General features: G+C 53.4%; 43 protein-coding genes (2 of these 43 running past the window's edge). 23 read left to right on the forward strand and 20 right to left on the reverse strand.

From position 1 onward, the window contains the following. The 4 genes from recB to L1D43_RS08380 all read left to right on the forward strand — a co-directional run. A protein-coding gene (gene recB / locus L1D43_RS08365; protein ID WP_239850695.1) for an exodeoxyribonuclease V subunit beta crosses the window boundary here: on the forward strand, nt 1-287 show its end. The gene continues 3370 nt to the left of window position 1, outside the view; the window shows 287 of its 3657 coding nt (coding positions 3371-3657); its start codon lies off the left edge, out of view; its stop codon occupies nt 285-287. Then, nucleotides 284-2248 (forward strand): exodeoxyribonuclease V subunit alpha, encoded by a 1965-nt coding sequence (gene recD, locus L1D43_RS08370; protein WP_239850697.1) that lies wholly within the window; start codon nt 284-286, stop codon nt 2246-2248. The genes recB and recD overlap by 4 nt, the downstream gene beginning before the upstream one ends. Next, nucleotides 2245-3168, forward strand: coding sequence for a hypothetical protein (locus tag L1D43_RS08375; protein ID WP_239850699.1), 924 nt, complete (start codon nt 2245-2247; stop codon nt 3166-3168). The genes recD and L1D43_RS08375 overlap by 4 nt, the downstream gene beginning before the upstream one ends. 142 nt (nt 3169-3310) lie before the next feature. Further along, the gene (locus L1D43_RS08380) at nt 3311-4315 is read left to right on the forward strand and encodes a D-alanine--D-alanine ligase (RefSeq protein ID WP_239850701.1); all 1005 of its coding nucleotides are present in this window, start codon (nt 3311-3313) and stop codon (nt 4313-4315) included. A gap of 84 nt (nt 4316-4399) precedes the next feature. Here L1D43_RS08380 and L1D43_RS08385 read toward each other — a convergent pair whose 3' ends face one another. The 3 genes from L1D43_RS08385 to L1D43_RS08395 all read right to left on the reverse strand — a co-directional run bounded on the left by L1D43_RS08385 (nt 4400) and on the right by L1D43_RS08395 (nt 8163). Continuing rightward, entirely contained in the window at nt 4400-4837 is a 438-nt protein-coding gene (locus L1D43_RS08385; protein WP_041511094.1) for an Hsp20 family protein, read from the reverse strand. 349 nt (nt 4838-5186) lie between these two features. Beyond that, entirely contained in the window at nt 5187-6893 is a 1707-nt protein-coding gene (gene ushA / locus L1D43_RS08390) for a bifunctional UDP-sugar hydrolase/5'-nucleotidase UshA (RefSeq protein WP_041511093.1), read from the reverse strand. Between the two features lie 595 nt (nt 6894-7488). Further along, the gene (locus L1D43_RS08395) at nt 7489-8163 is read right to left on the reverse strand and encodes an alpha/beta hydrolase (RefSeq protein WP_239850703.1); all 675 of its coding nucleotides are present in this window, start codon (nt 8161-8163) and stop codon (nt 7489-7491) included. Between the two features lie 249 nt (nt 8164-8412). Here L1D43_RS08395 and L1D43_RS08400 point away from each other — a divergent pair, with 249 nt between their 5' ends. Next, complete coding sequence (locus L1D43_RS08400; protein WP_239850705.1) at nt 8413-9417, forward strand: glutathione S-transferase family protein; 1005 nt, start codon at nt 8413-8415, stop codon at nt 9415-9417. 45 nt (nt 9418-9462) lie between these two features. Here L1D43_RS08400 and L1D43_RS08405 read toward each other — a convergent pair whose 3' ends face one another. The 4 genes from L1D43_RS08405 to L1D43_RS08420 all read right to left on the reverse strand — a co-directional run bounded on the left by L1D43_RS08405 (nt 9463) and on the right by L1D43_RS08420 (nt 12675). Further along, nucleotides 9463-9687, reverse strand: coding sequence for a DUF3389 family protein (locus tag L1D43_RS08405; RefSeq protein ID WP_239850707.1), 225 nt, complete (start codon nt 9685-9687; stop codon nt 9463-9465). Between the two features lie 97 nt (nt 9688-9784). After that, complete coding sequence (locus L1D43_RS08410) at nt 9785-10267, reverse strand: peptidylprolyl isomerase (protein WP_041511089.1); 483 nt, start codon at nt 10265-10267, stop codon at nt 9785-9787. A 74-nt stretch (nt 10268-10341) separates the two neighbouring features. Then, nucleotides 10342-11214 (reverse strand): WYL domain-containing protein, encoded by an 873-nt coding sequence (locus tag L1D43_RS08415; RefSeq protein WP_239850709.1) that lies wholly within the window; start codon nt 11212-11214, stop codon nt 10342-10344. A gap of 282 nt (nt 11215-11496) precedes the next feature. Further along, nucleotides 11497-12675: a lytic murein transglycosylase gene (locus L1D43_RS08420; protein ID WP_239851104.1), complete on the reverse strand. Its 1179-nt coding sequence runs from the start codon at nt 12673-12675 to the stop codon at nt 11497-11499. 278 nt (nt 12676-12953) lie between these two features. On the opposite strand from L1D43_RS08420, the gene L1D43_RS08425 reads away from it, so the two are divergent. Further along, nucleotides 12954-13313: a DUF2750 domain-containing protein gene (locus L1D43_RS08425; RefSeq protein ID WP_041511125.1), complete on the forward strand. Its 360-nt coding sequence runs from the start codon at nt 12954-12956 to the stop codon at nt 13311-13313. Nucleotides 13314-13370: 57 nt separating this feature from the next. Next, the gene (locus L1D43_RS08430; protein WP_239850711.1) at nt 13371-14024 is read left to right on the forward strand and encodes a hypothetical protein; all 654 of its coding nucleotides are present in this window, start codon (nt 13371-13373) and stop codon (nt 14022-14024) included. A 130-nt stretch (nt 14025-14154) separates the two neighbouring features. Here L1D43_RS08430 and L1D43_RS08435 read toward each other — a convergent pair whose 3' ends face one another. The 3 genes from L1D43_RS08435 to L1D43_RS08445 all read right to left on the reverse strand — a co-directional run bounded on the left by L1D43_RS08435 (nt 14155) and on the right by L1D43_RS08445 (nt 19037). Continuing rightward, complete coding sequence (locus L1D43_RS08435) at nt 14155-15108, reverse strand: chemotaxis protein CheV (protein WP_239850713.1); 954 nt, start codon at nt 15106-15108, stop codon at nt 14155-14157. Nucleotides 15109-15218: 110 nt separating this feature from the next. Then, nucleotides 15219-16832, reverse strand: a complete 1614-nt coding sequence (locus L1D43_RS08440) for a mechanosensitive ion channel domain-containing protein (RefSeq protein WP_239850715.1) — start codon at nt 16830-16832, stop codon at nt 15219-15221. A 1266-nt stretch (nt 16833-18098) separates the two neighbouring features. After that, entirely contained in the window at nt 18099-19037 is a 939-nt protein-coding gene (locus L1D43_RS08445; protein ID WP_239850717.1) for a 1-aminocyclopropane-1-carboxylate deaminase/D-cysteine desulfhydrase, read from the reverse strand. A 229-nt stretch (nt 19038-19266) separates the two neighbouring features. Between L1D43_RS08445 and L1D43_RS08450 the strand changes: the two genes are divergently transcribed. Next, nucleotides 19267-19674 (forward strand): YccF domain-containing protein, encoded by a 408-nt coding sequence (locus tag L1D43_RS08450; protein ID WP_239850719.1) that lies wholly within the window; start codon nt 19267-19269, stop codon nt 19672-19674. 91 nt (nt 19675-19765) lie between these two features. On the opposite strand, the gene L1D43_RS08455 is transcribed toward L1D43_RS08450, so the two are convergent. Then, nucleotides 19766-20539 (reverse strand): transporter substrate-binding domain-containing protein, encoded by a 774-nt coding sequence (locus L1D43_RS08455; RefSeq protein WP_239850721.1) that lies wholly within the window; start codon nt 20537-20539, stop codon nt 19766-19768. Between the two features lie 140 nt (nt 20540-20679). Between L1D43_RS08455 and L1D43_RS08460 the strand changes: the two genes are divergently transcribed. Next, nucleotides 20680-20907, forward strand: coding sequence for a PGPGW domain-containing protein (locus tag L1D43_RS08460; protein ID WP_239850731.1), 228 nt, complete (start codon nt 20680-20682; stop codon nt 20905-20907). 21 nt (nt 20908-20928) lie between these two features. Here the strand turns inward: L1D43_RS08460 and L1D43_RS08465 are convergent, their stop codons facing one another. Then, complete coding sequence (locus L1D43_RS08465) at nt 20929-21309, reverse strand: DUF6508 domain-containing protein (RefSeq protein ID WP_239850733.1); 381 nt, start codon at nt 21307-21309, stop codon at nt 20929-20931. Nucleotides 21310-21562: 253 nt separating this feature from the next. On the opposite strand from L1D43_RS08465, the gene L1D43_RS08470 reads away from it, so the two are divergent. Next, complete coding sequence (locus L1D43_RS08470) at nt 21563-21922, forward strand: hypothetical protein (RefSeq protein ID WP_239850735.1); 360 nt, start codon at nt 21563-21565, stop codon at nt 21920-21922. A 36-nt stretch (nt 21923-21958) separates the two neighbouring features. Here L1D43_RS08470 and L1D43_RS08475 read toward each other — a convergent pair whose 3' ends face one another. Next, nucleotides 21959-22864, reverse strand: a complete 906-nt coding sequence (locus L1D43_RS08475; RefSeq protein ID WP_239850736.1) for a LysR family transcriptional regulator — start codon at nt 22862-22864, stop codon at nt 21959-21961. Nucleotides 22865-23018: 154 nt separating this feature from the next. Between L1D43_RS08475 and L1D43_RS08480 the strand changes: the two genes are divergently transcribed. The 3 genes from L1D43_RS08480 (at nt 23019) to L1D43_RS08490 (ending at nt 26061) form a co-directional block, all read left to right on the forward strand. Beyond that, the gene (locus L1D43_RS08480; protein ID WP_239850738.1) at nt 23019-24179 is read left to right on the forward strand and encodes a homogentisate 1,2-dioxygenase; all 1161 of its coding nucleotides are present in this window, start codon (nt 23019-23021) and stop codon (nt 24177-24179) included. A gap of 91 nt (nt 24180-24270) precedes the next feature. Continuing rightward, nucleotides 24271-25311, forward strand: a complete 1041-nt coding sequence (gene hppD, locus L1D43_RS08485; RefSeq protein WP_239850740.1) for a 4-hydroxyphenylpyruvate dioxygenase — start codon at nt 24271-24273, stop codon at nt 25309-25311. 132 nt (nt 25312-25443) lie between these two features. After that, on the forward strand, nt 25444-26061 hold the full coding sequence (locus tag L1D43_RS08490) for a LysE family translocator (protein WP_239850744.1): 618 nt from the start codon (nt 25444-25446) through the stop codon (nt 26059-26061). A 48-nt stretch (nt 26062-26109) separates the two neighbouring features. Here the strand turns inward: L1D43_RS08490 and L1D43_RS08495 are convergent, their stop codons facing one another. Then, entirely contained in the window at nt 26110-27333 is a 1224-nt protein-coding gene (locus L1D43_RS08495) for a GNAT family N-acetyltransferase (RefSeq protein ID WP_239851105.1), read from the reverse strand. 238 nt (nt 27334-27571) lie between these two features. Here L1D43_RS08495 and ggt point away from each other — a divergent pair, with 238 nt between their 5' ends. Continuing rightward, nucleotides 27572-29302 (forward strand): gamma-glutamyltransferase, encoded by a 1731-nt coding sequence (ggt, locus tag L1D43_RS08500; RefSeq protein ID WP_239850745.1) that lies wholly within the window; start codon nt 27572-27574, stop codon nt 29300-29302. Between the two features lie 260 nt (nt 29303-29562). Here ggt and L1D43_RS08505 read toward each other — a convergent pair whose 3' ends face one another. After that, on the reverse strand, nt 29563-31134 hold the full coding sequence (locus tag L1D43_RS08505; RefSeq protein ID WP_239850747.1) for a PAS domain-containing methyl-accepting chemotaxis protein: 1572 nt from the start codon (nt 31132-31134) through the stop codon (nt 29563-29565). Nucleotides 31135-31465: 331 nt separating this feature from the next. Continuing rightward, the gene (locus tag L1D43_RS08510; RefSeq protein ID WP_239850749.1) at nt 31466-33169 is read right to left on the reverse strand and encodes a dipeptidase; all 1704 of its coding nucleotides are present in this window, start codon (nt 33167-33169) and stop codon (nt 31466-31468) included. Nucleotides 33170-33431: 262 nt separating this feature from the next. Here L1D43_RS08510 and L1D43_RS08515 point away from each other — a divergent pair, with 262 nt between their 5' ends. From L1D43_RS08515 to L1D43_RS08525, 3 genes are all read left to right on the forward strand, one after another. Beyond that, nucleotides 33432-35612 (forward strand): M3 family metallopeptidase, encoded by a 2181-nt coding sequence (locus L1D43_RS08515; protein WP_239850751.1) that lies wholly within the window; start codon nt 33432-33434, stop codon nt 35610-35612. 314 nt (nt 35613-35926) lie between these two features. Further along, nucleotides 35927-38005 carry a bifunctional 2',3'-cyclic-nucleotide 2'-phosphodiesterase/3'-nucleotidase gene (locus L1D43_RS08520; protein WP_239850753.1) on the forward strand — a complete coding sequence of 693 codons (2079 nt, stop codon included), beginning with the start codon at nt 35927-35929 and terminating at the stop codon, nt 38003-38005. Between the two features lie 116 nt (nt 38006-38121). After that, on the forward strand, nt 38122-38724 hold the full coding sequence (locus L1D43_RS08525) for a DUF938 domain-containing protein (RefSeq protein WP_239850755.1): 603 nt from the start codon (nt 38122-38124) through the stop codon (nt 38722-38724). Nucleotides 38725-38875: 151 nt separating this feature from the next. On the opposite strand, the gene L1D43_RS08530 is transcribed toward L1D43_RS08525, so the two are convergent. Then, nucleotides 38876-40666 (reverse strand): acyl-CoA dehydrogenase C-terminal domain-containing protein, encoded by a 1791-nt coding sequence (locus L1D43_RS08530; RefSeq protein ID WP_239850757.1) that lies wholly within the window; start codon nt 40664-40666, stop codon nt 38876-38878. A gap of 251 nt (nt 40667-40917) precedes the next feature. Between L1D43_RS08530 and L1D43_RS08535 the strand changes: the two genes are divergently transcribed. From L1D43_RS08535 to L1D43_RS08550, 4 genes are all read left to right on the forward strand, one after another. Beyond that, entirely contained in the window at nt 40918-41778 is an 861-nt protein-coding gene (locus tag L1D43_RS08535) for a D-hexose-6-phosphate mutarotase (protein ID WP_239850759.1), read from the forward strand. Nucleotides 41779-42065: 287 nt separating this feature from the next. Then, a complete protein-coding gene (locus L1D43_RS08540; RefSeq protein ID WP_239850761.1) occupies nt 42066-46061 on the forward strand; it encodes a YdbH domain-containing protein in 3996 nt (1331 codons plus the stop codon). A 147-nt stretch (nt 46062-46208) separates the two neighbouring features. Beyond that, the gene (locus L1D43_RS08545) at nt 46209-46352 is read left to right on the forward strand and encodes a YnbE family lipoprotein (RefSeq protein ID WP_160290154.1); all 144 of its coding nucleotides are present in this window, start codon (nt 46209-46211) and stop codon (nt 46350-46352) included. Between the two features lie 21 nt (nt 46353-46373). After that, nucleotides 46374-46694 (forward strand): YdbL family protein, encoded by a 321-nt coding sequence (locus tag L1D43_RS08550; RefSeq protein ID WP_041511069.1) that lies wholly within the window; start codon nt 46374-46376, stop codon nt 46692-46694. A gap of 400 nt (nt 46695-47094) precedes the next feature. Here the strand turns inward: L1D43_RS08550 and L1D43_RS08555 are convergent, their stop codons facing one another. The 3 genes from L1D43_RS08555 to L1D43_RS08565 all read right to left on the reverse strand — a co-directional run bounded on the left by L1D43_RS08555 (nt 47095) and on the right by L1D43_RS08565 (nt 52504). Then, entirely contained in the window at nt 47095-48024 is a 930-nt protein-coding gene (locus L1D43_RS08555; RefSeq protein ID WP_239850763.1) for a universal stress protein, read from the reverse strand. A gap of 289 nt (nt 48025-48313) precedes the next feature. Then, the gene (locus L1D43_RS08560) at nt 48314-51142 is read right to left on the reverse strand and encodes an ExeM/NucH family extracellular endonuclease (protein WP_239850766.1); all 2829 of its coding nucleotides are present in this window, start codon (nt 51140-51142) and stop codon (nt 48314-48316) included. 366 nt (nt 51143-51508) lie between these two features. Then, nucleotides 51509-52504: an isoaspartyl peptidase/L-asparaginase gene (locus tag L1D43_RS08565; RefSeq protein WP_239851106.1), complete on the reverse strand. Its 996-nt coding sequence runs from the start codon at nt 52502-52504 to the stop codon at nt 51509-51511. 241 nt (nt 52505-52745) lie between these two features. On the opposite strand from L1D43_RS08565, the gene L1D43_RS08570 reads away from it, so the two are divergent. Then, the gene (locus L1D43_RS08570; protein WP_239851107.1) at nt 52746-54536 is read left to right on the forward strand and encodes an autotransporter assembly complex family protein; all 1791 of its coding nucleotides are present in this window, start codon (nt 52746-52748) and stop codon (nt 54534-54536) included. Next, a protein-coding gene (locus L1D43_RS08575) for a translocation/assembly module TamB domain-containing protein (protein WP_239850768.1) crosses the window boundary here: on the forward strand, nt 54533-57671 show its 5' portion. Its footprint extends 833 nt past the window's final position; the window shows 3139 of its 3972 coding nt (coding positions 1-3139); the start codon lies at nt 54533-54535; its stop codon lies off the right edge, out of view. The genes L1D43_RS08570 and L1D43_RS08575 overlap by 4 nt, the downstream gene beginning before the upstream one ends.

The raw sequence follows: 57671 nt of genomic DNA on the forward strand, positions 1-57671 counted from the left end.
GCTATCTCAAGCTGCGCCTGCCCGGCTACCAGTATGAGCAGCATGTGGGCGGCTGTTACTACCTCTTCCTGCGGGGCATGTCGGCCCAGTCGCCACAGACCGGCGTCTATTACGACAAGCCAGCCTTTGCGCTGATTGAGGCGCTGGATATGCTGCTCAGCCAAAAGTCGCCGACTGCACCACAGACCGATTTACAGCAGGCAGATTTACAACCATCAGGGAAACCGCAAGCGAGCCGCCAGATAGACACCCCACCTAGCCCAGCACAAGGAGAGCTAGACCTATGATCCAGCTAGCACAGCCACTCAGCCAGCTCCTTAAGCTCTGGCAACAGGAGGGACTGCTTACGCCTCTGGATCGCCACTTTGCCCTGCAGATGCAGGCGCTACACGGCGATGGCGACGATCTCTTTACCCTGATCTGCGCCCTGCTCAGCCGCCAGTTGTCCCAGCAGCACACCTGTCTGCCCCTAGCTCAGATAGACAGAGATAATCCGCTGCATGAGCAGCTGTCACAATGCCGGCTTGACCTGTCGCCACAAGCGCTCGCCGAGCACCTGCTTAACTATCAGGCCATTAGCTCGGTCGATGGTGAGCTGGATACCCCGTTAATCTTAGATGGCGACAGGCTCTACCTGCAGCGTTACTACCAGTTTGAAACCCAAGTGGCCGAGCGTCTCAAACAGCTCAATCAGCCGCTCACTGTCGCGGCGCCGGACAAGGTCACGAGCATACTTAACATCCTGTTTGCCGCACAAACCGAGAAGCCCGACTGGCAGAAGATCGCCACCGCCACCGCCTTTAGCCAGAAGCTGGCGGTGATCACCGGCGGGCCAGGCACAGGCAAGACCACCACAGTGACTAAACTCTTGTTGCTGCTCTGTCTGGAGCAACAACTCACCATCAAGTTGGTGGCGCCGACGGGCAAGGCCGCCGCGCGCCTGAGCGAATCAATCAAGGCCTCCAAGGCCAGACTCGCCCAGGAGCTGGCCCAATATGACGACACCCTAGATCTTAAACAGCTAGAGCAGGTGCCCGAAGAGGCCGCCACCCTGCACCGCCTCTTGGGGGTGATCCCAGGCTCTCACAAATTCAGGCACCATAAGGACAATCCGCTTAGATTGAATCTTTTGATCCTGGATGAGGCCTCCATGGTGGATCTGCCCATGATGCACAAGCTGTTAGCAGCACTGCCCGACCATGCCAGGCTGATCCTGCTGGGTGACCAGGATCAACTCGCCTCGGTCGAGGCTGGCGCCGTGCTGGCGGATATCTGCGCCGGGCTAAAACAGACAGAATCAGTCGAAGCTGGCTGGCGCATGCGCTACTCCCAGGAGAAGGCCACACTGCTCAGTAAACTCACTTGCGAAGATCTAAGCCCTTACGTAGATGCGCATCCGTCGCTGGGCGATAGCTTGGCCATGCTGATGCACAGCCACAGGTTTAAAGGCGATGCCGGTATCGGCCAGCTGGCCAGCGCCGTAAACCGCCGTGACCTGGCAGGCATATTAAACGTCTGGCAAAGCGGGTATGCCGAGCTAGGCTGGCTTGAGCATCAGCTAACGCTTCAGGGCAACACAGGACTCACGGCGTTGATGAGCCAGAGCGTCAAGCAGTACAGTCCTTATCTTGCCATGGTGAAGCAGCTAGCTAGCGAAGATAGCGCCGATGGTAAGGAGCTTGATGAGATAGCCAACGAGATCATCGCTCGCTTCAACGATTACCGTATCCTCTGCGCCATGCGCGCCGGCGAATATGGTGTAGAGGGGATCAATGCGGCCGTCACCCTGGCACTAAAAGATGCTCGGCTCATCGAGCCCTCCAGCGAGTTTTACGCCGGGCGTCCCATCATCATCCAAAGCAACGACTATAACCTGGGGCTGTTTAACGGCGATATCGGGGTGATCCTTCCAAGTAGCGGTCCTACCCGCCGCCTGATGGCCTACTTCGTTCAGGCCGATGGCAGCCTGCTAAAGGTACTGCCCGCACGGCTTCCTAGCCATGAGACCTGTTACGCCATGACGGTACATAAGAGTCAGGGCAGCGAATTTCAGCAGGTCGCCTTCGTCTTGCCGCCAAGACCCAGTGTCGCCCAGCGCCAGCTGCTCACCAAGGAGTTGGTCTACACTGCCATCACCCGCGCCAAGGGGCACTTCACCTGTCTGGGCAGTCAGGCGGTATTCGAAGCGGCCTGTCGCCAGGCGACGCTTAGGGCCTCGGGGCTGGCTCAGAGGCTTTGGCAGGCATGACGCTCACACTCAACACCCTGCTCAACCAGACACCAAGCGAGCATCCAAGGGCCTTAGTGCTGGGCAACGGCATCAATCGTTATCGTGCCAAGGATGAGAGCCCGCGGCAAACTCAAGGCATCAACGCCTGGGATGAGATGCTGGTCAGCCTGTGGCGTGCCCATCGGGGCGATGAGGTGGCAAGCGTGCCAGCTGGCATAGCACTCACCGAGTTTTATGATGCACTGGATCTGATAAGTGAGCGCCCCAATAAACAGTTACAGAAAGAGTTTTGTGAGCTGATGTCGAGCTGGCAACCCCAGCGCCAGCACCAAGATCTGGTGGCCTGGGCGGCGGCGACCCAGACCCCGATAATGACCACCAACTTCGAACAGACACTCGCCGCGAGCCAGTCGCTAAAATTACATCACCTACAGGCGAAGCATTTTACCGACTTCTACCCCTGGTCGAGCTATTTCGCCAAGTCCCCCATCGACTCACCCACGCAGGCGTTTGCCATCTGGCATATCAACGGCATGCAAAGGTATGCCCGCAGTGTCCGGTTGGGACTGAGCCATTACATGGGCGCGGTCGACAGGGCAAGAGAGATCTTGCATCAGGGTCACCTGGGCGGCGGGTTTAAGCAGGCCCTCAAGGAAAACTGGCGCGGAAATGCCACCTGGCTCAACATCTTGCTGCATAACGAGCTGGTATTTATCGGTTTAGGACTGGAGAGCAATGAGATCTTTCTGCGCTGGTTGCTCATCGAGCGCGCCAAGCTCTACAAGGCCTTTCCCGAGCGCAGACGCAAGGCCTATTATGTCTACGCCGGTGAGCCCATCTCCCAGGGACAGACGCTGTTTCTCGAGGCGGTGGGGGTGACTGTGCTGCAGCAGGCAGATTATGAGGCGCTCTACCAGACGCCCTGGCGCCATAGGTAGAGTGTTGCCTGGCGGCTATTTCGGCCACAAAATGCCCGGTCAGACATTAAGCTTTCTTTATGGTGCATCCAAGGCTTGCATAAATAAATCATCACGTCATAGTGAGCATGGAAAACGATACTGAGTCGAACACGGAGACCCGATGAATCCGATCAATCTTTTACTTTTATGCGGTGGCGGCGGTGATGAACACGCCATTTCACTGCTGTCGGCCAACTACTTCGAGACCTCGCTGGCAAAGCTTGCTCATATTAATGTGCTGCGCGTCGAGCTAGACGCCGAGGGTCATTATCACACCAAGTCAGGTGAGCCCTGTGAACTCACCAATCGACGTGAGATCCGTTTCGAAGATGAGCGCCTCTCGCCCTGGCCGGTAGATTATGTGATCCCCTGTATTCACGGTTATCCAGGTGAGACAGGTGATATTCAATCTTATTTCGAACTCATCAATCTGCCCTATTTCGGCTGTGACGCCGAGGGGTCGCGCAACTGTTTTAACAAGATCACCGCCAAGATGTGGTTTAGCGCCTTAGGGATCCCTAACACCCCCTATCTCTTCCTGAATCAACTGGACGAGCAGGCGATCGCCCAAACCACAGACGCACTTGAAAAATGGGGCTCTGTTTTCGTTAAGGCCGCGTCACAGGGCTCCTCTGTGGGTTGTTATCGGGTCGATGACGCCGCCCAAATTCCAGCTATTCTGGAAGATGCCTTCCGTTACTCCCCCTATGTCGTGGTCGAGAAGACCATTGAGGCGCGGGAGCTGGAGGTCGCCGTCTATCAGTATCGCGGTGAGACAGTTGCCACCCTGCCTGGTGAAGTGATCTGCGCCGGCGGCACCTTTTACACCTATGACGAGAAGTATGCCGCCGACAGCAAGGCGACTACACGGGTCGTCGCCGAGGTGAGTGCTGAGATAGCCCAGCAGATCCGCGCCTACGCGGTGAAGGTTTTCGATGGCATGAAGCTCAGACACCTTTCGCGCATCGACTTCTTTCTCACGCCAGAAGGCGAGATCTTGCTCAACGAGATCAACACCTTCCCTGGCCTGACGCCAATTTCTATGTTCCCTAAGATGCTCGCCAACCACGGCGACGACTTTAGCGAATACTTAAACGAGGCAATTCTGACGGGGCTTAATCGCTAAGCCTAAATAATCCCAAAAATGATTATTTGCCACCAAAAAAGGGAGCCTAGGCTCCCTTTTTTATAACTTTGATCCCGAGGCCTATTAGGCGTCTAATAACTTTGAGCTTGAGATCTCAATCTTACGAGGCTTAAGCGCCTCGGGGATCTCGCGCTGTAGATCGATATTGAGCAGGCCATTTTCGAGATCGGCACCTATCACAGTGACATAGTCTGCCAGCTGGAAGGTACGCTCGAAACCGCGCTCGGCGATCCCCTGGTACAGGTATTTGCGCTCACTCTCTTGCTCCGCTTTAGTCCCTTTAACGACCAACTTGTCGCCTTCGCTGGTAATGTCTAATTCATTCATCGCAAAGCCGGCCACCGCCATGGTGATGCGATAGCGATTCTCGCTGAGTAGCTCGATGTTATAAGGGGGATAACCTGTATTACCCTTGTTCGATGCAGCATGCTCGGCAAGCTGGGCTAAACGATCGAATCCAATGGCACTACGGTATAGAGGGGTCAAATCATAATTACGCATAGGTATATCCTTGTATTAAGCAATATAGTGGTTAGTGGCCGACCATGAATCACGCGTTAATATCACGAGAATTGCGCCGCACCTTTTAGTGACATTACCCGGCAGCCCAAAGGCACTACCATAACAAGACTAAGGTCTTGGATAACATCAGGGGCCTCGATGAGCGCCCCATATTCACTATATGTGGATAGCCATTTATGATTTCAAGGAGCAAATTTAAAATTTTTTTGATGGCCGGGCAAAGTCTGCTGGCACGGGAATGAGAAAGGGTTTAAGCATAAAAAAAGCAGCCTGATGGCTGCTTTTTTAACTCGCTTACCTAAAGCGCTTGCTAATAAGCTAATCTAGATTAGCGTTGGCAAGCCAGTGGGCTGTTGCTGTTCAGGAACTGAATGTCACCGGCAACGGGTGCATAGTCAGCCGCCTTGATAGCGCCGATACCTTCGATGTATGTCGCTAGAACTTCTGCATCAACATAACCTGTCATAACAGGTGTCAATGCTGGGTAGCCGTCACCGCCAGCGGCGTTATAGCTAGGTACAGTAAAGGTATATGTCGCATCGGCAGAGTAGCCTTTACCATTGATGTCGCTGATAGCGACTGTCTTAGCTTCACAATCGACGTCCATCTTGATACCAGCCAGTTGAGGATAGGCACCAGAACCTTCGGCACCAATATCAACAGTCGCCACAACATTCAGGTATTCGGTGATCTCTGCACCCGTCAAAGTGCTTAGGGTGATTGAGTTACCAAATGGTTGAACGGTCAGTACGTCTTTGTAGGTGATTTCGCCCGCTTCGATAGATGCGCGCACACCACCAGAGTTCATTACCGCGAAATCGGCATTCACTTTAGTGCGCTGCGCTTCGGCGATCAAACGACCCATGTTGGTCTGCTGCTTACGAACCACACCACGGTCGCCTTCAAGCTTATCATCGGTAGAACCGATCACTTTTAGCAGCTCTTCCTGACCTTTATCTTGGTACTGTTGCAGAACTTCCAGAACCGTTGCATCAGGCTCGATAGCTTCGCCGATCAGTACGCGATCGCCTGCTTCGTTCTTTTCTTTCAAGTTAACAGGAATTAACTTGTAACCCGCTAAATGCAGTTCACCGTTGAAGTATTCGAAGTCAGCACGGCCAACATACTTACCCCACTCGTGGGCCTGCATGATGTAAGTACCATTTTGCACATCAGGCTTACACTCGGCACCAGGCTTGAAGTTTGGATCGTAGGCATTACCTTCCATACAAACTGGATTCTGAGAGTGACCACCGATAACAGCGGCCAAATCACCTTCTGTCATTGCACGTGCCAGCGCAACATCACCAGGAGCGTTGCCACCATTTGCACCATCAGCATAGTGACCCATGTGAGTCGTTGCAAAGATCAGGTCAGCTTCATTGGCCGCCTTGATATCTGCAATCACTTTCTTCAGCTCTTCTTTAGGATCGGTAAACTCAAGACCGCTAATAAACTCTGGGTTACCTATCTTAGCGGTGTCTTCAGTTGTCAGACCAACCACTGCGATACGTAGACCGTTAACGTCAAAGACTTTATAAGCATCGAAGTAACGCTTACCAGACGCCTTGTCGTAGATGTTAGCGGCTAGCATTGGGAATTCGGCTAGCTCACGCTGCATATCGACAACAGATAGTGGGTTATCAAATTCGTGGTTACCAACTGCCATCGCATCGTAACCAATCAGGTTCATACCAACGAAGTCAGGACGCGCATCTTGCAGATCTGACTCAGGTACACCTGTGTTAATGTCACCGCCAGAAAGCAGCAGCGTTTCGCCGCCGTTGGCTTCAACTTCGGCGCGGATCTGATCGATCAGCGTCTTACGAGCCGCCATGCCATACTCACCATACTTGTTTTCGAAGAAACGACCATGGTTATCGTTAGTATGAAGTACGGTAAATACAGTACATGCATCGCCAGCTTCGGCACATGTTGTTGGTACCTTAGTGGTATCGTCGTCACTGCCATTACAGCCAGCAAGTGCAGCCACAACAGCCGTAGCGACTAATCCTTTTAATAGCTTATTTGTCATTACATCAACCCCTGGATTATATTTTTTTATTAACCATCATAATTTTTGATAGCGAACGTCATAATCTCGCCGCGAAATATAATAGCAAACAATATCTAGAAAATGTGGCATTTTTATGAACAAACATAGGGCAAATGTTTATTTTAAAAGCGTTTTACGCCTTTTATTGTTCACCTTTCAGAACAAGCTAAATATAGATCGTTGAGAAATGTGATTAATTAAAACAAATACCAAAGGCCATTTTGTTTCAATTTTATTAACTTAACGAATCAATCTAAAAAATAGAGATACTCCCTTTAAACAAACAAGCCTTAGCGTACCTAGATCACAAAACCGGTAAAAATTTCACACTAGATCAACCTAAGCTAAAGCAGTAAAACTTAATACAGTCAAAATCGATGCTTTTTTAACCTCAAAGGTGGCTATTTACACCTATTTGTTAGTGACATGTTATCGAAAGACTAGCGTTAACCGCTCGCCAATTGTTTGACGTGATCTCGCCCACACTCTACAAGCCATAAAAAAAGGCGCCAACCGGCGCCCCCTCTGCTTTTATTTCTAACACTTGTTTATGTGCGTTCGAAGATAAGGCGCCCTACTCGCTCAAGCACGCCCTAAGCCATTGACCTATATGCTGAAGCTGATTTGGCAGTACGCTATGGCCCATGGGATAGGTATGCCACTCGCAGGCATAGCCCGCCGCTGAAATCAGCTCAAATGCCGCACGGCCCAACGCCAGCGGAACCACCTCATCTTGCTCACCGTGTTGTTGCAACAATGGCGTGTGGCGATTCGCCTCGCTGAGGTTATCCGGCATGGCATGACCCGTCGGCAGATAACAGGATAACGCCATGATGCCAGCCAGAGGCTTAGGGAAGCGCAAACCGGTGAACAGGCTCATCACACCACCTTGGCTAAAACCGGCCAGGACTATCTTGTCGCTCGGCACACCTGTGGCGATCTGCTCTTCAATAAGCGCTGCGATCGCCTGCTCCGAGGCCTGCACACCCGCGATGTCGGCGCGATTGTCCACATCCATCCCCTTGATGTCATACCAGGCCGGCATCACATAGCCCTGGTTGATGGTCACGGGTATGCTTGGCGCATGGGGGAAGATAAAACGTACGCCGAGCTCATCGGGCAAACCTAAAAGTGGCACCACAGGTGCAAATCCAGCACCCGAATCGCCCAGGCCATGCAGCCAGATCACACAGGCACGGCACTGGGTTTGAGGTTCTATGGTGATCCGCTCTAACGGCTGTCGAGACATAGGGTTTCCTTTATTGGTCAATTTTTTTTGCGTTCATTAGCGGGCGATCATATCAGCAAGCTTTGCCAAGCCCAAGAAACAGGCTCGATGAGAACAAAATTTATTCTCAAAAGGTCAACAGACCCTAGCCAAGAAGCCCACAAAACATTCGATAAAGTCGAATGTAAAACGCCATTTTTAGCACTTTTTCATTGGATTGTTCGACTGTTACACTGAACTCAAGCATTAAAATCAGCGAGGCAGACACAGATGGGACTACTCCAGAATGGCCAATGGGTCGACAAATGGTATGACACAGACAAGAGCAAGGGGGCGTTTGTCAGGGAAGATGCCGCCTTTCGCCACTGGATAAAGGCGCCAACGCAGCAGAAACCTGAGCCAGAATTTAAAGCGCAGTCGGGCCGTTACCATCTCTACGTATCCCTCGCCTGTCCTTGGGCTCACAGGACGCTTATCTTTCGCGAGTTAAAGTCATTACAGGCCCATATCGGCGTCACCGTGGTCGAGCCACATATGCTCAGCAACGGCTGGGAATTTAGCGGTCCCAAGCAAAGCGAGCAGGCCCTGCATATCGAGGGCAGCGAAATCGACCGGCTCAATGGCAAAGATTACCTCTATCAGATCTACCAGTTGGCCGAGCCAGACTATAGCGGCCGCGTGACTGTGCCCGTACTCTGGGACAAGCAGCGCCGCACCATAGTCAGCAACGAGTCGGCCGAAATCATCCGCATGTTCAACAGCGCCTTTAATGATCTCACCGGCAATCGGTTCGACTTTTACCCCGTCCCGCTCAGAGAGGAGATCGATGAGATCAACCACTGGGTCTATCACAAGATCAACAACGGGGTGTACAAGGCGGGTTTTGCCACCACTCAGGCAGCCTATGAACAGGCCTTCGACGAATTGTTTGACGCCTTAGATACCCTAGAGAAGCGGCTTAGCCGACAGCGCTATCTGGTGGGTGACCAAATTACCGAAGCCGACTGGCGCCTGTTTACCACGCTAGTGCGTTTCGATGCCGTCTATGTGGGACACTTCAAGACCAATCGTAATCGCATCGCTGACATGCCGGCGATTCAGGCATACCTGAAGGAGTTATACCAATATCCGGGTGTCGCCAAGACGGTCAACTTGGAGCATATCAAACAGCACTACTACTTCAGCCACGGCCAGATAAACCCAACCCGCGTGGTGCCCAAAGGGCCCGAATTAGATCTCGACTCGCCACATGGCCGGGATGAACTTAAGCGGTAATAGGCCGCATCGCCAACTTATAGGCGAGTGACAAACCAAGCCAGCTTAACCGATATCGATACCGAGACACTCGGCGATATCGGCGAGCTGGGTCTCATCGTCTAAGGTGAGATGCCAGCGCACCGCGCCCGCATCGGCCACCATGATGTTGCCGGCGCTGATTAGACGCAGATCATCGACCATGGCATAGAGGCTAACGCCAGTAGCAAGTTTTACCAATACCTCTTGAGGCGAGACGATCACCCGCCCGCCTGAAAATTCGATTACCACAGCTTACTCCCCCGTTAGATATACAAAGACCCAGGATAACCCGGGCCTCTATGGTTTTCGCCATCTATATAGCTACGCTTATTCGCGCCGGCTCACCTTAGTGGTGATGACCGCCTACCCCGTGGGCATGTCCGTGGGCGATCTCTTCGGCACTCGCTTCGCGAGCGTCGACAATCTCGAGATCGAAGGTCAGTTCGCGGCCCGCCAACGGATGGTTGATATCCACGGTCGCCATAAACTTACCCACCTTAAGCACGGTCACCTGGCGCTGACCCTGATCGGTACTGATAATGGCGCGCATACCTGGCTTCCAGACTTTCGCGCCTTGCAGATGCTTGATCGACACGCGCTGCTCGCCATTCTCGTTACGTACGCCATAGGTTTCTTCCGGTGGCAAAGTGACAGAAAACTTCTCGCCAATGGCTTTGCCTTCAATTGCCTTCTCCACGCCAGGCATCATGTTGTCATGCCCGTGTAGGTAGGCAATAGGATCTAATCCTTCGTTGGTTTCGAGCACTTCACCTGCTTCATCGCGTAAGGTGTAGTTAAACTGCACGACCATATCGTCTTTAATGCTCATCAAGCGTCCTTAGTTAGTCTCTTTTCATCAAGTGGGCGAAGCTTAGCAAAACTTCCCTTGAGGCGCTACGCCTGTTATGCCTTACCCCCCGGCACTATGGCCAGATGCTCTATCTCGCTTAAGATGGCATGGTTCTTTAGCGCCAGCTGACACACGCCGCTGCGGATCTGATGCTGCGGCGAGCAGTCCACGCTCCATTGGCGCAGCAGATAACCGGCTAAGGCGGCGCGGCAACTGAGCACCAATTCCCCCTCGCTCATCTGATAGTCCAGCGCAATCGCCTCGGGATGCTTCAGGCTGGGATGGGGGATCAACACCAGAGAGACCAACTTCTGCCAGTAGCTATCTTTGTCTTGCAGCTCATGGTCGAAAGGCTCGATGGCACTCTGGCTTACCGCCTTAAAACGGGTCACCACAAAGTCGGTAAACACCTGGTGGGTGCGATCGAAACAGCGTACATGCCAGCGCTGTCCGTTATTCACCAGGGTGTGCGGCACCAGCTCTCTTTGAGTTTCCCCCGATGACACGGACACATAGATCACGGCTATCGCCTGCTTATGGGCGATAGCCCGCATCACGGCGGCAATAATATTGGTATCGGGATGAATAAGCTGCACCGCATCCAGACAGACGCTACTTGGTGTCACCGGATGGGATAGCCCGTCGCCGAAACCATTGGCCAATCCGTGGAGGATCGCCTCGGGATCATGGTCAAACAGGGGGGTAAACTCGGCGCGTCTGTGATAGCGCTTGGTCTGATGCACAAGCTCCATGTTGTGGGGCGCCAACTCGCGGTAGCAGGAGAAATCCCGGGTCGCCGCCGCCAGGCCTGTGGCGAATTTGGCGATCAAGTCCTGGCGCGATACCTGGCCAAAATACTGCAAACTAAAGTCGATAAACGCCAGACGTTGCCGCTGGGCAAATGACAAACTCTCCATCGCATCCATATTGCTACCTTTTATTGCCACTCGTAATACCAATCACGGTAAGTAAGTGATCAGAAATAGCATAGGAAAAACAGCCGAGAACAAGGCAGAATATTTTGATAATTAGTTATTCTACAGCCAAAAATAATAACACAGTTATCGGACGTTTTAACAAGCTAGCATGATCAGCTATTTACTACGATTGGTATAAAATGCTGTCATTAACAAATGGCCGAGCAAATTGCCCGGCCAAAATCTTAAGCTAATGTAATTCTTAGCGAGATGCAATCATAATGGTTAGCACTATTTGATGCCCAGGGCGCTGAAGGTCTCATCGCTTGGAAAACCGTCGGCCACCAGGCCAACGCTGCGCTGAAAGGCCTGCAGGCCAGCGCGGGAGTTAACACCAAGCACACCATCTGGCTTACCCACTTCATAGCCCTTCTCGTTGAGTTTGGCCTGTAACTGCTTAAGCTTGGCGCGGCTGATGTTGTCATGTTTCGGCGGCGCCACATGCAGGCGCGCACCACCATTGATGCGATCGGCCAGATGCCCTACCGCGATGGCGTAAAACTCTGAGCGGTTCCAGCGCATGATCACATCGAAATTGCCATAGCCTAAGAATGCCGGGCCCGTATGCCCTGCCGGAAGATAGAGTGCAGCCCGCATGTCGGGGGTCGACAGGGCGCGGCCGTTGGCCTGAGTGATCCCTAAACCAGCCCAGGTGGTTAAACTTTGTTTATCGTTACGCCCAAGGTGACGATAATCATAATCCTTAGGCAAGCTTACCTCGCGGCCCCAGCGCTCGTTGCGCATCCAACCGAGATTATTCAAGAAGTTAGCCGCCGAGGATAAAGCGTCCTCTGTGCTGTTAAACAGATCTGCCTTGCCGTCACCATCAGCGTCCACCGCATACTTGGCATAGGCAGAAGGCATGAATTGAGTGTGGCCCATGGCACCGGCCCAAGAGCCCTGCATCTGCTTATTATCAAATTGGTAGGCCTCTTTGAGCTTCAATGCCTGAATCAATTCACCGGTGAAATAGGTGCTACGTCTGGGATCGCAAGCCAGGGTTGTCAGCGAGTCGATCACCGGCATCTTTCCCTTGTATGACCCAAAGTTAGTCTCAAGCCCCCAGAAGGCCACCAGATACTGGGGCGGAATGCCATATTCTTGCTGCAGCTTATGCAGCAACGGGCCATGCAGCTTAAGCAGACGCCTGCCCTCCTGAACCCGCCAATCGGTAACCCGCTTGGAGAAATAGTTGTCGAAGGTCTGACTAAATTCCGGCTGCTTCTTGTCGAGCTCTATCACCCTGGCCACATACTTCACCTGACCCAGACCATCTTCTACCGTCTTGCTCGACACTCCGGCGACGAGCGCTTTCTGTTTGAGAGCGCTGACACAGGTATCGAAATCTTGGGCGAGCACGCTAAGGCTTGGCAAGCCGGTTGCCAGGATCAGGGATGCAAAGGTGAGCAATTTTTTCAAAATAGAGACTCCAAGAGAAAACGGCTAAAAAATAAGAAACTTAATGATCTGCAGCCGGCAAGAAACCAGACCTTCCCCAGACATGATAACGACTCGAGGCACTTATACTAAATGATTTATGATTAATTATTCGAACTACGACCAGTTTGTCCCGTGAGCGGGTAAATAGTGGACTGTTCGGGTCACCTATCGCTTGGCTCGTTAGCCACATCGCGTATAATGGGCTCGATTTTACCCACTCTAAGAGAACTCACATGACAGACACTAAGATGACAGACAATAGTCCCGTTTTAGCAAGCTTTATCGACAACGTAAAAGAGCAGCAAGCCGTTTGGGGCCTGCAAGATGAAACTGGCGAAGGTTGGGTCGTGTGTGACTCGTCAGAATATGAAGAGACGGATGTGATGCCGCTGTGGTCTAGCGAAGCACAGGCCAAGGTACACTGCACTGAAGAATGGCAAGATTATCAGCCGGCTCCCATTCCACTGGAAGAGCTGCTCGAGTATTGGATTCAAGATCTGCACGATGACGGCGTATTAGTAGGTATCGACTGGGTCGCCGAGCAGGAATGCCTGGAGCTCGACCCTATCACTCTGGCCAAGAGCCTGGTCGACATAGAGCAAGAGTAAGCCCAAAGCTTGCACTTTAATATGCGCTTATACCAAGTAGCAGACAGGGGATAGCCCTTGTCTGCGGACCTACCCTTAGTCGACATCCCCTTCGACAGGCGTCACACCTGCTGGTTTTGCGCCGAGCCCTGTGCTCATCAGTTTGACTATCACGCCTTGGGCCATTGCCCTCACCCCTCGTTAGCGGTTCCCGCCTGCAAAGAGTGTCTGCAGATCGCCGAAAAGGCGCCGCTCAGCTCCATCTGGGACTGTCACAGCGCAGTTAAAGATGAGTTAATGCGCCGCTATGCCAAACATCTGGCCATAGGCGAAAACTGGACGCAGGAGGAGCTCGAAGAGGCGGACTTTAGCTGTAAGGTGTTCGAAGGCTTTAAGAAGAGTGCCTGGTTCATGTATCAGGTGGCAAAAGCCAGGGTAAGCGTTGCCCCCTGGCCACTTAGCCTCAAGGGGATCCCGCTTGAAACCGCAGGCTACGGCAGCGGTTTCGAGTTCGATGGAATGCAATTTTCCTCTGTGGCCAAGGCCGTCGAACATTACGCCAAGATGCTGGGGCTAGATAAGGCCTTCTTGCATCAGCTGATCGCCGCCGTCGGCCGCGACCGTTTCGGCTACGCCGTGCGTATCGCCAGGATCAATATCGTCTCTACCGCGGCGGTAAAACGCCAGGTGCTAAGGGATATCCTTGCCGAGCAGTTGCTCGATGACGCATAGCTTTTAACCTAATGCCTTTTTAAAAGTCATCGTCGATAGCGATAGCCCATCAAAACGGCAGCAAAGATAATTAAAAGCCAGGCCAAGGGCTTTAGGCTTTAGGCTTTAGGCTTATAAAGGATAATTGGGGTTAAGTTTCCCGCTCGGGTAATTGGGTGCGCAGACGCTCTTGTACCACATCTACCAGCAGATCCGGCTGAAACTTAGAGATAAACCTGTCACATCCTACCTTCTCCACCATGGCATTGTTGAAACTGCCACTCAGTGAGGTGTTGAGAGTAATGAAGAGGTTGGCCATCCGCTTGTCTTTGCGTACCTCATAGGTGAGTCGATAACCGTCCATCTCCGGCATCTCGGCGTCGGTGATCAGCATGAGTATCTCTTGATTGATATCACGTCCCTCGTCACACCAACGCTTCAATAAGTTAAGCGCCTGCAGGCCATCCGAGGTCTCTATCACCTCGATACCCAGCGGGGCGAGCGTGTCTTTCACCTGACGGCGGGCCGTGGCAGAGTCATCGGCAATCAAGATCTTGCGCCCCATCATCTTGTCAACCAGCGCATGGTCTAAGACACCCTCAGAGATAGCGATATCATAGTGGACTATCTCTGCCAGCACCTTCTCGACATCGATAATGGAGACTAAGCGAGTCGCACCATCCACCTCCACCTTAGTGATCGCGGTGAGGTAGTTATGGCTGCCGGTACTCTTGGGCGGCGGCATGATGTCGCTCCAGGTCATATTGATGATATGGTCGACCTTACCCACCATAAACCCCTGCACGCTGCGGTTATATTCGGTGATGATCAGGTTGGCTTCCTGATCCTCGCTCATGGGCTGAAAGCCGATGGCGCTGCGCAGATCGATGACGGGAATCGAGGTACCACGAATGTTGGCGACCCCCTTGATGCTGGGGTGGCTACCGGGTAAGGCGCTCAGCTTTGGCAGCTTAACCACCTCCTTGACCTTAAACACATTGATCGCAAAAAGCTGCGTCGCATTGATACGAAACAGCAGAAGCTCGAGACGGTTTTCGCCAACCAACTGAGTACGCTGATCGACACTCTCTAGCACTTTAGCCATACAATTCTCACTACGTCCTGATGTGATTGACGCGATTCGCCATTAATTATAGCCATGATCCCCGGATTTCTAGCCAACATCAAGACCCAGAGATCACAGCTTTAACAAGTTTATCCATTATTCAATGCAACCGGTGCCACCGGCACGATGCGAGAGCCATTTTTCACCACTATATCCATGATTTTTAAATGTAACTCCTCCGATGCCAACTGAAAGGTGGGAAAACTCTTGGTGCCGATATAGGCCAGCACATTGACCTGAAGACCATGGAGACCGAAGCCCTTAAAGGTGACCCTGAGGGGCTCTTTGAGCACCAGTTCATGCTCTTCGAGCATGGCTTTAATCTCGGCGACAATCGCCTTGAGCTGCTCTGAGGTAGTCACCGCATAATCGAGACGAATATCCGCCTTGAAACGGATCTTCTCACGCTGGGAGATGTTCTCGATCTCCATCTCCACCAACTTAGCGTTAGGCACATGGATAAGCGTCCTGTCCAGGGTGCGGATCTGAGTGCAGCGCAGGCCTATCTCCTCGACCGTGCCGCTGATGCTACCAAACTTACACAGGTTGCCCACCTTAATCGGCGCCGCCGAATAGAGGGTGATGGTGCCGATAAAGTTTTCTATCGATTGCTTGGAGGCGAGCGCGATGGCGATGCCCCCTATGCCCATACCGGCGATGATGGCGCTGGCGTTAAAGCCCAGGTGTTCCAGCCATAACAGCACCGCCATGATCACAAAGATCACCCGCAGGAAATTGGTCAAAGGCCTGAGCAAGGATGCCGCCTGATCTTTGCCCTGCTCTTTCCAGCGTTTCTTTAGGCCTTGATGGAAGATCCCCATGGCACTCCAGCCGAACCAGATGATAGCCGACACCAGCAAAAAACCTGTATCTATCATCTCGATAGCGGCGGGTGAGATGCTGCTATGGGACACCCAGGCTCTGACCAGTAACACGGCCGCCAAAAACCTTAGCGGCCCGGCCACTATGTAGGCCAGCTCTTCTTTAAGCTCATGCTTAGTCAGCAGGATCACCCGCTTAACTATCCAGGTCACAGGCACCATCACCATAAAGGCGGTGATAAGGTAAGCCAAAACCAGGCTCCACTCCCACAGGTTGACGTTAAACCAGCGCCCCTCGGGGACATGATTAACAAACCATTCTGCCACAGGACCATAACCCAGGTTTTCATAGAGTTTAGGCACCTTAGCCACTGTAGCGTTAGAGACCTTCCAGATGGTGCCCCCTTCACTGGGCACACGTTGCAGATAGAGGGCTATCTGATCGCTTTGCAACGCCACCCGGCCAAAGAGATCCCGGTAGGCAGGCAGCTGATCGTTATCCTGACCCAGTGGCGTATCGTTAAGCTGGCCTAAGTCGAGCCAGAGATTTCGCTCTATGATCAGCTGCAGCTGCTTGGCATATTCGGCACCACGTTTGGCCGACATCCCCTCGGGCAGGTAACGCAGATCCAGATACTCTGCCGCCTTTTCATAATCTTGCTCATAAACGGCCGCCATAAAGCCTTCGACTGTGCCCCTTGGCGTGTCACGTTGCAGGCTATCCTTATATTCATAATGTTCAACCGAGCGAACAAATTGACTCTGACCTGTGTCGGCAGCAGCATCGGTTAACGCACCCACCAGACTATTTGGCGCCGCGCACCAGGCACTACCGACAAACAAGCTCACCACCCAGATTAACGACCAAACAACAAAGCGCATCCCAGCCCCCTCAATTGTTAACAAGCGCCTAGAAATATTAGCATTATTCCTAGGGCCTGTTGATCTTTGCCGTTTGTTTTTGCAGCAGTTTGAAAGTAATTTATACAAGGTAGAGCCTGTGTCGTGTAGTATCCTACACAAACTGGTGATAACGCCGTAGAAATGGCCTACGAACACTGCCCAACGTGTTCACCTAAACGCGCGCTGCACTTTATGAAAGGCTTCCTGCCTTTCACCGTGGGCGGTCAGCGCTGCTGTTAGAAATCGTTCCAGACGATTTCTTTGTTGCTCGCCATTCACATAGAGTAACTATGCTTCATGACTCTCGCCTCGCGCAAAACGCGTTTAAATTAAACAAAAATTAAACTTGAAAGATCAACAGTCCCTAATAACCGTTTATCTTTTCTGTTTGTTTTTGAAATAGTTTACAGATGGTTTCATTTAATCCTGTATCGTCCTGCCAGACTGAGCTGACTGGCGATAACCTAGTAGAAATAAGCTAGGTAGGTTGCAAGAAACAAAAGCAGCGCAAACAAGTCTAAATGCCCAAAGGTCGGAATTGATTAAATATTGACAAGTACGCGGCCAGGATTATAATGCTCGACTTCTGCAGTACCCTGGTTTTAGTTTTCTGCTTTTAGTTTTCTGCCTTTAGTTTTGCATCGCTAGACTCTAAGTCATTGCATCGTCATCGCATCCAACAACTCGCAGCTATTTCGTCACACTATTGTCATTTATTGATGATTTACTGTGTCCAATCCGGTGATAAGCCCCCATTTCGGGCGCAAACAACGGCTTTAGCAAGGCAGATCACTTGATTATTTACATAAGGCTGGGTAGTCTCAGAAAGGTTTTAATTCATCTTTCGCAACAGCTAAGGATCTATTATTTGTAAATTTTTACTGCCAAGAGGCAGTCACAGCAATAAGGAGTATGGCCCATGTCGTACAAAATTAACGGTCATGAGATCACGGTAAATTTTCCGGTGGACTCAATTTCAGTCAACAAATCCTCTATCGCTTTCACCGATAGTCTAGGAAAAAATAAACAAACTTTTGCTAAGCGCACCGACGCCCTGCAATTTATGAAATGGTTGCTCTCAAGCAACAAGTAAACCCCACGCTATTCGATACACCTCCTCTCACACGTATCGAAGGTTGCTAAGGCAACAAGTAGGATTGACCCCATTCGTCAACGACTCAGCAGGTAACATTTGGCTCAGGTTGTACCCCTTTCACAGGTACCCACCTGGCCAAATGACATTAATCATTCCCCTAACTCACCAAATATCTCACCATATTTACGCTGGTATCTTGGCAGCATAGATTGATTACCCAACAGCCCCCCTTGGTGCAGATAGAGCACTGGCTTACTTAACCCCTGTTGCCAGCAGCTTTTCAGACACAACCAGCCCAGGGGATCATAAAGTAACTCAAACTCTATCCCCGTCGATTTGAGTTCATGCCACATCTGGTAAAACTCAGAGTACAACTTGCCAAAGTGGTAGCGCTTGGCGGCCGGAACAATCTGAGGATGCAACGCTTCATCTTGCTCAAGCTCAAAAAATTGCTTCTTAAGATACTCATCGCCCCCCACCACGGCGCAGGTCAGTACGCTGATGCTGGGGTCTTGGTTTAGAAACTGTTTCTGCAGATAGAGCGCCGTGGTGCCGGTGCCCGAAGGCAGGAACACCACTAACTCGTTAAGTGGCTGTACGTTTTTCCAGCTGGCTATCTCGCGGGCAAGCTGGGCCACGCCCGGCTCGGCAAAGGCGCAGCGCCCGCCTTCCGGCACAAACAGCTGTTCATCGCCGCCCGTCAACACCCTTTGCCTGATATAGGCTTCGCTATCCAATCCATCTCGATCCGACTTTTTTGAGAGATCTATGATGTTGGCGCCATTATTTAACGCGGCGAGGTAATTGCCGCAGGGGTGCTCTGTCAGATAATTGGGTAAATGGTCCACATAGAAATCCAGCTGCCACCCCTTTAGTTTTGCCAGCGCCGACAAGGAATAGAGCGAATTGGCCTGCGGAGAACCGTAACCAATCAGCTGCTTAACCAAGGGGAAGTCGTTATCGAGGAAGTAGGCGAACTTGCGCGCCTTGTTGCCGGAAAATTCTGGATGGAGCAGATCGTCACGCTTCACGTAGACCTTGTGCTGCCCGAGGTAAACCGTATCTACCTGAGTGTGGCTAAGCTTCATGATGAGGAGTAAGAGTTAAACTAAGGGCCAGAGTTTACACCTTTTAACGTCAAATGCGTAATTTGACCGACTTTTGGCATAATATGTCATTAACCTAAAAAACCCCACCATCAAATACATATAAAAACATACACTTAATATATGGCACGGATTTCGCTTAGGACTAGATAAATCTAAACAAAGGCGAACGCCTTTGCGGCTCTATAAGCTCAGAAACAAGGAGTATTCGATGGCACTACTGCGCTTAATCTTTAATATTGCATGGTTTATTTTAGGCGGCTTCGTAATGGGGCTGGCCTGGTGGCTGGCGGGGCTACTCTGCTTTATCAGCATCATAGGCATCCCCTTCGGCCGCGCCTGTTTCGTCATCGGTGAGATGGCCTTCTGGCCCTTCGGTCAACAAAATATCAGCCGCCGGGCGCTGCAAGGGGTAGATGACATTGGCACAGGTCCCCTGGGCATGGTCGGCAATATCGTCTGGTTCCTGCTGTTTGGGATCTGGCTGGCCATCGGCCATATCACTCACGCGCTGGCCTGTTTCGTCACCATCATAGGGATCCCATTTGGTATCCAGCACCTCAAATTGGCCCTGCTGAGTCTGACGCCAATAGGACAGACAATAACCGCTAAGGCGTAATTATCATCGTTAGCCTAAGGCGCCGAGACCTACCTGGGGTTGAGGCGCCTGCTGGGCTTTGAACCAAAGGCTGTCAACTAAAGACTTTCTTCTACAGGCTTTGCAAATAGACTTCTAAGATCTGCTCGACTTGGATTCGTGCAAGGCCGGCGTTATAGATCTCCCGCCACCGTCTCCCCTCGGGGGTATTTCTAAAGGCAATATAGAGACGTTTCGATTCCAGCAGTTGCTTGTTGAATTGCAGCCTCGTCTTAAGCTCGCTCAGATGAGGCTGCTCTACCAGGTATAGATAGACATAGAGATCCATCACCGCCCCCTGAACTCGCCCCGTAGCCACCTTTCTGATGTTGTGTTCATCCGAGCTCACCAATTCTACCGGCTGAGTCCCTAAGGCGATCATCTCATCCAGGGCCTGGGTATTTACATAGTCCCTGACCACCCCCAAGGTATAGGCATTGAGATCCTGCAGCCGCGACCAGGTAATGGGATGTCTACTCTGCTCTAAGATCCCCAGGGGGCTCTCGCCCATAGAATCGGAAAAGACAAACTTATCCGTGGGATGATGGTATTCGGGGAAATAGCCCTGATAGCCTGAGTCATCTCGGCTCACCACCCTTACGGTTCGGCTCCATGGAAAGTAATCCACCTGAAGCTCATGGCCCATGGCATTAAGCGCCGCACGAGCGACCACGACACAGGCACCACCGTCCTTAAGGGTCGGTCCCGAATAGGGTGGCCAGTTTAACGAAGAGAGCTTTAGGGTATCGGCCCGCAACGGAAAGAATACCAAGTTACAACTGATCAACAGCAGGACAAACAGCCCATTTCGTCCCCAACTTAGGTTAAGAAGTGTCTCTCTCACCATCCCTCTTCCCCCTTAAAACCGCCGCCTGATGGCATTCCTTGCCCAGTGAGAAATCCTTTTGTTACACATTTTCACTGGCATAGCTGCGCAACATCATGCAAAACAAGTATAGGAGAGAAGGTTGGATATTTGAGGTGTCTATGCTGAGAAAAACCTTGATCACCGTCATTGGCGGTACACTTTGTCTGGTTGGATTGCTGCTTTTGGTGTTACCCGGGCCGGCCTGGCTACTGCTACCAATCGGCCTGGCCGTGTTGAGCTTAGAATATCCCTGGGCGAGATCCTGGCTAAAGAAGAGCCAAAAACAGATGGGGCGCAGCGCAGCCTGGCTCGATGGCAAGGTGCGCGACTGGCGTTATAGCCGATAGACAGCTTATGACTTGTCGCCGCTAAGCGGTGGCAATGCCAAACCCCAGGTTTCCTTCAGGGTGACTGAGCACATTGAGCCGCTCAAGAATCGCGAGCAACACCCCTTGCCTGCGCATATTTTCCAGTACACCTCGACTGAAACGCTCCAGGCGGCTCATGGCGGTTAGCAGCAGACGGCACTGATAAAGGCTCGCCTCACGGATATAGTCAGGCTTATCGACCAGGTGGGCATTTTGATACCACTCCTGCCAATTGAGAGTGTCGAGTAACACACCTTGCTTGGCAAGCTGCTCGACAAAAGCTTGCATCATCATCTGATTGCTAGCGACCTCACCACATGCGAACTGCGCAGCGTACTGAGCATAGAGATTGGCTATCTGCAAAGATATTGCGCTTTTCATATCCTACTCCTTAACCCTCAGGCCAGCTTTGGCCTTATAGATCCTGTGCTCCGGCGCTTAACGAACGATTAGCATGCTCCATTGTTAAGATTTGCGAGCCGGTATAGTTAAGATTTACGAGCCGGTATAGCTTCACCCTAGCCAAGCCGTGCTGAATATAAGCTGAACACCTGGAAGGTTCTGACTGGCTAGACATTATGAGGGGGAATCCCTATGCTACGAGCAAACGCATTGATTGCGCAGGAGAGACTAGATGAAGAAATACACCACTGGCCTTGGCCTGGTTTTACTTGGCCTATCTATCGGCTTTTCGCCGCTGACCCTGGCCAAGAACGACAAGCATGATCATGGCGCTAAGGGCCATGTCAATAAGAGCCATAGCGAGAAGAGCCTGCCACCAGGACTGCAGAAGAAGGTGGCCCGCGGCGAGCCGCTACCACCGGGCTGGCAGAAGAAACTGCACAAGGGCGATTACCTGTCCGATGACTATTATGATCGCGGCAAGATCCATGTGCCTATCGACCGTGACGGCAACATCACCATAGATGTCGATGGCACCTTCATTAAGCTACACGACAAGACTCGTCGTATCCTAGATATTATTAACGACTAGACAATATCTACGACTAGACAGTATCAAGGGATAAGCTTACCCTTTAGCAGCCTCCTGGTAAAGGTTAAACTCCTCCAAGATCAGGCAGGTAAAGAGGCGACCGGCGCGCCCCAGAGGGCGCTCCATGGTCGACACCAACTGAGGCGTAAAGCTGTAACGACTGCCCCCGAGAAAATCCAGCTCCTGTAACTCACCACTGGCCAGCTCCTCTTTAATAAGAAAATCAGGCATCCAGCCGAATCCCAGCCCCATCAACAGGGCATTCTTCTTCATGATAAAGCCTGACAGGTAAAACACCTTATCACCACCAAATTGCAGCTCGTCGCTGTGGATCTTACCCGGCGATGAGTCTTCTATGGTGAGCTCCACATGTTGCAGCAACTCAAACAGGCTCAGCTCCCTGGCACTCGCCAGCGGATGCTCCCGACTCACCACTAAGATGCTGTTGATGTCCGGCAGTGGCTGCGGCCGATAGTTGGGCCCGGTACGATAGTCTTTCACCAACATGAGATCGGCATTGTCCCGCTCGAATCTGTGCTGTACCCCGCCGAGAAACTCCATGTTGAGCTGGATCTTGGTGGGGATCTTATGCTCAGAGACACGTTTAAGCGCCCGCATGATAGGCTCCATGGGTAGGGAGCCATCTACCACCAGCTCGAGCTTAGGTTCCCAGCCTTCGCTGAAACGGCTGGCCAAATGTTCAATATTGCCAAGGTATTGCAGCAATCTTTTACCCTCGGCAAGGATCACCTTGCCCTCAGGCGTTAATTCGGCGCGATACTGATCCCGACAAAAAAGCTTTACACCCAGATGTTGTTCCAGCTTCTTGACCTGGTAGCTCACCGCCGACTGGGCCTTGTGCAATCGCTCAGCCGCCTTGGAGAAACTGCCCTCTTCGACCAGAATCGACAATACCCTAAAGGCTTCCACATCGATCTTCATCTCACATCCTCGGTGTAAACAAATGACAACCATCTAAATTTTAGATTGAGTTAAGCTATTTATTATTCTTTTTTTTGCTCATGCCAGCAACTAAATTGTTACTTAGATCACATAAACATAAGTGTGCCCGCTAAAGCACCCAAGGAAAGAAGCCATGCCATTTTATGTAAGACAGGGGGAGATCCCCCATAAACGCCACATCACCTTCAAGAAAGACAATGGTGAACTCTACCGGGAAGAACTCTTCTCCACCCATGGCTTCTCCAACATCTATTCCAACAAGTATCACCACAACATGCCGACCAAGGCGTTAGAGGTGAGCCAGTTCGAGGTTGACCATGGCCACACCTGGCAGGACACCTTGATCCAGAACTATAAGCTGGACGCTAAGCTGGCCGATCGCGAGGGTAACTTCTACTCGGCGCGTAATAAGATTTTTTTCAACAATGACGTGGCCATGTACAGCGCCAAGGTCACTCAAGACACCGAAGAGTTTTACCGTAACGCCTACGCCGACGAGGTGATCTTCGTCCATGAGGGCCAGGGCAAGCTATACAGTGAATATGGCGTACTCGAGGTTAAGAAATGGGATTACCTGGTGATCCCGCGCGGAACCACCTACCAGCTTAAATTTGATGACTATGAGCAGGTTCGCCTGTTTGTGATCGAAGCCTTCTCTATGGTGGAGGTGCCTAAGCACTTCAGAAACGAGTACGGACAGCTTTTGGAATCCGCTCCCTATTGTGAGCGCGACATCCGCGTTCCTAGCCTGCAAGAAGCCGTGGTCGAGAAAGGCGCCTTCCCCTTGGTGTGTAAATTTGGTGACAAGTATCAGCTGACACAGCTTGAGTGGCATCCCTTCGATCTCGTGGGCTGGGACGGCTGTGTCTACCCTTGGGCTTTCAACATTCAGGATTACGCCCCTAAGGTAGGTCAGATCCACCTGCCGCCGTCGGATCATCTGGTGTTTACCGCCCACAACTTCGTCATCTGTAACTTTGTGCCGCGCCCGTACGACTTCCATCCCCAGTCGATCCCAGCGCCTTACTACCACAACAATATCGACAGCGACGAAGTGCTCTACTATGTCGACGGCGACTTCATGAGCCGCACTGGCATCGAGGCCGGCTACATGACGTTGCATCAGAAAGGGGTACCACACGGACCACAACCTGGCCGCACCGAGGCTTCGGTAGGCAAGAAAGAGACCTATGAATACGCAGTGATGGTCGACACCTTCGCCCCACTGCAGCTAACCCAACATGTACAAGGTTGCATGAGTAAGGACTACAACCGCTCTTGGTTAGAAGACTAATACCGTTCGGCACACACCGAATCACAATGAATAGCCAGACAAGTCACCAAAGAATGACTGTGGTTGTAACAAATTGAACGAGGATACTCACATGGCAAGCGAACAAAATCCACTGGGATTACTGGGCATCGAATTTACCGAGTTTTGCACCCCAGAGCTCGACTTTATGCACAAGGTCTTCATCGACTTTGGCTTCTCTAAACTGAAGAAGCATAAGCAAAAAGATATCGTCTACTACAAGCAAAACGATATCAACTTCCTGCTGAACAATGAAAAAAGCGGCTTCTCTGCCGAATTTGCCAAGAAGCACGGACCAGCCATCAGCTCGATGGGCTGGCGCGTAGAAGATGCCAAATTCGCCTTCGAGGGTGCGGTTGCCCGTGGCGCCAAGCCTGCAGGTGATGAGGTGAAAGACCTGCCCTATCCGGCCATCTACGGCATCGGCGATAGCCTGATCTACTTTATCGACACCTTCGGCGCGGACAACAACATCTACGCCACCGACTTTGTCGATCTTGAAAATCCTGAAATCGTACAAGAGAAAGGCTTTATCGAAGTCGACCACCTGACCAACAACGTCTACAAGGGCACCATGGAGCATTGGTCAAACTTCTACAAAGATATCTTCGGCTTTACCGAGGTGCGCTACTTCGACATCAAGGGTTCGCAGACGGCTCTGATCTCTTATGCGCTGCGCTCTCCCGATGGCAGCTTCTGCATCCCAATTAACGAAGGTAAAGGCGATGACAGAAACCAGATCGACGAGTACCTAAGAGAATACGACGGCCCAGGCGTACAGCATCTGGCGTTCCGCAGTCGCGACATCGTAGCCTCATTGGATGCGATGGAAGGCAGCTCGATTCAGACCCTGGACATCATCCCAGAATACTACGACACCATCTTCGACAAGCTGCCACAGGTGACCGAAGACAGAGAGCGTATCAAGCATCACCAGATCCTGGTCGACGGCGACGAGAATGGCTATCTGCTACAGATCTTCACCAAGAACCTGTTTGGTCCTATCTTCATCGAGATCATCCAGCGCAAGAACAACCTGGGCTTCGGCGAAGGTAACTTCAAGGCCCTGTTCGAATCGATTGAGCGCGATCAGGTGCGTCGCGGCGTACTCTAAACCCACGCCGATTAGACATAGCGCGACATAAAGAAACCAGCCATCTAGGCTGGTTTTTTCTTTGCAGCGAAGCGATAAATCACTACACTAGCCTGCCGAATCATTTACCAAAGTCGCGACTTTCACAATCAGATGTCAGAACATATTCTCATTGCCGTTTTTCTGCCAACCTTCTTCTTTGTCTCCATTACCCCAGGCATGTGCATGACCCTGGCGATGACACTAGGCATGAGCATAGGCGTGCGCCGCACCCTGTGGATGATGATAGGTGAACTGGCCGGGGTTGCCCTGGTGGCCGTTGCGGCCGTGATGGGCGTTGCCGCCATGATGCTCAACTACCCACAGATCTTCGAGGTGCTGAAGTGGGTCGGCGGCGCCTATCTTGGCTATATCGGCATTCAGATGTGGCGCGCCAAGGGCAAGATGGCAAGCCTCGATAACCAAAGCACACAGATCAGCAATCAGGCGTTGATCTCACAGGGCTTTGTTACCGCCATCGCCAATCCCAAGGGCTGGGCCTTTATGATCTCCCTGCTGCCTCCCTTTATCGATGTCGAGCGCGCCGTGGCACCGCAGCTGAGCCTGTTATTAGCGATCATCATGATGACCGAATTTGTCAGCATGCTGGCCTACGCCAGCGGCGGTAAGTCGCTCAAGCTGTTTCTCGCCAAGGGTGACAACATCAAATGGCTTAATCGCATCGCGGGCTCATTGATGATAGGGGTTGGTTTCTGGCTAGCCCTGGGCTAATCGGTAATTGCGATCACTAGCAAAGACCATCTTTTTTCCCTTTTTCCGTTAGCGGCGCCTAAAAGGCAGTATGGCCTCAAGCTCACTCATATAGATCTTCACCGCCTGCGCTTCCTGCTCGATGAAATCGGCAATAGCGCGGCGAAAATCACTGTGTAAGATCTCGTGCACCGAATAGGTGGTCACCGGCTCAAACCCTCTGAGCACCTTATGCTCGCCCTGGGCACCGGCATCAAATTTGTTAAACCCCTTGGCGATGGCATACTCTATCCCCTGATAGTAGCAGGCCTCGAAATGCAGCCCGGCTATCTCCTCCAGGGTGCCCCAGTAACGGCCATAGAGGCACTCTTGGCCGACAAGATAGAGCGCCGCCGCAACCTTGACGACTGCCCCCTCCAATTGGCTATCGGCCTGTTGGCAGTTATCCTGATGCTGTTCATCAAGAGACGTATTATGAGCCACACGCTCCACCATCAAGAGGCGTACACATCCCGGCATCTTCTCCACCAGGGCGTCGAAGAAGGCGGCATTTAGATAGCCCTGATGACCGGATCGCTTGTAATAGGTGCGCTGGTAGCAATGCACAAAATGATTAAGTTCTGCCGCTGTGATATCTGGCCCTTCGATGAAACGAAACCTAAGCCCAGCGTTTGCAAGGGTCCGGCGCTCCTTGAGGATCGACTTGCGCCTGCGACTGGTCAGCCGTGAGAGAAAATCATCGAAGCTTCGATAACCTTTATTAAACCAATGAAACTGAGTGCCGAGGCGCTCAAGATGCCCCTGCTTGGTTAAGGTAATTCGCTCGTTTTCGGCTAAAAACAGGCTGTGCCAGCTCGATGCCGAGCAGGTTTTAGCGAACTGGTCTAGATACTCACCCAGTGCGCCGATCAATCTGGCCTTTAGTGCATCGGATAGGCCTTCTCTCAGGCCGATGCGCGGCCCGGTCACTGGGGTAAAGGGGATGACGTTGACCAGCTTAGGGTAATAGTCGCATCCGTGACGCTCATAGGCCTGGGCCCAGGCCCAGTCGAACACATATTCGCCGTAGGAGTGGCTCTTGAGATAGAGGGGCATCACCGCCAGTATCTTGTTGGGAGCCAGCCGGCTGTCGCTTCTTTCATCTAAGCTATCGTTTCTTTCGTCTGAGCTTTCGAATTGAACCTCACTCACCACCAGATGCAAGGGGCGCCAACCAGTCTGCTCTCCCACGCAACCACTGAGCTCCAGCGCATGGAGAAAGCCATAACGACTGAAGGGATTGGTCTCGCCCATCAGTGCGTCCCATACCCCCTCATCAATAAGCGAAATCTGGTTTACCGCTTGAATCGAAAATGATGACGCCGTTTCGCTTCGCTCCAAATCAATCTCCTTAAAAGATGGCTTGATTTCAACTATCATAATCGGCACATTGAAAAGCTGGCTACATGACGCAGTAGCTTAACACTTTTATTATGCTCAACATTCTTATTACGCTTAAAGCGATTATTTCAATTAACACTAAGGAAGCCGTGTGCACCCAATAAAAAGCCTTCTCTTTGCCATCAGCCTCAGCCTGCCACTCGTTGCAGGCCAGTTTGCCCAGGCCACAGAAACCTCCATCTACAGCCACAGCGCCACGGTACAACCCATCTGGGCCAAGCATGGCATGGTAGCCAGCCAAGAAGCGATCGCGACACAAGTGGGCGTCGATATTCTCAAGCAAGGCGGCAATGCGGTCGATGCGGCGGTCGCCGTTGGTTTTGCCCTGGCGGTTACCCTGCCAAGGGCGGGCAACATAGGCGGTGGCGGCTTCATGCTGGTACATCTAGCCGAGGGTAACAAGACTGTTGCCATCGATTATCGTGAGGTTGCCCCTAAGCGTGCCCACAAGGATATCTTTCTCGACGAAAATGGCGATGCGGTGGCTAAGCTCAGCCGCGAACATGGCCTGGCCGTCGGCGTTCCCGGCACCGTCATGGGCATGGAACTGGCGCTTGAGAAATACGGTACCATGACCATGGCGCAGGTGATCGAGCCCGCCATTAAACTTGCCGAACAAGGCATAAGCGTCACCGCAGATTTGGCCACCTCGCTTGCCGGACTGAAACGCCGAATCTCCCAGTGGCCGAGCTCGAAGGCAATCTTCTACCGCCCCGATGGCAGCAACTTCGACATAGGCGACACCCTGACGCAGAAGGAGCTGGCCCACTCACTCAAGCTGATCAAACAACAGGGTAGCAAGGGCTTCTATGAGGGGGAAACAGCCGAGAAGATAGTTGCCAGCGTCACCCAGGCCGGCGGTATCATGACCTTAGATGATCTTAAAGGCTATCGTGTGGTCGAGCGTCAACCCGTCCAGGGCGAATACCGCGGCTACCAAGTGATCTCCATGCCGCCGCCCTCATCCGGTGGTATACACATTATCGAGATGCTCAACATGCTCGAGCCTTACCCCATCGCTAAGCTCGGCCATAACACCGCCGATACCCTGCATCTGATGGCCGAGGTGATGAAACGCGCCTACGCCGATCGCAGCGAATACTTAGGCGACCCCGACTTTGTCGAGGTACCGGTTAACACGCTGATAAGTAAAAGTTATGCCAAATCACGCGCCAAGGGGATCGCTATCAACCGCGTCACCCCAAGCAGCGAGATCGCCCCTGGCAAGCTAAGCGGCTACGAGAGCCCGCAAACCACCCACTACTCAGTGGTTGACAAGTGGGGCAACGCCGTCGCCAACACCTATACCCTGAATTTCAGCTATGGCTCCGGCTTAGTGGCACAAGGCACGGGGATTTTGCTTAACAACGAGATGGATGACTTCTCGGCCAAACCCGGCGTGCCTAACGGCTACGGCCTGATCGGCGGCGATGCCAATGCGGTAGAAGGCGGCAAACGTCCGCTCAGCTCCATGAGTCCCACCATAGTGATGAAAGATGGCAAGCCCTTTATCGTCACCGGCAGTCCGGGTGGCGCACGCATCATCAACACTACCATGCAGATCATCATGAATGTGATCGATCATGGACTCAACATCGCCGAGGCCAGCTACGCCAGCCGCGTACATCACCAATGGCTACCGGACGAACTGCGAGTGGAGAAGAGCCTCAATCGTGACACCATCTCGCTGCTAGAGGCGAGAGGCCATAAGGTGAGTGTGAAAGATGCCATGGGCTCGACCCAGTCCATCATGATCACCGACGAGGGGCTGTTTGGCGCCTCAGATCCCCGCCGCGCAGGCAGTGCTGCCGCAGGCTATTAATACCAATCGTAATAAATAATTGATCATTCTAGCTTGTTAAAACGCTCGATAACTGTATTAGTATTTTTAATTGTAGAATAACTACTTATCTAAAAATCCTGCTTTGTTCTCAAGCGTTTTTCCTGCGCTATTTCTGATCACATGTTTACTGTGATTGATATAACGCGATAAACGATTAATGCTAAACAACAAAAAAAGGGAAGCTTAGCTTCCCTTTTTCACATTCATTTCTTAACACTCATTTCTTAAAGCTCATTTTTTCATTTCATTCGCAGGCTCTGACGCCAGAACTGCTGAGACAGATGATGGGTCTTAGCCGACAGGCGCGCTATCTGCTCTCCCCGCTCCTCGGCATCCTGAGTCTGACGCAGACTGGCCAGGGCCAGCTCGTTGATCAACTGAATCGACTGGCTGATCTCGCTGGCCACCGCCGTCTGCTGGCTCATGGCCGCGGCGTTGGCATCGCTCATCTGATTGAGCCTGTCGATGGAGGCGCGCAGCTCCTCGAAGGAGGCATCGACCTGCTGAGCCAGGCCAACCGAGTGCTGCGCCTGACGCTGACCCGCCTGCATGGTCTGGCTGGCCTTGAGGGTGCTGTCTCTGAACTTACTGACAATCGCTTCGATATGGCTGGTTGATTCGCTGGTACGGCTCGACAACTGGCGCACCTCGTCGGCCACCACGGCGAAGCCTCTACCCGACTCGCCGGCGCGGGCCGCCTCGATGGCGGCGTTTAACGCCAACAGGTTAGTCTGCTCGGCAATCCCACGGATCACCTCCAGCACCTCGTTGATCTCCTGACTGTCCTGTTCGATTGAGGCCACCACGGCAGAGAAGTTACTCACCTCCTGATGCAGCCCCTTGATGGCGTTGATCACCTCGACCAGCAGCTCATGGCCCTTCTCGGCCGCCTCATGGCTCATGGACATCTCTTCGGCCGCCAGTTGAATATTCTGACTCACCTCGTTGAAACTGGCACTCATCTCCTCCACCGCCGTCGCCGCCTGGCTGGTCTGCTGACTCTGACCGTCGGCCCGCTCTCGGGTATGGCTGATGGTCTCATTCAGGCTAACGCTCAGCGACTGAATCGACTCGGCCGAGTCCGCCATGCGCCCTACGGCGCCGCCAGTTTCCGTCAGCAGGTATTGCAGGGCAAAACCGAGTTTACCCAGCTCATCCTGACGCCCACAGTAGACGGCGGTCGCCAAGGGATCGTCTATAATGTCGCTTGCCTGTTTAACCAGGGCGTTAAATGGCTTAAGCGTCAGATAGAGACCCGTCAGGCCGACCCCCGCGGCCACCAGCAGCGCCAGCAGTGGCGAGTAGCCTGTTAGGCCGACCGCCAGGCCGAGACTGAGCAGCAAGACCAGCCCCAGACGCTTGGCAAACCCGAGACGCGCCGCCTTAAGGGCACTGGGCTGTTTACCGGCATTCAATGCACCATAGATGGCCTGGGCGTTATCAATCTGCGCCTGGGTGGCCTTTCTGCGTACCGATTGATATTCGTGCACCTCACCGCCTTCCAGCACGGGCGCCACATAGGCATTGACCCAGTAGTGATCGCCTGACTTGGCGCGATTCTTCACTATGCCAATCCAGGGCTTACCCTGCTTGAGCCGCGACCACATGGACTCGAATGCCGCCGACGGCATGTCAGGGTGGCGCACGATATTATGGGGCTGACGGTAGAGTTCATCCTGGGTAAACTCGGACACCTGAGTGAAGCCAGCATTAGCGTACTTAATCTTGCCCTTAAGGTCTGTGGTCGACAATAAGATAGTGTCGTCTGCGAACACCTTCTCTTTCTGTGTGACAGGTTGGTTATTTTTCATATTATTGTTCTTCTGGGTACAAAGACATTAGGGTCTGTTTATCTTTCAGGTTTACTTTTTGTTCTATTTAAACGTGTATTGCTCAAGGCGCATTTAGATGAACCCTTCGGGCAGCTTTTGTAGGCCATTTCTACTGTGTTATCGCCCGTTTCTGTAGAATAACTACACTACACGGACTCTGCCTTGTATAAATCGCCTACAAAATGCTGCAAAAACAAACAGGAAAGGTCAACAGCCCCTAGCTAAGCTTATCTAACGCAATTAAAAAGTCATTGATAATTATCAACAAAGACTAAATTACCTTAAAAATAGTCAGGTTATTTTGCAAGCCTTAATCGCTGGTGCGCTGCGCCCCGGTCTTAGTCGCTTGCCCAGTCCCTTGCTTAGCATGCTCGGATAGCTGTTCGGTTGAGGCGGCCAGCTCGACGAAGGCGGCAGTATACATCTGCAAATTGAGCATAAACTGCGCCTCGGTGATAAATTCGTGCTCGCTATGACCTGTATATTCCACCTCTGGCATGGCCGGGCCAAAACTTAATGCATTAGGAAACAGCTTGCTGTTGGTCGACCCGCCGATGGCCACAGGTTTAGGCGATGGCGTATCGGTAAAGTGACCAAATACCGACAGCAGGGTCTGCAGATGCGGCGCCTTATCCATCAGCTTGGGCTCTCCCCAGTAGGTCTCCACACCCGTTAGCGCCACCTGGTGCTGCGCCTGCCAGCCCTCAAGCGCCTTGTGGGTCTCGAGATCCAGCTGGCTAGGCGTCTTGCCAACGGGGCGCCTTAGATTAAGCACTATCTCTGTCCCCTGCTCGTTGGGCTTAACCAGGGTGGCGGCCAGCGTCATCGGGCCCATGAAATCGTCCTGATAGGCGATATCACCAAACTGCTCGCCATAGAGTCCTAACCCCACCATCTGCTGGATAAACTCAGCCGTGAGCGACGCTTCGCTGCGCGCAAAACGAATGCCCCTTAGCAGCTCGGCCAGATGGGTCACGGCATTGACCCCAGCCTCTGGGGTCGAGGAGTGGGTCGATTTGCCAAGGGCCGTGATGGAAATAGCCTCTCCCTCCTGGGTAAATTGATACTTCATCCCCTGCTGGTTGCTGGCCTTCTCCTTCAGAGCGGCGATTGTCTTGTTATCTAGCCCAGAGATCTTGGCCACCGCCTGCTGGGGCACCTGACTGTCGAAGGCGCCGCCAGAAAACCTATCTAAGCTGGCCGACGCGCCAGAGGCTGCTTTACCATCCTTAGGCATCTTGGGCGTCTTGGGCATCTTAGGAATAGTCAGGCGAATTTCACTCCAGCCCTTCTCGGCGGTCACCACCGGGTACTCGGCGTCTATGGTGATATTGATATCGGCGGGAGTAAATTCGGTCAAAAAGGCCTTCAGCGGCGCCCAATCTGACTCTTCGGCCAGATAGACCAGGAGTTCGATACGCCGGTTAAGCGCCACTCCCTTGTCTTTAATCGCCTTCATGGCGTACATAGCCGTGACAATCGGCCCCTTGTCATCTTCGGTACCGCGGCCAATCAGGTAACCAGGCTGAGACTCACGATCCAGAATAAAGGGGTCCTGCTGCCAGAAGCTGGCGTCGGCGGGCTGCACGTCACCATGGGTGATCACCCCAAGTTTCTGCTCCCCTTCCCCCAGACCGATGAGCACCACATAGCCTTGATCGCTATAATCTAGCCCCAAACTCTGACTCAAAGACTTTAACTGCGCCTTGAAACCGATAAACTCGGGGTGGGTCAGCGGCGTCATCCCCTCTGTTTCCACCGTCTTAAAGGGGATCAGGGTCGACAGTGCCGCTATGGTCTGCTCGCCATAGGTGCTGAGGGCATAGTCGGCGATCTCCTCGGCCAGCGGCGAGACGCCGGGCGCCTGGGCAACGCTTGAGCCCACTGCAGGGGCGACTTCTGAACCCACTTTTAAGTTTGCCAGAGAAGTGACTTGGGGAGCGGCCAAAGAAAGCGTGCTGGTCAATAGCAGACACATGGCGCCGACAGGGTTTAAGGGGAATTTAAGGGTCATCTCTTATTATCATTATTAACGTCAGGTTGACGCATTTTGCCACACATGCATCCATTTAGGATGCAAAAACAGGCAATTCAAAACATTTGTTACAAACAAAACACAAAATCGATAGATTTAGCTGTCAGAACCATGATAATGAGCGTTTTAATATCCAAACTCAGGCAAGTTAAGTTCGGATATCCGCAGCCTTTTCGGCAACAAAACTCAGTTACGACACCAGATCGTAGCCTATAACAAATTAATCATCGGGGATTTGAATATGAAGGGATTGACCCTCAAGCCAATCGTATCCACCATGGCACTTGCCATCGCATTAGGCGGCTGTAGCGCCCAAAGTGGCAGCAGCCAGGAAGCGGAAGTCGCACCCAATGTGGTTGCGCAGCGCATCATAGACAACAACGCCGGCAACCCCTTCTTTAAGCCCTACGACACCTTTTTGGGCATGCCAGATTTTGACAAGATCAAGCCAGAGCACTATCTGCCAGCTTTCAAGGCGGGTATCGCTCAGCATAAGGCCGAGATCCAGGCCATAATCGACAACCCAGCCGCCCCTACCTTCGCCAACACCATCGAAGCCATGGAATTTTCTGGCGATCTCACCACTAAGGTGGCTAGCGTCTTCTACAACCTGACCAGTGCCGACACCAATGAGCAGCTACAGGCGATCTCGAAAGAGGTTTCACCTATGCTGTCTGCCGCCGGTGACGATATCCTGCTCAACGACAAGCTATTCAAGCGCGTTAAGGCCGTCTACGATCAGCGTGACAGCCTGGCGCTTAACACGGCCCAGCAGAAGTTGCTGGAAGATACCTACAAGTCTTTCACCCGTGGCGGCGCTAACCTGAGCGATGCCGACAAGGTTAAACTCAGAGCCCTGAACGAGAAGATCGGCAAGCTGAGCCTGGAATTTGGCGACAACCTACTGGCCGAAACCAACGCCTTCGAGCTGGTGATCGACAACGCCGCCGATCTCAAAGGTCTGCCCCAGGATGTGATCAACACCGCCGCGCAAACCGCTGAGAAGAAGGGACATTCTGGCAAATGGGTATTCACCACTCAGCGTCCGTCTATCACCCCTTTCCTCACCTATGCCGACAACCGCGAGCTGCGTGAGAAGATCTACAAGGGTTACATCGAGCGTGGCAACAATGACAATGCCCACGACAACAAGAAGATCCTGGCTCAGATGGCGGCCCTGCGTGCCGAGCGTGCTCAACTGATGGGTTATAAGAGCCATGCCCACTTCGTGCTGGAAGAGCGCACCGCCAAGACCCCCGAAAACGTCTACGGCCTGCTAGACAAGGTCTGGCCTGCCGCACTTGGCCAGGCCAAGGCTGAGGTTGCCGTGATGCAGAAGCTGATCGACGAAGAAGGCGGAAACTTCAAGCTAGCCGCGTGGGACTGGTGGTACTATGCCGACAAGATCCGTGTGGCCAAATACAGCTTCAACGAGCAGGAAACCCGTCCCTACTTCTCGCTGGAAAACACTTTGAAGGGTGTGTTCTACACCGCCAACCGTCTCTACGGCATCACAGTGAAAGAACGCACCGACCTGCCTAAGTACAACGACGAGGTACGTACCTGGGAAGTGTATGACAAAGACGGTTCTCTGATGGCGATCTTCCTGGGCGACTACTATGTACGCGACAGCAAGCGTGGCGGTGCCTGGGCAAACTCCTACCGCCAGCAATATAGAATGCACGGCGTCGAGTCTAAGCCGATTATCGTTAACGTACTCAACTACCCACGTCCAGTGGGCGACGAGCCGGCGCTGCTGACCTTCGATGAGGCAAGCACCCTGTTCCACGAGTTTGGTCACGCCCTGCACGCCATGCTGTCTGATGTTGAGTATCGCTCACAGGCAGGAACCTCTGTACCACGTGACTATGTAGAGTTCCCGTCACAGGTGATGGAAAACTGGATGACCCAGCCTGAAGTGCTGGCGCAATTTGCCAAGCACTACAAGACCGGCGAGGTGATCCCTCAATCTCTGGTTGAGAAGATCCAGGCAGCCAGCAAGTTCAACCAGGGCTTTGCCACGGTAGAATATATGGCGGCCACCAAGCTGGATCTCGACTGGCATACCCTGAGTGACGTCGAGCCTAAGGATGCGGCCAAGTTTGAAGCCGACTCCCTGAGCAAGATGGGCCTGATTGAGGAGATCGCACCGCGCTACCGCAGCACCTACTTCTCACACATCTTCTCTGGCGGTTACTCCGCCGGTTACTACAGCTACCTCTGGTCTGATATCCTGGGTGCAGATGCCTTCGAGGCCTTCAAAGAGAACGGTATCTTCGACAAGGCAACCGCCGACGCCTTTAGAAACAATGTGCTGTCTCAAGGCGGCAGCGAAGATCCTATGCTGCTCTACAAACAGTTCCGCGGCAAGGAAGCGGGTATCGAGCCACTGCTTCGCAGTCGTGGCCTGCTAGCCAAGTAAGCGACAAGCCCCCATCAATAGACAAAAAGCACGCTCCGGCGTGCTTTTTTATTCCATCAAACCACGAGGTTGTGCAATTTATCTTCAACCTGCTCAAGGGGTCACCAACCTATAGCAAGTCGATACAAACTGTCACATAAACAGTGGCTTACTGTCACAGTTTTTACATTTCATCTCTCTATAATTCGCCAAGTGGCACTCCTGCTTGGGCTGGCGAAAAAACCGTCTTACCAAGGTATTGCCGCACTGATGAAGCCCAACTGAAATCAACAGTGGCTTCGGGGTCAAACAATAATTAATAGAGATTGATGGATATGTTTAATAAAAAACTATTAGCCGTGGTTATCGCATCGAGTATCGGACTCACCGCCTGTAGCTGGAACGACGATGATGAAGATACGATCACCTCGGCAAACGTGGAGCTCAGGGTACTGGAAACCACAGATCTGCACACCAACATCATGGACTATGACTACTACCAGTCTAAGGTCGATCCCACCATAGGCCTGGCGCGCACCGCCAGCCTGATCCACGCCGCCCGTAAAGAGGTGAGCAACTTCGTTTTGGTCGATAACGGCGACCTGCTGCAGGGCAGCCCAATGGGCGACTACATGGCCAAGATAGGCCTCAAGGAAGGCGATGTTCATCCCGCCTACAAGGCGATGAATACCTTAGACTATGAGGTGGCCAACATAGGTAACCATGAGTTTAACTATGGCCTGGATTTTCTCGAAAAGGCCCTGAGCGGCGCCGAGTTCCCCTATATCAACGCCAACGTCTACTGCGCGGCCGATGACTGCTGGAATGACATCAAGAAAGGCGACAACCTGTTTACCCCTTACCTGATCAAGGAAAAAGTGGTCGTCGATACCCAGGGCCGTGAACACACCATCAAGATAGGCTACATAGGCTTCGTACCGCCACAGATCATGTTGTGGGACAAGCAGCATCTTACCGGCAAGGTGGAAGCCAAAGATATCATAGAGACCGCTAAGCTATTTGTGCCTAAGATGAAGGCCGAGGGCGCCGATGTGATCATCGCCATTCCGCACTCGGGTATCGGCTCGACGGAAAACCCAGGGGACGCCATGGCAGAAAATGCCACCTTCGCCCTGACCAATGTCGAAGGCATCGATGCCATCATGTTTGGCCATAGCCACTCTATCTTCCCCCACGCCAACTATGCCGATCTGCCTAATACCGATGTCGAGAAGGGCCTGCTGAACGGCGTGGCCGCCGTTATGCCCGGTCGTTGGGGCGATAACCTGGGTGTGGTAGATCTAAAACTGACCCTCAAAGATGGCACTTGGTCGGTGACCGATGCCCAAACCCAGGCGCGTCCCATCTATGATGGTGCCAACAAGGTCGCCCTAGTGGATGCCGATAAGGATATTCACGATGCGGTCGAACTTGAGCATCAAGGCACCCTCGCCTTCGTGGATCAACCCATAGGTGTCGCCGCCGCGGACATGTATAGCTTCCTGACCCTGGTACAGGATGACCCAACGGTACAGATAGTCTCTGACGCGCAGATTGCGCAGGTCAGCGCCAAACTGCCAGAGTCTCTACAGGGGATCCCTGTGCTATCAGCGGCGGCGCCATTCAAGGCAGGTGGGCGTCACGCTACCGAGGCAGATGCCTCGCAGTTTGTTCAGGTCGATGCCGGCAACCTCACCTTTAAGAACGCCGCCGATCTCTACCTCTACCCTAACACTATGGTGGCGGTGAAGATCACAGGCGTCGAGCTCAAAGACTGGCTCGAGTGTAGTGCCAACCAGTTTAACCAGATCGACCCTAACTCCAGCGAACCTCAGTCACTGATCAACTGGAACGGCCATCCGACCTATAACTTCGATGTGATCGACGGCGTGACCTACAAGATAGATGTCACCCAGCCGAGTAAGTTTGACCGCGATTGCGTTCTCGTTCCCGGCAACGAGAACGCCCAGCGCATCGTCGATCTTGCCTACACCACACCAGAAGGCGAAGTGATCACCGGCGAGGCCCTAAGCGCACAGGAGTTTATCGTAGCCTCTAACAACTACCGCGCCTTTGGCGGCAAGTTTGCCGGTACGGGTTCTGATTATGTGGTGATGGAACTGCCAGACACCAACCGCGAGGCACTGGCAGCCTATATCACAGAGCAGTCCAAGCCAAACGATCAGGGCGGCTATGACGGCATGGTCGACCCAAGAGCCGACTACAACTGGGACTTCAAGACCATCAGCACTCAGGTGGCGCTGGATATTCGCTTCGAGACCCAAAACAGCGACAAGGCCGACAAGTTCATTAACGATAACCAGCTGCGTAAGATGCAGAAGTTGGCCGAGCCCGATGCATTGGGCTTTGCGGTCTACCGCATAGATCTCACCAGCGAACCTGTTGCCAAATAATAGGGTAAAAAAACACCCTAAATAGAAAGCGCCTTCGGGCGCTTTTTGCTTGCACGCGCCGTTTAAACTCGCGTAAATTGTGTCATCACAGTCACTCACATAACTTGCGCCGCCTTATGTCATTAAGCCAACTCCCCTTTTCTCCATCTTGCGAAAACAACAAGGCGCCGATTTTGGCGGTGCTGAAACAAAGCTTTAAGACGACGCGCCGGGTTCTGGAGATCGGCAGCGGCACGGGTCAGCACGCGGTATTCTTTGCCTCCCACCTGCCCCATCTCACCTGGTGCCCCAGCGATCAGCCTCAATTTATCGAGCCACTCGAGATGCGAATCGCCCTACAGGGCGGCGATAATATCGCGCCGCCCGTTACCCTGGATGTCTCCGCCCCCTGGCCGCTCACGCCGGGAGAGGTCGACGGGATCTTCAGTGCCAACACCCTGCATATCATGAGTGAGGCCATGGTGGTCGACTTCTTTAAGGGCGTTGAGCGCCACCTCAGCGACACAGGCCACCTCTGTGTCTATGGCCCCTTCAACTATCACAATCAATACACCAGCGAGAGCAATCGCCAGTTCGATATCTGGCTCAAGCATCGCAACATCCACAGCGGCATTCGCGACATCGAATGGATAACTGAGCTCGCCAAGGCGGCAGGCCTCAATCTGCAGGCCGACCATGAGATGCCGGCCAACAACCGTTTGCTGCATTTCATGCGCTAACGCCATCACCCTGTCGCTTACTCTTTTAATGGCCAAGTGATAGGGCATTAAAAAAGGGCCTTGCGGCCCTTCTTGCTAGATCGAATCTGACTCAATCCTAACTTGCCCATTCGAATCTGGCCGAGTCGAATCTGGCTTAATCCTAACTTGCCTAGTCGAAATCGCTGTCTTGTAACTGAGTCAGCAGCTCGCAGCTGCGCTCCATCTGGTAGCGGACACTGCGGGTTTGCGGCGCCCAGTAACTCATGTAGAACCTGGCGGTAATGAGCTTATTGGCGTAGAAGGCATCCTCTTCACCACCTGCTATCGCCTGGTTAGCCGACACCGCCATGCGGGCCCACATCCAGCCCAACGCGACTATGCCTAAGATCTGCAGATACCCCATAGAAGCGGCGCCTATGATGTCGGGATTTTTAACGCCATTGGTAACCATATACTGAGTCGCCTTCTCAAGATCTGTGATGGCCTCCATCAGTGGCAGCAGGTAAGGTTTGAGCGTCTCATCCTCGAGGTGCTCGGCCAGGAAGGGCTTAACCATCTCAGACCAGAGCCCTAGGGCCTCGCCTTTATCCGCAAGCAGTTTACGCCCAACGAGGTCCAGCGCCTGCACACCATTGGTGCCCTCGTAGATCATGGCGATACGGCTATCGCGCACAAACTGCTCCATGCCCCACTCGTGGATATAGCCATGGCCACCATAGACCTGCTGGGCATCGACACAGGCCTTAAAGCCTTGATCTGTCACGAAACCTTTCACCACCGGGGTAAAGAGCGCCGCTAACTTGGCCGCCGTAGCCGCCTTGGCCTTATCCTGATGACGATGGGACTCGTCGAGCCAAAGCGCCTGCTGGCCCATCAGCGCCCTTGCGCCCTGGTTAAAGGCTTTCTGAGCCATCAACATGCGTCTGACATCGCCATGAACCAGAATAGGATCGGCGGGCTGCTCGCTCTCCTTCACGCCGCTCAGAGCACGCCCCTGTAGACGCTCTCTGGCATAGCTCAGGGCATTTTGATAGGCGATCTCAGACACCCCGAGCCCCTGCACACCCACACCGAGTCTCGCCTCGTTCATCATGGTGAACATGGCTTTAAGCCCCTGATGGGGTTCGCCCACCAGCTCGCCGATGGCACCATCGAACACCATGACACAGGTAGAGTTACCATGAATGCCCATCTTATGTTCGAGAGCGCTGGCCTCGACGCCGTTGCGGCAACCTAGGGTGCCATCGTCATTCACCAGATATTTAGGCACGGCAAACAGGGAGATCCCCTTCACCCCAGCTGGCGCATCGGGCAGGCGCGCCAGCACAAGATGCACTATGTTGTCGGCCAGGTCATGATCGCCAGACGAGATAAAGATCTTCTCACCGCTGATGGCATAGGTGTCCTCGCCCACGGGCTTGGCCTTGGTACGCAGCAGCGCCAGATCCGTGCCCGCATGGGCCTCGGTCAGATTCATGGTGCCTGTCCATTCGCCCGACACCAGCTTTTCGAGATACTTGGCCTTAAGCGCGTCGCTGCCGTGGGCATGAATGGCGGCGTAGGCGCCGTGGGTTAGCCCTGGGTACATGGCGAAGGCCATGTTGGTCGCCGTCTTCATCTCGGTGGCAAACACGCCGATGCACTCGGGAAGCCCCTGACCACCATATTCGGGATCGCTGGTCAGCGTCGCCCAGCCATTATCGACATATTGGCGATAGGCTTCTTTAAACCCCTGGGGGGCACGCACCTGCCCCTCGACCAGCTGGCACCCCTCAACATCACCTTTGCTGTTGAGCGGCAGCATGATCTCTGTGGTAAAGTCGGCAACCCCTTGAAGGATAGCGTCACTCAATTCGGCGTCGATCTCATCGAATCCCTGAAGGTCGTCTCGCTCATAGATATTGAGTAACTCGGAGAGAATAAACTGATAGTCGCGCAGTGGAGCTTGATAGATTGGCATTCCTTATTCCTTCTATTGTCGAATTCCAAAACGAACAGGCGCAGGTAGGCTTATTAGCGCTCGCTCAACTATAGTGCTCCGACCACTTTACCCAAATCTGCTCAAAAATACAGCCCTTAAACCAGGCTGAATTCCCCTCGACCTTGAAAAGCACAAAAACAATCAATGTCATACTACAGCTTAGGAATAAAACTCTGTAAGCTAGGTCAACAAATGATTTACCCGCCCGGCCTAACTCGTGAGGAGCATTTATGGGTTCTGTAACCGTCAAGAAACATCCCCAAGGACTCGAATATGTCGAGGTCGATACCGATCTCTGTCTGGCACGCATATTCATGCAAGGTGCCCAGATAGACAGGTTTCAACCTAAGGGACAAGCCCCGCTGCTTTGGGTATCGAGCGCCGACGATTACCAGCCCGGCAGCGGCATTCGTGGCGGCATTCCTGTCTGCTGGCCTTGGTTTGGCATGCATGAAAACCCGCAGTGGCCGCAGCACGGCTTCGCCCGTACCCGTCTGTGGAACTTAGATGCTGTGCAGATGCGCGATCAGGTGGTCGAACTCAAGTTTAGCCTGACCATAAGCGATGACGATAAGCAGTACTGGGCCCATCCGAGCCGGGTCGAGCTTATCTTCACCCTGAGCGATAGCCTCAGTGTCAGCCTGGTTAACACCAACCTGGGAGATACGCCCATCAACCTGACCCAGGCGCTGCACACCTACTTCCCTATCGAGGATATTCACAAGCTAAAGGCCAGCGGCTTTAACGGTGCCCACTATATCGAATTTGGTGAAGGGCCCTACCCTCAAGCCGGCGATGAGGTGCTGTTTGATCGGGAAACCGACCGCGTCTACACCCAGCTAGGCGGCTGCCAGCTGCTGCACACCCCACAGGGGATCATCGAGGTGCGCCGCGACAACAGTCATTCGGCGGTGCTCTGGAATCCCTGGATAGAAAAATCCAAGCGTCTATCACGCTTTAACCCTCAAGACTATCTCACCATGGTCTGCTTGGAGGCCGCCAACGTGTTGGAAGATAGGGTCGAGCTGGCACCGGGCGAGTCCCATACCCTTAGCGCACATATCCGCTGGCTGCCTAAGGCAGAGTCTTAGCAGGATTTGGCTGTGCATGACTGAACCTGACCCGGCTTGAGCCGATATTTAGCCCGATATTTGGCCCGATTTAGAGAACCGGGCGCCGCATCTATAGGGCGCCCTCTGATTAACTTCAGGCCTTGGGGCAAGCGAGCTAAAATAGAACTGTTAGCGCCGATAAATGGCTAAGCCAGACGACGTAAGCTAAACAACTAAAGCCATAAAGCTAAGCTAGCCAACGAAAGCCAGAAAGCTGAAGCTAAAAGTAAAGCTAACTAAGGCAAAACAACCAGAGACAAGGACAGATGTCGCGACGTTTTTTCACCTCCCGCATCACTAAATTACTCGCCGGCGCCGTGGTGCTGTCCCTGCTGCTCTTCGTGCTAGTGGCGAGTCAACTGGAAAACCTGGTTAAACGTCTCGCCAATTCCTATCTAACGGATGCCGGTATCAGCATAGAAACGCTGCGGCTCAGTCCTGCCGACCTCATGGATCTTAAGCTGCCCATGGTACTTCTTAAGGTCGACAATAATCTGGTGAGGCTCGAGGATATCGGGCTAACGCTCGCCAAAGACTGGCTATCTGCGCCAATCGGGCTGGCACAGATAGAATCTCTCGCCGTGCGCCGCGCACAGGTATCCCTCAGCCAAGACTACTTTGACAGCTTAGGTCGCCAGCAAGACTCAGGTACCAGCAGCGCCCTTAACTTAGGCGCTCTGCCCCAAATTGCCCTGGGTGAGATAAGCTTTAACCTGCTAGGCAAACAGTCACAAGGCCTGGGCGCCAGGTCGCAACCACTGGGACTCAAACTCGATTATCTTAACCTGGACAATCGAGGCCAGCTCACCGGCGCCCTTAGCTTCTATCAGGCGCCACTGTTGACCCTGGCGGCGACACTCGACAAGACGCGCTGGCAACTCACTAGCCGACTCGAATTCGAGCCCCTCGGGCGCCTTATCGGCGAGCTCAGCTCGCTGACATCTAATGCCAGCACTTCAAGATCAGCATCGTCGACAGGGCAACAAACGCCAGCCCTCGTTGAGGCGACCCTTATGGTGGCTGCATTACATGATGTCAACGCGCGTTTAACCCAGGCGTTTTCCCTAAGCGGCAGTCTCAGCTCCCAAGGCGAATTAGACCTTATCAAAGGCGAGCTTCACTCCCGCCATGAGTTTAGCGATCTGAACATCACCCTGAAACGGCTCGCTGATCAGCCTCTCTCGCCGGCGATCGCCATAGCCGTGAACAGCCATGATCAAAGCGGTCATGCTCACTCGGCTAAGAGCATGGCAGTTGACCTTAGTGGCCCCCTAAACGATCTGCACCTCACCCTGTCCCCCTTTTGGCTCTCCAGCAGCACTTCACTTACGCAGCTCAGAGAACTGGCCGGAGAATCCGCATCGTTCGGCGCGCTGCTAACGGCGCTCGAAGCCCAGTCACCGAATAAGCAGACGGTAGAAGTCGCCCTCGAACTCGGCGCGCCAACCAATGTTAACCAGGTGACGGAGGTGCGAGAGACACAAACAAAAGAAGCGCAGCGAAGCGCCGAGGCGCTGAACCTTGCCATCAAAGATCAAACACTAACGCTTGGTACGTTCACCGCCAAAGTTGCCACTCAGGGCGCTGCGCTAACCGCCAGGCTCGAGCAGGCCAGATTAGCTAAGATAAAACCGCAAGAAGCCAAGCAAGAAGTCAGGCAAGAAGTCCGGCAAACAACCGAGCCTGCAGAGACTCAACAGTCAAGCTCCCTATCTGTCTGGCAACTCATCGGCGACTGGCAGATTGAATCTCTGCTAAAGCAGCCACTGTGCCTCATGCTGCCGCCATACCCACAGCCAAAAACAGTGCAAGATCTGCATACAAGCAAAGGCTGTGAAACCATTGCCGAAAGCGAAACGACCAAAGGAAATAGAACAAGCATAGCGAAGACGCCAAGCATAGAGAATCGCCTGAACCTTGCCGCCGCAAATCTGAAAATCCAAGGCAGGCTCGATGCACGGCAAGCTGAACCGACGACAGCAAGTGCTAATGACACGAGAGCCCCGGAATCGAGCGCACTCGAGTTGACGCTAACAGGCCAGCTCGCTCTGACCCAACCAGAGTTTACTCATCAGGACGTTAAGGTCGGCGCAAGTAAGATAGCCACAGAGATACCTAAGCCTGTGCATCTCTTTCTACAAGCAGAGCCAGAGCCGGCACTAAGACTTGATTGGCGAGGGCTAAATGTCGCTATCGACGGGCATCATCTCAGTTGGCCTGCAAGTTACAATAAGCAAGGCCCGGCTCGCAGTGAGGCTAGCAAGTTAACCTACGAGCTACTCGCTAGGCTTACCAGCGAGCAGACTCGCACCTCTCTGGGCGCCGGCCATTTCTCTCGTGCGCAAGGCAAACCCATACTCGCCGAGCTGAGTCACTTTAAGAGCGTGACCGACTCCCCTCATCTTGTTATGCCTGCTCCCTTCACGGCCGACACTCCAAATACGTCGCCTTTACAAGAGCTTGCGCCTAATCGGCGTGAGCTATTTGCAACCGAGCTTGTGCTTGAAGCTGTGAAACCCGTGCGCCTGGATGAGCAAACACTGCTTATCCCGCCCATTGAGGCTAAGGTGATTTCGCTCGCCGCAAGCGAGCAGAAAGCCGTTAAGGATCAGGTTCAAGTTCAGGCTCAGGCCCAAGTTCAAACCCAAACTCATGCCCAAGTTCAGGCTCAGACCCAAGCTAATAACCAAGCTCAGGGGCAGACTCATGCTCAGACCCAAACTATGCGGCTCAACCTGGACGAACTGAGGCTGGCGACACAGACCATTAGGCTAAGGCCTCAATCGGCCAGGAACGACTCAGACACAAAAGCCGATGCAAAGGCGACCCCTGACAAGCCTGCAGCCGCCTTCTCATTTTCGCCAGATGCCCTGTTAGCAGCACCCTGGCAGAGTAGCATCGACTACCGGCTGACCAATCTTAAGCTGACTCAGGAGAGGTTTCGCCTCAATAAATTGCGCCGCAAGACGCTCATTAAGCTGCCTAGCGCCAACCTTAATCAATCGCTGCAATGGCATGGCATTGGGCCGCTAGCACAGCCAAACAAAGTAACTACACCTTCGGCGGCAATGAGCCAGATGCCATCAAAAAATTTGATCCAAGCACCACATGACTTGATTAAAGCACAGCAACATTTGCGCAAAGGCGATTCACTTAAAAGCAATGCCATCGAGCACTATGGGCTAACCACCCTTGAGCAGTGGAATATCGACGGCCTGCCGTTTGCGAGCGAGCATCACTTATCGCTTTCAAGCAGTTTGACACCTCAAGTACTTAAGGGGGCTCTCACCCTGACAAGTGATGCCAACGAGCTGATGAAACGCCTGACGCGCTTGGCAGGCCAGGCCCTTGAAGACTCCTTGATCGGCGATATCAATCTTACCAGCCAGCATAGCCTCAACTGGAATGGGGATAACATGGATTTTTCCTTTGCCTTGACCCCAGAGGTCAAGCTCAGCGAGGGCAGCCTTAACGCCCTACCGTTCGAGCAGGCCGAGTTTACTGGCCAATGCCAGCTAGCAGGCGTAAAAGGCGCGCAGGCGCTATGGGCTAAGTTTAGCTGTGACTCCCTGTCGCTCGATGTCGCCGCCTTCAACCCGGGGGTGTTGCTGACCGACATTAACGCTCATGCCAAGCTCAAGTTGGATCTGACCCAGGGAGCGAATGATGCGTCGCTCGATAAAAAGACTGAGGATGACATGGTGCTGAGCGGCGCCGATGTAAAACTCGATGCCAGGGCCAACACCCTGGGCGGCGAGATCCTACTGCCCATCTTCGACCTCAACCTGGGCGCTCCCTCCTCCGCCTATCTGGTGCTACAGGGGCTGGATCTCGAACAGCTACTGGCGGCGCAGCCACAAACAGGCATCTATGCCGACGGCATCTTCGATGGCGTACTGCCGGTCCGGCTAGAAGATGGCCAGGTGAGCATCACCCAGGGTCAGCTGGCGGCGCGCGCACCGGGCGGGCTCATCAAGGTAGATGACAATCCGGCCGTGCTGCAGATGCGCCTGTCACAACCCTATCTGGACTTTGCCTTCTCGGCACTGGAAGAGCTGCACTACACCCAGCTGTCCAGCAGTTTCGACATGGCTCCCAACGGCGATGCCTTGCTTAAAGTCCAGGTGAAAGGACGGGCCAAAGATATTGAACGCCCTATCCATTTGAATTACGCTCAAGAAGAGAATATGTTGCAGTTACTCAAGAGTTTACAAATCGGTGATAGACTGCAAAGCGAAATCGAGCGCGCCATGGCCAACTAGTTCAGCGCCAAACGTTCAGCCTATGGTCATCTTAGGGATCTACACTAAGACCATAGCCAATGAAATTTTCAACCAGATTAAGGAAGCACTGTGAAGAAATTGCTAACCTTGCCGACGATAACCCTGAGCCTGGCCGCCGTGCTGCTCATGGGCGGCTGCACGCCAACGGTCAAGATAGAGCCACCGGAAAAGCCTATCGTTATCAACCTTAACGTTAAGATTGAACATGAGATCAAGATTAAGGTGGATAAAGAGCTCGATGAGCTGATCAACAACGATGAACTCTTCTAATCAAGGTATAAGGTGATCCCAATGAAAAGCAAAATACTCGTCCTCATGGCCGGACTTCTTCTCAGCCTCAATGCCTTCGCCATCTCGTTGCAAGACGCCAAGGCGCAAGGGTTAGTGGGCGAACAGGTCAACGGCTATCTCGGTGTGGTGGTCAACAACGGTGAAGCCAGCGCCCTGGCCAAGTCGGTCAACGCCAAGCGTAAGGCCCACTATGAAAAGATCGCCCGTAAAAACCAGATAAGCGTCGATGACGTGGCCAAGCTTGCCGCCGAAAAGGCGATAGCGGCCGCCGCCAAGGGCCATTACATTCAGACCCCCCAGGGTAAATGGGTCAAGAAATAGCGGCTTTACTCTTAAGCAGCTTAAGCTGTACAACGAGAACGAATAAGCGACGCCTAGGCGTCGCTTATTGATATTCACACTTTCTTTCCTTTTAACTCTCCCTTTATCTTTCCCTTTAACTCTCCTTTTTACTCGCCTCTCCTTTTTAATTTCCCTTGTCGCCTAAACGGCTATTGCCTAAGCGCCATATCGTACTCATACCTGTACTTATACCAATCACAGTAAACATGTGATCAGAAATAGCGCAGGAAAAACGCTTGAGAACAAAGCAGGATTTTTAGATAAGTAGTTATTCTACAATTAAAAATACTAATACAGTTATCGAGCGTTTTAACAAGCTAGAATGATCAATTGTTTATTACGATTGGTATTAGACCGGCATTTACACTGATTTGGGCGCTCACATGGCGTGGGTGCTCTGCGGCTTAACCACGAGAAGATCGCATTGGATCCTGTCGATCACCTGCTCCCCCACATGGCCACACATGTTGGAGAACATGTTGCCATTGCCGGTATCGCCCACTATCACCAACTCCGAGTCCACCTCCTTGGCCAAGGATTCGATGGCATCCTCAGGCAAAGACTTGGCCAGATGAAGATGATGATTACTCATCCCACTCCCCTCGGGCTGTAGATGATAACGGTTCGAATACCGGGACATCTGCTGCAGGTGGTAATGCTCATCGTTGGCTGGGGTCAACACCTGATGAAACGACATGCTGGGGGTGTCACCATAATAGCAATCGATCAGGTGACAATCTCCCGCCAACAGCTGGGAGAAATGCTCCGAGGTCTGCAGCACGGCGTCGTTAAGCTCCTTGTGGGTAACATCATCGGCGCAAGGCTCCACCAAAGAGAGAATATGTCCGCCGGGCTGCCATAGATGATCTTTAACCACCACCACTGGGCGGGAGGATTCGCGGATCAGGCGCACATCCAAAGGTTTAATCGTCAGCCAGTTCCATAGCGTATGGCGTGAGGCGGCCAAAATCACCGCATCCACCTTAAAATCATCGCAAAACTGCAGCACATCGTCGCTGCAATGACAGGTGATAGACGCCTTAGAAATTGTGAGGCCCGACTGGGCAGCCTGGCTGATGAAGGCATTTAAGCAACTCAGTTTACGCTCCTTGGTTAAGGGTTGTGCCTGCCCCTTGCTGGCGTCTGCCTCGAAGGTATCCACCAAACGGTTAACGAAATGGCTGTGCTCTAACATCATCACTATGATTGCCGCGTGGGTTTTACTGGCCAAATACACGGCGCGGGAAACGGCCTTTAAGCTGAAATCGTGTTCATCCACAACCACTAAAAGTCTCTGATAGCTATCCATAACTTTGCTCTCACCTAGGATTCGCACCTAATTGTAGCTCAAGCAACGGCCCCTAAAATGGCGCCAGCCCTTTATTGGCAAGGGTTTGCGGCAACCACATGATAATAGAAATGATTATTGTTAAGAACATTTTTAGCTAACCCAGTCCCAAAGGAAACCTTTAGCTATTAGCCGATAATAAATTTATTTTTTACCTATTAAATACAGAGGCTTGCTAAAATTTGTCGCTAAATTAAGCATAAAAAAGGCCACCCTGAGGCGACCTTTTCAAATCATGAGAAGCTCAGCGCTAGAAATTCAGCTTAGCCTTACCCTTGAGGCCATCGTTATCCTCAACCGTGAGTTTGACCTTGCTGGCGCGATGTCCAAAGCTGAAGGCCACAGGGCCGGTCTGCTTGCTGCCGTTGTTGAATTTCCACGACTGGGACACTATCTCGCCATCTGTGTCATAGCTCAGTGAGACGAAGATATCCATAAACCAGAGATCCAGATGCTCGATAACGGCAATAGGCTTTTGCTGCTTCACCTGCACCTTAACCCTCTGGGTCACACTATGACTCAACCCGTCGTTATCGGTTACCGTCAGGGTCACTGGGTATTCACCGGCCTCGGCGTAACGATAGCTTAGCTGTTCGCCGCCAGCGGTCTCACCATTACCCAGATCCCACTGGTAATCGACAATCTCACCATCTTCATCCATGGCGCTGCTCACTAGGCTCACAGTACGGCCCTGTAGCTCATAGCTAAAGCCAGCCACCGGCGCTATGATCTCACGCTCGAATAGCAAAGCGATCACCACGGGGTCGTGATCCGAAGAGCGATAGGCATGGCTGCTATAGAGCGACGCAATCTGATCCGCCGACTTAAACTCTTCGTTGTAATCCAGCAGCCTCGGCTCGTCGGTGTTAATATGCCACTCGGTCACATCCACTACCTTGTCGGCCAATTGAGCATTAGCCAGAGCATGGTCAAGCTGCCCCGTCTCACCGGAGAAGACATAGGAGTATGCACCTGTCTTACCTAGGTGGTCGAACAACTCGAGATAGCCGGCGCCACGTAGCGCATCGATAGGATCTTCCTTGGCATAGGCGTTCATGTCCCCAATGACCAGGGTTGGCAGCTCGCCATACTCGCTGGCTAGCCAGCGACCCAGAGCGGTAGCCGCGCGGGTACGGGTCTGGTTACAGTTGCCCTGACCATCGCCCAGATCAGGATCCCCTAAGCTGACACAATCGCTCCCCTTAGACTTGAGGTGATTCACCGCCACCACGAGCTGCTGATCTTCTCCCAAGACCTCGAAGGCCTGTGTCAGACTAGGACGGTTCTTGCCATCGTTAAACAGCACCTCACCTTGTTCATCCAGTGGCGAGTTTGTGCTGGACAGTACCTTGGCCGCCCCAACAGGTGTGACGCGATCGCTGCGATAGAGCATACCCACTGTGATGGCGTCTGTGCCTATGGTTGGCGTTGGCGCCGCAATATACTGATATCTCGCCTCACCCACCGCCTGGTTTAAACCACTCACCAGGTCATTGATGGCAGACTCACTACCAAAGCCGTCGTTCTCTATCTCCATCAAGCCAAAAATATCGGCATCGATGCTGACCATGGCACTGATAATCTTGGCGCGCTGACGGGCAAACTCGCTCGGCGTATCGGCGCCCCGTGCCGTTGGGAAGCCACCGCCCTGACCGTCTCCATTGAAGTAGTTAAGCACGTTGAAACTGGCCACCTTAAGGTTACCGCCCTCGGCGAGGGCTGGCTCACTGCTTCTCGGGTTGGTGGCCACAAAGTTCACAGTATCGATTGGCATCAAACGATACTTGCCATAACCATAGTGCATCACGGCATTAAGCCCTGTGATAGAGTCGCCCACACGTACCGTATTGTCGGCGCTCAGGCCAGGCGCGGGGTAACGTACGGGATCGGGATTTTGCGAGGTTAATCCATCGTCAAGCAAGACTGAATCTAAGGCGTTAGCCTGGCTGACCGCCAACGCCTCACTGCCAGGCTCGGCCACCTGAGTACCGATGAAATGACGCTTGCTGCCGAGCAAAATCTCACCATAGCGTCCTAAGTTATAAACCTCGTTCACCACCAGGTTCTGAGTAAAGTGAACACGCATGCCTTCAACCGCTTCCAGGTCGCTGCTCTTTGTCAGCGGCAGGCTCACCTCGGCGGCGGTCGGCATAGCCTGCGCCGAACCGCACAATGCGTGGTCGCTCACATTGGTCAGCTCGGTCAGGCCGTTATACTCCTTAACCGTGGCGCTCAGACGAATACGATCCCCCGCCTGATAACCCAGCGAACCACCTGTATAGACAAACACACCTTCGGAGGTGTTGATGTCACCGTCGACCTCGGCATCGGCCATCTGCAGGAACAGACCCTTAAGGCCTGCCTCCTGATTGCTGGTCACGATAGCCTCGACCGTCACACTCTGACCATTAAGCGGGCTGGTATCGCCGCTGCCCTGCAGTGCTGAGATCGCGGTGGCCGGATCATGACAGACCAGGCCAACCGGCGGCTCGGTGGGGTCCGTTGGGTCTGTCGGCCCCTGACCGGCAAACTGGCCAAGATCGCTAAAATCATCCTGAGCGTGGCCCGTCCAGGTAGACAGGGTAACGGCATCATCGAGCTGAGTGTCGGCATGCAGTTGGTTAGGGTCCCGGCGCAGGGTGTTATTCTGGGTCGACAGATCGCCGCTGCCCCACTCTGAGCCCGGATCTGTACCCAGCTGGCCTAGGCTGTCGATCACCACGCCCTGCTTGCGCAGCACTAAGGTATCGTCACCATTAAAGAAGCTGGCGGTGCTGAGCTGGTCGGCGACGGCCAAGATCTCACCAGCGGCATCGTTGTCGGCCAACACAAACGTCTTGCCGGCGGCCAGACTACCGCTCAGGGCGATAGTAGAACCGGCACTTGTGTTGCCGTTAAAGTAGAACTCGAGTTGATACTGACTTAAATCGATTTCGGCGCCGGTGGGATTGTAGAATTCGACGGCCTTGTTGTTGCTGCTGCCTTCTACATATTCTGAGATGATCAGATCGTCTGCGGCCTGGGCAAAGGTGGAGACACCACCAATCGCCAAGGCAAGCGCGCTTGCTTTGGTAAACATATTAACCCCTAAATTTATCCATTAACCTAGTGTTTAACTAGTTTTCTTAAGCAGTATTCGAGTCTTAACGCTCAAATTACTGCGGTGCTGATCCTGCGACCAGCGCACACTATAAATCAGCTTAGTGACAAAGAGGTTACAAATTTTACATAAAGTTAATACGTCGGGTGTGAAGCACAATTGACAGCTTAGGAGGCCTTTTGCAGCACAATCCACTTATCTTAAGTAAGTGAAGCGGGCCTTTAAGGAAGTGTCTGGCGGGTTAATCGAGGAGTTCACAAAGAGTACAAACGGCAGATAAAAACGAGGCCCGCAACACAGGCTGCGAGCCTCACTTAAATTAAATTTTTAGCCAGATAACACAGATCATTTATCCTGCCAAATCAAAATCTTAGCCTGCTCCCCGCCCTTACGGGTCGCGCGGTACATGCCTTCGGTGTTAAATGGGGTGGCGATATTGCCGCGCTGGTCGATGGCGATCACCCCGCCGGTGCCGCCCGCGGTAATAAGTCGCTGATTGATCACCTCATCTGCCGCCTGCAGAATCGATTTCTGCTGATACTTCACCTTGGCGCAGATATCCCCCGCCACATGGTAGCGAATAAAGTACTCACCATGGCCTGTGGCCGACACGGCGCACACCTGGTTTTCTGCATAGGTGCCCGCGCCGATCACCGGCGAATCACCGATGCGCCCGAAGCGTTTAACCGTCATGCCACCGGTTGAGGTACCGGCGGCCAGGTTGCCCTGCTTATCCAGGGCCACGGCGCCCACGGTGCCAAATTTATAATCCAGATCCAGGTAGTCTACCGATGCCTGGTAATCTGGCTTGCCACCCGACTCACTCTCGGCCTGTTTCAGCTTGGCCTTGGCATCGATGAGCTGCTGGTAGCGGCTGTCGGTATCAAAATAGCTCACAGGTACCAGGCTAAAGTCCTGGCTTAGGGCAAACTCTTCGGCGCCTTGGCCCGACAGCATCACATGAGGCGACTTGTCCATCACGGCGCGCGCCAGATTGATGGGATTCTTGATATGTTTAACGCCGGCTACCGCGCCGGCATTGAGGGTGCGACCATCCATGATGGAGGCGTCCATCTCATGTAAGCCATCATAGGTATAGACGGCGCCTTTACCGGCATTAAAAAGCGGGCTGTCTTCGAGAATATTGATGGCCGTCGTCACCGCCGTCAGGCTATCGCCCCCCTTTTCCAGCACCTTGTAACCGGCATCCACCGCCTGCTTGAGTTTGTCACGGTAGGCTTGCTGCTGCGCCTCGGTCAGTTTGGCCTTAGAGATGGTGCCAGCACCGCCATGGATGGCGATAGAAAACGGCTGGTTCTCGGCCGCAGCAGAGGTGCTCATCAACAGACCCAGCAGGCCAGCTATCAGGGTGGGGGTAATAGTGCTTCTCACGGTAGGCTTCCTCATTATTGTTTGCCTTCTTTGTACCGATTTTCATCATTAATTACAATCACCATCTTGCTTGGCCTCCATAATCTGCGACAATAAACAGCAACAAACTTTTCAACTAGATAGAGCCTTTTTCTTGCGGATCTTTGCGACCTTATCCCGGCTATCGACACTCGCCCTACTCTGCCTGTGCATGGGGATATCGTCTGTCTGGGCGAACGACTGGTTAACGGTCGAGATCGACGGCGCCGACAAGGCGCTTAAACGCAACATCACGGCTCACCTTGGCGCCCTGCCAAGCTCAGAGGTGCAACGCCGAGCCTTTATCTTCAACGCCGATGAAAACATCGAGGCCGCGCTGCACTCCCTCGGCTACTACAAGGGGAAGATAGACCAGCAACTGGAGAGCCCAGAAACCGGCCCCTGGACCCTGCGCCTATCGGTCACGCCAGGTGCGCCGACGGTGATCCGGTGGATCGACATTCAACTGACAGGCGAGATCCTCGATGACAAGGCGGTCAACGACTGGCTCGAGCAGATCAGCCTAAAGCCTGGCGATGTGCTCAATCATGGTGAATATGAGGCGATCAAGTCTCAGCTGCTCACCTATGCGTTGGCCAGGGGCTATTTCGAAGGCAAGTACCTCACCAACCAGATAGTGGTCAACCGGGATCTCGACAGCGCACAGATCAGCCTGCATTACGACTCAGGCCCGCGCTATCGCATCGGCGAGGTGAGCTTCAACGGCCACGACTTGGTGCCTGGTTTTCTCGACAAGTTGATCCCTTTTGAGCCAGATTCCCACTACAGCACGGGTAAATTAGGTGCACTCAACCGGGAGCTGGTCGATACTGGCTACTTCACCAACATCAAGGTGCTGCCTCAGCTCGATAAGATGCAGGACGACAGGGTTCCCATTCGGGTAGAGGTCACCCCAAGGCCCAGTCACTCTATCGAGCTGGGTTTGGGCGCCGACGTCGGTAACTCCATCGACAATAATATCGAGCCCAGAGTCAGGGTCACCTGGCGAACACCGCAGATCAATCGTTACGGCCACTCCCAGGAGAGCAGCGTAGAATGGTCGCCGGACAGGCCCAAATTTCTAACCACCTACACCATCCCCATGAGCCATCCGCTGGACGATCAGCTCAAGATACGTGTCGGCCTGCTCAGGGACAAGTATGGGGTTACCCAAGTCTATGACGCCGATAAACGCGACTTTCGCAACACTGGCGAGCTGGAATCGGTCAAGAAACTCGTCGGGGTCGTCAGGCAGAAGCGGTTAAAGAATCAATGGCTGTTTACCTATTCGTTAGATGCCATCAACGAAGAATATGCGCAGTCGGATATCGATTATGATCCCGACGTTTTACTGCTGGGCACCAGCCTGTCGAAAACCACTCGTGGCGACAAGAGTCTGGATCCTAAGTCGGGCTTCTTTCAATATTACAGCCTGGAACATGCCGACCCGACACTGGGCTCAGATCTGCGCCTGACTCGGCTACAGGCCAAGTTTAAGTGGATAGACACCTTCTTCGACAAACACAGGTTTGTCTCCCGGCTGGATCTGGGCGCCAACCTGGTCAAAGACGACGAACTGCCCTTGGTACCGCCGTCGCTGCGTTATTTCGCCGGGGGCGATCAAAGCATCCGCGGCTATAGCTATCACGAACTCGGCCCCCATATCGACTATACCAATAACGAGGGTCAGCTGGCCCGCGTGGTGGTCGGTGGCCGCTATCTGCTGGTCGGCAGCCTGGAATATCAATACTATCTTACCCCGACATGGCGAGTCGCCAGCTTTATCGATGCCGGTAGCGCCTTCGACAGTCAGCAGTTCGAGCCCATCGTCTCGGTTGGCGGCGGCATCCACTGGATCTCCCCCATAGGGCCGATCAAGCTGGATCTCGGCGTCGGTCTGAAAGAGACAGACACAGTGGATCGCAGCTGGCGCATCCATATCACCATGGGGGCAGAGCTATGATAGAAACGCCCGATGATTTAACCCCGTCTCAAGAGCAGGCCCTGGGGCTTAAAGGCGAAACGCCCTCAAATGGAAAGGCGCAAAGGCCAAGATCTTTGCCGTACCGTCTGGCCTGTTGGCTGCGTAACCTAGTTCGCGTGCTGCTCTACCTGCCGCTGGCTCTGCTTATCCTGCTAGCCATACTGATAGGTACCCCCTTTGGCAGTCATGTGGCGGTGAATCTCGCCGATCTCTTAGTGCCAGACTTAAACCTGAGCTATGGCGGCGGCACACTCAATGGTCAGCTAAAGCTGCAACATGCCAAGTGGCAGATGCCGGGCATTGAGGTCGAAACAGAGGGGCTTAGCCTCAAATGGCGTCCCCTGTGTCTGCTGCAGCGTCAGCTCTGTGTCGATTCCCTTGGCGCCGACGCGGTGCGGGTAGAGATAGATACCGACAAGCTGGCATCGACACCAGAAATAAAACCGCCCGTTGAGCAAATCGAGGACGATGGCCCGCTCACCCTGCCTTTGGGCATCATCCTCAACCAGAGCGCCCTACAGCAAATCAGCGTGCGGGTGAATCAGATGCAGTTTAATGCCGAGCAACTCGCGGCCAAGGCCAGCTGGCTCGAGACCGGCCTGCGGGTCAATCGGCTCGACAGCAAAGGGCTGATGGTGTCTATCCCCCTAGGACAAGACGAGGGCTCGGCTCAGGCTAACTCTCAGCCTAACTCTCAGACTAACAATGAGACAAACACTCAGACTCAAGTGCCTACGCCAGCGCCAGCCCAGGCACAGACGCAGGCAACAGCAAGCCGACAAGATGAGACAGACTGGCCCCTAAGCCAACTGCCTGAGGTCGAGATCCCCATGCCTATCTTTGTCGACGGCGCGCAGCTGGTCGACAGCCAGCTCAGGCTCGGCGAGCGTGTCGATAAGTTTGCCGCCATCGACCTTTCCGGCAGCTACCTTGGCTATAAGATCACCGTCGATAGCCTGGCCCTTGACCATGACTATGGTAAGGCGCGGCTCGACGGTGAGATCAGCCTGACGCAAGATTATCCCATGGCGATTCACCTTCAGGCCGATCTCAACGCCAACAGTGTCAGCGAGTTGCCCGAGCTTAAGCGTCAACGCCTTGACGCCGAGATAAAAGGTGGTTTCGCAGACCTTGCCGTCAAGCTTAAGGGCGAGGGGCATCTGGTGCTTGACTTAGATGCCAAGGCCAACCTGAGCACAGCTGCGCTGCCCTACGAGTTACACCTGTTAAGCCCGAACCTGATGTGGCCACTGGCGCAGGCCCAATATGAGGCCAAGGCATTAACCCTTGAATCGAGCGGTAGCCTAAAGGCTCAACGGCTCAAGCTTAACGGCGAGCTAAGGACCCCCTACCATCCCTGGCTAACCCTGGATACCGAGTTGTCACACCAGGATCAGCAGCTTGAGGTCGCCACACTCAGGGTCGACAGCGAGATGGGCAAGCTGGATCTCAGCGGCGCGCTCGGTTACGGCCAGAACATTAGCTGGCAGCTCGCGGCCAGCACTCAGGGCTTAGATCTTGCCCAGCTTAACGTCACGGCCGAGCAGCCCCTGCCCGCAACTCTGATCAATGGCAGCCTGCACAGCAAGGGGGAATTTAGTGATAAGGCCTGGTCGATAGGCATCAGCCAGGCAGATCTTGAGGGGCATGTGGACCAATATCCACTTAAGGTTCAGGGGGATATCGCCCTGAATGACAAGTTCCAACTTAACGCAGAGCATCTGCAGATCGACGCCCTCGAGTCCCAGTTGACCCTCTCCGGGCGGGTGGATGATGTCTGGGCGCTGGATGGTCAACTGAGCGTGCCAGCCCTGAGCCTGTGGGATCCCAACGCCAGCGGCGCCATCAAGGCGGTGATCAATGTATCCGGCGACGATGAGCACCCCGAAGTCGCCATCAGTGCCGATACCATAGAGCTCAAGTACGCCGATATCACTGTCGATAAGGCCAAGCTTATCGCCTTCTACCGTCCCCAGGACGCGCACCAGTTTGCATTGTCGCTGAAATCCTCGGACATCAAGGGGCAAGGCATGGCGCTGAGTAACCTCACCCTAGGCGTCAAGGGAGATATCACCAGGCAGAAACTGGGGTTACAGACCTATGGCGATCTGCAGCTCAACACCTCGATCGCCTCAACCTATGATGACAAGGCGCAGCGATTCGATGCCAAGATAAAGCGTATCAGCCTCAATTCACGCCTGGGCCCCATGGCGCTGGACGAACCTATCGACCTCTATTGGGACAACCAACAGGCTAAGGGGCGGCTCTCCCCCTTCTGTTGGCGCCATGACGCCGCGAGCCTGTGTCTGACCGATCCCGCCGAGTTCGGTGACAAGGGCGATACCCGCCTGCAATTGGTAGGCGATCTCGGCGCCCTGCTGGCCCCCGTGCTGCCGGAAAACCTAAAATGGCAAGGCCCGACCCAGCTCGATGGCGAGTTTCGATGGGCCAAGGGTGCCAAGCCAACCGGCATGCTGACACTGGCCATGGCGCCGGGGCAGTTCGATCTCACCACCACCAAGCGACAGATCCAGGCACAGTATCGCTACCTCAACCTCAAGGCCCGCCTGGATGAGCAGCAACTCGGCATCGACGCGCAGCTCGAATCCAAGCGCTTTGCCAAGATAGACAGTCAGCTCACTATAAGTACCGATCCCGAGCACAGGCTAAGCGGTAAGATAGATCTGAAGGATATCGATCTCCATGCCCTGTCCGACTTTACACCGCAGCTCGAGGTCCTCAGCGGCCAGGTATCCAGCGCCATCATACTGGGCGGCACGCTAAATCAGCCGGACCTCAGCGGCACGGTCGACCTCGTCGATGGCCAAATGGCGGCGGCCGCCAACCCGACGCTATTGGATAACATCAGCCTCAAGCTCACCCTGCAGGGACAGACGGGACGGGTCGCGGGTCAGTGGACCATGGGCGATGGCAAGGCCGGCATTGAAGGCAATATCGACTGGACAGAGGGGCTCAATGGCAAACTCAACTTCAGCGGCGACAAGCTGGCCATCATTCAGCCACCACTGGCGATACTGGACGTGTCACCGGATATTGACATCAGCTTCAGCAATAAACACCTGGATATTCGCGGCAAGCTGGACGTCCCCTCGG

The sequence above is a fragment of the Shewanella sp. Isolate8 genome, from assembly GCF_022398495.1.
GTDB classification, from domain to species: Bacteria; Pseudomonadota; Gammaproteobacteria; order Enterobacterales; family Shewanellaceae; genus Shewanella; species Shewanella aquimarina.

Bases quoted from the DNA above. Each gene is read 5' to 3' on its own strand.
- recD (WP_239850697.1), top strand. From the start codon at position 284: ATGATCCAGCTAGCACAGCCACTCAGCCAGCTCCTTAAGCTCTGGCAA.
- L1D43_RS08375 (WP_239850699.1), top strand. From the start codon at position 2,245: ATGACGCTCACACTCAACACCCTGCTCAACCAGACACCAAGCGAGCAT.
- L1D43_RS08380 (WP_239850701.1), top strand. From the start codon at position 3,311: ATGAATCCGATCAATCTTTTACTTTTATGCGGTGGCGGCGGTGATGAA.
- L1D43_RS08385 (WP_041511094.1), bottom strand. From the start codon at position 4,837: ATGCGTAATTATGATTTGACCCCTCTATACCGTAGTGCCATTGGATTC.
- ushA (WP_041511093.1), bottom strand. From the start codon at position 6,893: ATGACAAATAAGCTATTAAAAGGATTAGTCGCTACGGCTGTTGTGGCT.
- L1D43_RS08395 (WP_239850703.1), bottom strand. From the start codon at position 8,163: ATGTCTCGACAGCCGTTAGAGCGGATCACCATAGAACCTCAAACCCAG.
- L1D43_RS08400 (WP_239850705.1), top strand. From the start codon at position 8,413: ATGGGACTACTCCAGAATGGCCAATGGGTCGACAAATGGTATGACACA.
- L1D43_RS08410 (WP_041511089.1), bottom strand. From the start codon at position 10,267: ATGAGCATTAAAGACGATATGGTCGTGCAGTTTAACTACACCTTACGC.
- L1D43_RS08415 (WP_239850709.1), bottom strand. From the start codon at position 11,214: ATGGATGCGATGGAGAGTTTGTCATTTGCCCAGCGGCAACGTCTGGCG.
- L1D43_RS08425 (WP_041511125.1), top strand. From the start codon at position 12,954: ATGACAGACAATAGTCCCGTTTTAGCAAGCTTTATCGACAACGTAAAA.
- L1D43_RS08435 (WP_239850713.1), bottom strand. From the start codon at position 15,108: ATGGCTAAAGTGCTAGAGAGTGTCGATCAGCGTACTCAGTTGGTTGGC.
- L1D43_RS08440 (WP_239850715.1), bottom strand. From the start codon at position 16,832: ATGCGCTTTGTTGTTTGGTCGTTAATCTGGGTGGTGAGCTTGTTTGTC.
- L1D43_RS08445 (WP_239850717.1), bottom strand. From the start codon at position 19,037: ATGAAGCTTAGCCACACTCAGGTAGATACGGTTTACCTCGGGCAGCAC.
- L1D43_RS08450 (WP_239850719.1), top strand. From the start codon at position 19,267: ATGGCACTACTGCGCTTAATCTTTAATATTGCATGGTTTATTTTAGGC.
- L1D43_RS08455 (WP_239850721.1), bottom strand. From the start codon at position 20,539: ATGGTGAGAGAGACACTTCTTAACCTAAGTTGGGGACGAAATGGGCTG.
- L1D43_RS08460 (WP_239850731.1), top strand. From the start codon at position 20,680: ATGCTGAGAAAAACCTTGATCACCGTCATTGGCGGTACACTTTGTCTG.
- L1D43_RS08465 (WP_239850733.1), bottom strand. From the start codon at position 21,309: ATGAAAAGCGCAATATCTTTGCAGATAGCCAATCTCTATGCTCAGTAC.
- L1D43_RS08470 (WP_239850735.1), top strand. From the start codon at position 21,563: ATGAAGAAATACACCACTGGCCTTGGCCTGGTTTTACTTGGCCTATCT.
- L1D43_RS08475 (WP_239850736.1), bottom strand. From the start codon at position 22,864: ATGAAGATCGATGTGGAAGCCTTTAGGGTATTGTCGATTCTGGTCGAA.
- L1D43_RS08480 (WP_239850738.1), top strand. From the start codon at position 23,019: ATGCCATTTTATGTAAGACAGGGGGAGATCCCCCATAAACGCCACATC.
- hppD (WP_239850740.1), top strand. From the start codon at position 24,271: ATGGCAAGCGAACAAAATCCACTGGGATTACTGGGCATCGAATTTACC.
- L1D43_RS08490 (WP_239850744.1), top strand. From the start codon at position 25,444: ATGTCAGAACATATTCTCATTGCCGTTTTTCTGCCAACCTTCTTCTTT.
- L1D43_RS08495 (WP_239851105.1), bottom strand. From the start codon at position 27,333: ATGGGCGAGACCAATCCCTTCAGTCGTTATGGCTTTCTCCATGCGCTG.
- L1D43_RS08505 (WP_239850747.1), bottom strand. From the start codon at position 31,134: ATGAAAAATAACCAACCTGTCACACAGAAAGAGAAGGTGTTCGCAGAC.
- L1D43_RS08510 (WP_239850749.1), bottom strand. From the start codon at position 33,169: ATGACCCTTAAATTCCCCTTAAACCCTGTCGGCGCCATGTGTCTGCTA.
- L1D43_RS08515 (WP_239850751.1), top strand. From the start codon at position 33,432: ATGAAGGGATTGACCCTCAAGCCAATCGTATCCACCATGGCACTTGCC.
- L1D43_RS08520 (WP_239850753.1), top strand. From the start codon at position 35,927: ATGTTTAATAAAAAACTATTAGCCGTGGTTATCGCATCGAGTATCGGA.
- L1D43_RS08525 (WP_239850755.1), top strand. From the start codon at position 38,122: ATGTCATTAAGCCAACTCCCCTTTTCTCCATCTTGCGAAAACAACAAG.
- L1D43_RS08530 (WP_239850757.1), bottom strand. From the start codon at position 40,666: ATGCCAATCTATCAAGCTCCACTGCGCGACTATCAGTTTATTCTCTCC.
- L1D43_RS08535 (WP_239850759.1), top strand. From the start codon at position 40,918: ATGGGTTCTGTAACCGTCAAGAAACATCCCCAAGGACTCGAATATGTC.
- L1D43_RS08540 (WP_239850761.1), top strand. From the start codon at position 42,066: ATGTCGCGACGTTTTTTCACCTCCCGCATCACTAAATTACTCGCCGGC.
- L1D43_RS08545 (WP_160290154.1), top strand. From the start codon at position 46,209: ATGGGCGGCTGCACGCCAACGGTCAAGATAGAGCCACCGGAAAAGCCT.
- L1D43_RS08550 (WP_041511069.1), top strand. From the start codon at position 46,374: ATGAAAAGCAAAATACTCGTCCTCATGGCCGGACTTCTTCTCAGCCTC.
- L1D43_RS08555 (WP_239850763.1), bottom strand. From the start codon at position 48,024: ATGGATAGCTATCAGAGACTTTTAGTGGTTGTGGATGAACACGATTTC.
- L1D43_RS08560 (WP_239850766.1), bottom strand. From the start codon at position 51,142: ATGTTTACCAAAGCAAGCGCGCTTGCCTTGGCGATTGGTGGTGTCTCC.
- L1D43_RS08565 (WP_239851106.1), bottom strand. From the start codon at position 52,504: ATGAGCACCTCTGCTGCGGCCGAGAACCAGCCGTTTTCTATCGCCATC.
- L1D43_RS08570 (WP_239851107.1), top strand. From the start codon at position 52,746: ATGGGGATATCGTCTGTCTGGGCGAACGACTGGTTAACGGTCGAGATC.